The sequence below is a fragment of the Arthrobacter sp. FW306-05-C genome, from assembly GCF_021801725.1.
Lineage (GTDB): Bacteria > Actinomycetota > Actinomycetes > Actinomycetales > Micrococcaceae > Arthrobacter.
In genome coordinates, this window is sequence record NZ_CP084557.1 from 57,672 (window position 1) to 113,827 (window position 56,156).

Genomic DNA, 56,156 nt, shown 5'->3' on the forward strand with positions numbered 1-56,156 from the left:
GTTGATGGTTTCTAGTGGCAGGGATACCTCGATGAGCTTCTTCTTCGGTTCGGTGGTCACGAGGTTTCCTTGCTACTGAGGTGCGGCGTCTGTTGGGTGTGTTGGTTCATCGGGGCGAGTCTCCTCGAGTCCAGTAGTCAATCCACTTCTCATTGAAGGAACGAGTCGTGCTCGATGGTTCGAGATGAGCAAAGGCGTTCAAAACGTAGGTCAGTTCGTCACGCTCTGGCCCTTCGGCGCTTACGGAGACGAGAGCAAGCCGGTGCCGTTCGGCCTGTGTCTGGGCGTATGCGATCTCGTTGCTTGTGATGGTGAAGGTGTCAGCGCCTGCAATCCGGCCCTTGACCTCAATGAAGAAGACACGGCCGTCGATGTCGGTGGATCTGATGTCATAGCCTGGATTGTTACGAGCCTGCTCCACTGGAGTGCGTCCGAGGGCACGCTCAGCGACCAAAACCGCGTCTATGGCACGACGTTCCACGCCTTTGGTGTCCTTAGCAAAAGTATGCGGCGACTCCAGGGGCTCATTCGCAAGGACCGCATCCGGGACCACAAGTGCGGCACCACGCACGATAGCCGGAAGAGCTACAAGCTGGTTTGCTTGGTCCAGCTCACGAAGACGACGCTCGAGTCGTTCATCTAGGCGGCGGGCACGCGCATACGCCGCCTCAGCGCGGAGCCGTCCGACTGTCCCTTGACGTTCGAGCGACTCAAGCCGAGTGTGCTCACGGTCCCAGTGATTAATCTCCGCTAGCAGCCGCTCCTTAACCTGCCTTCGAGTACGCGCAGCCTCTAGGTCGATGCGAGTCCTGATTTCCTGCATGCGTGGCTGCAGTCCATTGCGATAAGCCCAGGCGCGGATAACCTTCTCGTTATTCTGACGGGTCCAATCGGAACCGAGTAAATCGGAAATAGCTGCTGCTTCCTTTGGCTCGGGGCGATCAAAGTCAAGATAGGGTGGCGCAACGGGTGTCTCGACATGGCCGGCCTCGTTCAGCAGGACATAGTCGAAGTGGTGTGAAACCGTATTCGGGTCGGCCGAAGTGTCCTGGATCTTCTGTTCGACGGTAAACAGCAACAGAGGCTCTTCTGCCTGCTTGTCGCGACGGTCTATGAGAACGGTGCCCTGCTTGAGGACCGGCCCCAGGTCTTCGATGGTCAATTCGATCACTGCCTGCAGCAGCGGGTGGCCCGGTGCAATTAGGGCAGCAGGAACACCTGACGGCTGGCGAATGTGGCTTGTCTCAAAGGTTACGCGCTCGTACTCGCTAGCAACGGGCGCCCAGCGGTTGAGGCGCCGGGCAGCTTCTTGAATTCGAGAAGAGACGCGAGTTATCTGATATCGACCTGCCTCTCGCCGACGAATTCGCCCGCCGAGGCGCTCAAAAGCAGGAATGAAGAACGCGCGGATATAGCCAGGCTGGAGTTTGCGTTCGCGGGCCTGCTCCATTTGAGCCCGGATGTCCTCTAGGTTTAGTGCAGGAAACATTTCCGGGTGCAAGGCGCGCTCTTGGAGCAACTCTTCGAGTCCGTGTGCGACTCCCACATCGATTGTCCGTTCAAGCCGTGCCTTAACCTCAGGCTGATCGCCATAGCGAATTGCCTCAATAAGCAAGTCGCGCAGAGATCGGTCACGGAAAGCACCTTGCTCCCCGAGTACGTTGAACAGGTTGCCGTTGTATGCCTTGCCCTGCTGATCAATCTTTTCCAGGAGCCGCTGAAACACTTCACCTTCTCGCGTCTCAGTGGCAACCATGTTCCATAGGTGGCAGACCTCGCGCTGGCCAATACGATGGATCCTGCCAAAGCGCTGCTCGATGCGGTTGGGGTTCCATGGGAGATCGTAGTTGACCATGAGGTGCGCACGTTGCAGGTTCAGGCCCTCCCCCGCTGCGTCTGTTGCGAGCAGGACCAAGGTCCCCGGCTGCTCCGTAAAGGCTTCCCGAGCAGTTTTCCTGTCCTCCCGCTTTGTTCCGCCATGAATCGTGACAACTGCCTCACGACGGCCGAACAGGGTCGTGATCTTCTGGGTCAGATAGTCCAGGGTGTCGCGGTGCTCCGTGAAGATAATGATCTTCCGAGGCGACCCTGACCCGTCGTCGGCGAGCACGCGGTCTTCAAGGATGGACCGGAGCTCCACCCACTTCTTGTCCTCGTTCTGCTGTCGTACTCCACGGGCGACGCGGATAAGGTCTTCAAGTATGGTGATCTCGCCCAGGAGCTCATCCACGGTCTGTGCCGCAGTCGCTAAGTCAACCACTTGGTCGATCTGTTCCTCGAGCCGTGCCCGCTCGTCCTCAGTGGTCTCGTCGTCTAAGTCCTCGAAGTTCTCGATCGACAGTTCAGGAAGCCCTAGATCGGAGAAGTTACTGCCCCTTGCGGGAGGATTGAATCGGGCTTCATCAGCAGTTCGCTGCATCTCCCGCAGCCGCCCCTCAAGGCGCATCTGGCGGCGCTCGAGCGACCGGAGGATGGCCTCCGGGCTGGAGGCCAGGCGTCGCTGCAGGATCGTTAGCGCGAATCCCACGTTGTTTCCACGCTTACGATCGCCTTCTTGGGCGATGCGTTCGGCCCTCCCCATCTCAGTACGAACATAGTCAGTAACTTGCTCATACAGTTCCCGCTCAGACTGGCTCAGCTGATATTCAACCGTGTATGCCCGCCGCTCAGGAAACAGTGGCTTGCCTTCGAAAGTCAGCAAGTCTTCCTTCACCATCCGCCTCATAAGGCCCTGCGTATCCGTCCGGTGGACACCTGCCCGGAACTGGCCCTCAAAACGGTCTCGATCAAGTAGCGACATGAAGAGTTGGAAGTCTTCTTCCTTGCCGGCATGCGGAGTTGCCGTCATCAACATGAAGTTCTGAGCCGTCTCAGACAGCAGACGGCCGAGCTTAAACCGCTTCGTCTCGTCGATTTCGTTCGCCCAAGACGAGAAATGTGCGCTCATACGATGTGCCTCATCGACGATTGCGACGTCCCAAGTAACTTCCGAGAGCTGTTCCATTAGGTCGTCGCTGCGCGAGACTTGGTCCATTCGGACAATTAGATATGGGTGGTCGGCGAAAACATTCCGCCCTTGAGCGTCATCCACCATTTGACGACTGAAAATCTCGAAGCGCAGGTCGAACTTTACGGAGAGCTCTTCGCGCCACTGCTCCACTAAGCCCCCGGGGGCCACGATGACGGCTCGCTCGCAATCAGAGCGCAACAACAGTTCCTTCAGGTATAGGCCCGCCATGATTGTTTTTCCCGCGCCAGGGTCATCCGCGAGCAGGAACCGCAACGGTATGCGTGGCAGTAATTCCTCGTAGACGGCACGAATCTGATGGGGAAGCGGCTCAACGTCCGAGCTGTTCACAGCGACCATCGGATCATAGAGGGCCGCATACTTTATGCGGAGTGCTTCGGCGGCAAGTCGGAAGTCATCCGGATCACCGTCGAAGGCAGGAGCCGCATCAAAATCACTCGCCAGCTCGAGCTTGTCCGTGTCAAGCTCCGTCACCATGCGAGCACCGCTTCGGCCCGAGTCATCACGATAAAAAATCTCGTAAAGCCCCTCGTCGATCGGGTCAACGGCTATGAGAGTTACAGTCTGCCCGGGCACAATGCCCCGAAGCCGCAGGCCTGCACGCAGGCTCGTCAGGCTCACAGTCACTTCTGCCACGGGAAGCTCCTTCCGGTCCGGACAGTCATTGAAGGTACAGCGACAGGCGAAGGTCTCAGGGTGAGCAGATTAGCTGTCAATTGGATGCGCCTTGGTCGTTTGATGTCGCAGCGCCGCCAGCACGAACCCATTCGTCAATCTCGCTGGTTTGAAACTTCCAGAGCCTCCCAACCTTGTGGGCCGGCATATGCTTTTCAGCGATCCAGGCGTAGACCGTGTCTTTGGTAACACCGAGATGTGTAGCGATGTCGTCGGCGGAAAGCCATGGTTCAACCAAGGGATGAACTTCCAATCTGTGGGAACGAAATGCTTCGGTAACCCTACCTGCTTCAAGTCAATTAGGCCGGGTTTGACCGGATTTAGCCCACTATGGACTGGAGGACGCTCGCATCGTACCGGTTCTCGCACAGTTCGATGCCGAGAGTAGAAGACAGAGAAGGTCTTCCCAATTCTTCGTCGCAAGGGTGTCCCACTTCCTTGGAATCGGGACACTCTCGCCTTCTTCACGGCTACCAGCTATGTGGGCCGTAGAGGCCAAACCAGCTTGCGTTCTGGCAGGTCGCCTAACATCGTGACTATGACCGAAATTGAGGCGCGCACCACCCCTTTCATAGAGGCGCCAGAGCCGGATAGTGACCCGACTCGTCCACGACCCAAGGACTGGGTGCAATACTCCGATCAGGTAAGAGCCGAATGGTTCAACCTCCTGAGCACTGACCCCGAGGAGTCCGCGGTTCAAGCATTCATGGAACTCCATCCGGCGATCATCCCAGGTGGAAGCGGCGATATCGGCCCCGGCGGGCACCATGGTTCCCAGATGTCCGCGGTGTTCCGTCAGCCTCCTCTAACCGGTGCCGGAGGGACATACATTCCTGATTTCATGTGGGTAACGAAGTCTTCTGGGCTAATTACGCCGATCCTTATCGAGATAGAGAAACCTTCCAAACGCTGGTTTAAGAAGGATGGACGACCAACGTCCAAGTTCACCGACGCGCTCGATCAACTAGACGAATGGCGCGCATGGTTCAACAAGGACTCAAACCCCGCCCTTTTTCGTCAGAAATACATGTTCGAGGACTACCATCTCAACCGTCCGTTGAAGCCTCAGTTCGTTCTGATCTATGGTCGGGACGCCGAGTTCACTTGGGCCGGAGGACACCTCGATCCGGATGGGCTGAGACACAAGCGTGACTCCAAGCGGCAGCCTGATCAGACATTCAGGTCATTCGACTCCCTGGCTCCCCGGTACGACCACGCAAACTCAGTAACCGTCACGATGACAGCTAGCGGCCCGGTGCCGTTTGCATTCTCACCGATGTACCAAACCAACTCCATGACTGGCATCGACGCCAGAATACTTGGTGACCCGACGGAGGCCTTTGCCCGATCGGCGATGATGAGCCCAGAGCGCAGGGCTTACCTGGCGGATCGTTGGAACTATTGGAAGGACGTGGAGGCTAAGCAGGATCCAAACAAGACATATCTACGTTCATCTGGACTTGAATAGTCGAAGCGTGCAGGAAGCAAAAGTGTCTGTGCACACTTTCGTCCCACATCCTTGTTGTTGGGACGCTGTTAGTGGCACGCTCCTCCACCGGATCTGCATTTCAAATGGCAAGTAACTTGGCTGTCCCGTAAGTTGTCCCATAACTCTCGAGTCGAGCCCCCGTAGCAAGGGTGACTTTTGGGACGGTGCGCGCTAGATGGAGGCAGGTCAACGCTGACTGAGTCCTGCTCGTCAGCCCACGCGGACGCCATTGTCAGCGATGAACTCGCGGGCACGGCCTATCTGGCGGTCGGTGGAGAACGCGTACCACTCCTCATTGAGGTTCTCGCCATGGACGAAGTCGCGGAACCGGGAGAATGCGCCCTTGCCCTCGATGACCCGCTCCAGCCGCCCTCGGAGGGCCTCATCATGCTGCCGCTCGGCAAAGGCCGCCATGTCCCGCCAGGCATGCCGCGAGCCGGTGCGGTTGACTCTAAGCCAACGGTCCGGCTCCTCCTCCACATTGATGGTGGCGCCCTCCCCGACCATCATCGGTTCAGTGGCGCTGTCGTCGTACACCTGACCAGTACGCAGGTCAACGTAGCCACCCGTCGACAGGTCCAAGTCCCCTTCCAGCAGGGTGCTGAGCATTTCCAGGTCAACCGGCACGACCTGCCCAGTCACCAGCTCTCCGCGCAGAATGGCCAACAGGTCCTCCGCCAGCAGCAGGTCACCAGCGGCCCCACGCCAAGTCAGCCGGTTGATTACCGAGAGCGCCACCGGCTCAGCTTCCTGGCGTCTGTGCTCCAGCGCCATCGGTAAGCCGGCCCCCACTTGTTGGAGGGCATCATCGATGTCGTGCCCTGTCACAGCGGCGAGGAACCGAGCGGCATCTCCTGCCCCGATTGCTGCACGCAACTCGGACAGGTCAATCCTCGGTGCCTGCGCATGTCGCGGCCAGGCGTGGTGCAGCATGGGGTACGGCAGACTCGGGGGTCCTGGGGTCTGGCTCTCCCCGTCGTCGGTCTCCCATCGGCGCCCATACTGATCCGGGATGCTGCCCCAACCCCAGTACGGCACGGGAACTTCAGGACGGACGCCTAATACCTCTAGCGGGTCAACCTTCACCTCCCCGACCACGCATCGGTGGATCCAGGCGTCACCGAGGTCGAACGTGTACTGAAACTCGGCCCCCGGCTCCACGGTCCGCACAACCTTGGCCATGTCGATGTCAATTGGTGGGGCCATGACTGGGCCACCGACCGATACGGCCATCTCGGCCCCCGTCTCTTCATCAGTGACCACCCGGCCGTCGGCAAGGGTGAACAATGACAGGTGCGAGCGGTCCCACCGAGCGAAGGCACCGTTGATGGCATTGGCGAGATCCATGAAGGTGTGAGACGGTCCCACAGCAAAGATTCGCCCAGGCCATGGCCACAGTTCCTCACCACGACCGCCGAGCAGCTCCACCGTCACTGATAACCAGGTTCGTGCCATATCCCAAGGATGGCACGGGCCGTCCGACGCGTGCCGCCGGCGCAGCCCGCGCGATGTGAATGCCCCCGTCCAGGCTGACTTCAGTGCGGCCGGAACCAGGCGCCCTGGACGGTTTCGCTGCCCTGACCCTTTGGATTGTCTGTGCTTGTGGCTAGGGTGATCAAAATGCCCGTGGGCAGTCAAAAAAAAGGGGGGGCAATGCCGCTGGTGGCGTTTCTCGACGGGGAACGAATCGAATCCTATTTAGCCAATGACGAGTGCTGGGATTTGGTGAGGAGCACGTACCGGAGCCGGTCCCTGCTGATGCGCTGCGGGGTCCCGGGAATTCCGCGCACGTCCAGACGCGGCCTCAAGCACTTTGCTCACAAGGCCGGCGTGCAGTGTGGCCTCATTGATTGCTGGAACGAATCGCCTCAACATCGCATGCTCAAGGCCCTGATCGCCCAGGCAGCCAGAGATGCAGGCTGGCAGGCGAGTGTCGAATGGAGCACAGAGGGACGGGCGTGGACGGCGGATGTGCTGGCAGAGCGTGATGGCAGACGCTTCGCGCTGGAGGTTCAGTGGTCACGCCAGGACGCCGCGGAGTTCAGAGGCAGGCAGGAGCGCTATGCCGCTGGCGGCGTTGAATGCTTCTGGTACGTCCACCGGCGAAACAAGGACGAGGCCAGAAGGGCCAATGTGCCCCACGTCGTGTTCGAGGGCGATGACGCCCCATTTGATGTCCTCGCAGAAAAGGCCTTCCAGCAGGCCACGGCGACCAGTCTTCACGCACACGTCACCGCTCTCCTGTCGGGGCTGTATCTCGACCGAGTCGAAGCAAGGGTCACCTCGGTGACGATTCACTTTTTGAGCGACGCGTGCTGGGCGTGCAAACGGCCCTCCACAATCTGGAGGATAAGTGCAGCGTCACTCCGGTCCCGCTGCCAGGAGACGACCGATGCCGCCCGGACGGACTTTCCGTTGTGGCCAGCCAAACGCATCGAGACCTTAATCGCCGCTGATGTGGCCACGGTTCTCGGAAAGGGCAGCCTTCCGCCGTTGGCCCCGCTGCGGATGCACCACTCGAAGAAGGCAGGGAAAACTTACCTGGCATACGGGTGCGCTCATTGCAGAATCGGCTTCTTCGGGGATGGCTTCCTGGAGCTGGAGACCCGTTGGAAGTCCGTGACCATCCCGGTGACAGCTCGTATTCCCCTCGCCGAAGACCTTTTTGCACAGGTCCATCTGTGTGCGGACAAGGCCTTCGGACCGTGCAGCCAGGACCCTTCAGAGGGTAAGGAGCCGACGTTTGACGGGTACATTCCTAGCCAGCATCAGCGCCGCCGGCCGCCGCGCACAGACGCAGTAGACGTTGCGCTGGTGGGGGCGGAGATCTCCGCAAGAGATGCTGTGGCCATCATGACCGGGCACCGGTATCCGGACCACGGGGAACCGACGTCCAGTTCCGGGTCCTCGGCCCGAAAGAAGGAAAAACGGCAACCCGCCGAGATCACCTCCTGCGATTGGTGCGGCAGGCAACCCCACCCTCAATACGAGTGCCTTTGGCGCCAGCTCAGGGCGAAAGCAAACGTAAGCCCTGGCTACCGGCATTACTCGGATAAATTTTATGAGGGCATCTCCAGGGGAAGGACCCGTGAAGATGAGGGCACAGCGATGATGAAGAGACTGCTTGAACGGTGCGTCCCGATTCCGCGCGGGAAATGAAGCCAGGACGGGGAGCTCAAGCTCCCACTGCGCTCAGTCCCGCCTAAAGATGAGCTGTTCGACCTGCTCGGGTTCAATGCCCAACTCTTCCGCCCATTCAGCCATGCATTCGGTGTACCGGCGGTAGCTGCTGGCGCTGTACCAGGTAAGCCACAAGGGACCAATCTCCTCGCAGTGGTCCCCGAACCAATCCACAACGATGCTGTCCATGATCGGAGTGGTGGGCACTTGGCTGGAGGCCTTAGTAGCGAAGCTGATGAACTTCGTCGCGAAGGCCGGCCCCCACTGATCGAAGAACTTTCTGTTGCTTTGTCGCTTGCCAACGACATACGCGAATGCCGCGTTCCCGCCCTCGGTCCTCGCGATCCCGGCGAGCTCGAACAGGTCGGCGGCGAAATTCTTCCCGTTCTCCATTGTGTTCAAGCGGATGACGCGCTCCGCCCTGTATGGCCCAATGTTGGCCTGGGCATAGCCCCATACATAACTGGCGATGTATGCGTCGAGCGCGGAGTCCGGGTCATTGACCATCGTGAACCGCTCCAGCACGCCAGTGCGATCAATGGGATTCGGAAGAGCTTCGAGAATGCTATGGCTGCGGAAGTACCTTCCCCAGTTTTCCTTTATCCACACGAAGGCCTCCTGCGGTGGACGCCCCTCCGCGTCCCATCTCTGGAATCTTCTTCGCAGGTCATCGGGCACAGCTGGCATGTCGGTATCTCCCCCAAGTAGATGGTCCACTTACTTTCGCATATGCGGTTTCCTGTTGAATAAAAGGTGCTCCTATGGGGCAGCGCGGAAGGGGAATCGGGAAAAGCGGCCTCTCGGATTTCCGTGCCATAACCCTGTCAAGAGTCGGCTTTCAGTACGGTTAGGAAGGGAAATACTGAGGCCCAACGGCGGGGGTCGCTGGTTGCATTGCCGGCCTGAAGAAGGGCCGGCTGATTGGGGGGACGTTGGTGGAAGATACCAATCGATACGACGCTGTCTTTGCCGAAGCTGTTTTTACGTTCATCGAGGTGTGCAGGCAGCGTGGCTATGCGCCAGAACTGATCCTCCGTGCTGACTTGGGCAGGGTTCCTGGCGCTTATACCGGGGAGGCAGGCTTGGGGTGGGCGTTCCGGCTACAGCAGACCGACGAGCTGCATGCCCTCGCTGAAGACGGGAAGTTGTACAGGGCGACCCGGACATGGAGATTGATGCGTCAGCCCTTGTGGTTGCAGAAGATGGCAGAAACTTCTTTCCTGGTCGCCACGGCCGAGGTCCATATCGAAGAGGCTCCTCAACTGCGCAGGGAGATCATGAACAGCCTCCTGCTGTGGTTGACAATGCGAGAGCAAAAGGACAGGACCGCCGCCGGCTCCTGACTCATGATCGGGCTGCTACCTCATATTCGGTGCGATTGAGTTAAAGACGACTACCCGTGCGCGCGAGATGTCAGCCCGCGTACTGTGCGGCACGTTGACGAAGGCACCAAGGCTAACCGTTCTGGCGGGTCAGAGCGCGTGTGAGCGATGAAACGCTCACGCTAAGCCGCTCGGCTGTTTCCTTTAACGTCTTTCCTTCGTGGCGCAGCTGCCGGGCCGTTTCCAGTTTCCCTGGCGTCATCGACCGCGGGCGGCCGCCGAGCCGGCCGCGGGCTTTGGCTGCGGCCAGTCCAGCCTTTGTTCTTTCCGACAGCCGTGATCGTTCGTATTCCGCGAGGGAAGCGAACATGTCAAAGATGAGCTTGCCGTGGGCACTAGTGGTATCCAGCCAAGGTTCAGCCAGGGAACGGAAGCCTATCCCCCGCTGACCCAGCACCGTGACGATGTCGGCAAGGTCTGAGGTACTACGGCCGAGCCTGGTCAGGTCTGCGACCAACAGCACGTTGCCCGGCTGCAGATAATCCAAGCAGTCTTTCCACCGTGCCCTCGCCTGGGTGGCACCGGACGCGTACTCCTGAAAGACGCGCACCGCTCCGGCCGCCACCAACGCGTCCACCTGCGAATCGAGCGACTGACCACGAGTGCTGACCCTCGCATAGCCAACTATGTTCCTGGACACGTCAAAAACCCTCCTCTTACCCTTTTGACCGGCTTTCTTTTCGGCAACCAGTTTTGACCAAGAGTAGAAGTACTTTTGCGATCTTTCACGAAGGCTTGCGGGTGGCAGGTCAGAAACGGTCGTTTGTGACCCGCTGGGTAGGAGCCCAGCACAGGCCATTGGCGGACCCGGTTTAGGACAAGGCGAAGATCGAGGGTTTCAGTGCACGCGTTACAGCCCGGTGGCTGCCGAGTTTGCTTGTCAGTGTGACCACCATAGGGGCAGTAACCAATTCGCTGTCCCCTTTATTGCGCTTGCCACACCACTGACGACCACCACTCCCCCAATGCCCGGCATAGCGTGGGCTGGTCCTGTTCAAGACTTGGGGTCAATTCTTGCTATCCACGGCTGGTGGCCGGGAGCCATGGGGAAAGCTCCCATTCGGCGTCCGGAGCGGGGGGACTCGGGGCGAATTTCCCTCGATTGTTTCCAATCGCCGGTAAACGTGCGCCTCGTCCCCGCTTCGAACGGAAAGCACCGCAGTGAAAGGCGTGACCGGAACTGGGTGCGACTTTCGTCCACGAACAGGATCTAGTTGAGCCAGTAGGCGTCATACTGAACGAAGTTATCCCGGGGTGCCACACTAGAAGGGCGCACCCAGACCCGAAGGGCAGGCCGGGCCATTGGGCGGGTTAGCCCTCCTCCCCCTGGCAGCCCGCCGAAACCCCCGGTCATCGACTAATCACCGAAGTGACACACTTGTGTTAATCGCTACCACGAGACTAGGGGCCGGTCAGTGGCCGCAAGCGGCATGGCTAGCGTGGTTCCAGGTTGGGGCCAGGCGGCGCAATCACTACTCCTTGTCGGCCCCACAGGGCTACGCAGTCTACATTTTGCTCAACAATTACTCATGCCATAAGTAATGCCATACGTGCTGTTGGACGTGCTAACGGATGCGTTACTAAGCGATAAACAAGATATCCAGCGGCTAGACGTATTTGCTGTTAGGCCCAATTGGCAACCGAGTGAGTCATGAGACGATCAATGGATCATCACACCGGATCCTTCATGGTGGCCCGAGCCATACCAAAGACGGGAAAATCTATAGCGGGCACAACGGGATACGCCATAAGAGGGCTTACGGGCAGGGCATCGGGAGGTCCAACTCGTGATGCCATTGATGTGACCATGGCCGGGAACACCTGGCGACACATAGGCCGACAAGCATAAAAGACAACGTGACCAACAACCTGCCACAACGTAAGTCGTCCTGCTCTAAGTTCTGTTATTCCGCTCATGCGTGTCACTGCCAGCATTGCCAGTAGAGAACTAATACCGTTGAGATCAGGACAACATGCAACCCACCAAGTAGGAGAATCGCTGGCCGATGGCACGATCACTGCAGACCCCCATAAACCCAAGATCTCAAGCGACGCGCGCCATTGATCGTGTTATCTCACTAGCGAACGGCAAAGGCGGAGTCGGTAAGACAACCACCGCAGCCAACGTTGGCGGATACGTGGCATTGGCGGGCTCTCGCGTGCTGCTGATCGACCTTGACCCGCAAGGCGATCTGGCCCGCGACCTTGGTTACGAGCGGCAGACAGGGAGGGAATTCTTCCAAGCCCTCATCGCAGGCACGACACCGATGATCCTGCGCAATGTACGCGAAAACCTTGACGTCATCCCTGGGGGCCAGGACCTCGAAGACATTCAGGGCCTCATGCTGTCCCGCTCCAGCCGCTCCGACGCAGGGGACTTCGGCGACATGCTTTACGCAGTCCTGGCGCCGCTGGCAGACGACTACGACTTGATTCTGATCGACACCCCTCCGGGGGAGCGGATCCTTGTAGAAGGCGCCTTCGCAATCTCCAGTGCCGTCGTCATTCCTACCCGCTCCGATGATGCGAGCATCGACGGTGTCGAACGCATCGCACGCCGATTCATGGCTGTACGTGATCGGAACCCCTCGCTGCAGTTGGCCGGCATAGTCCTGTTCGGCGTCGGACCGCGCTCCTTGCGCTTGGAACGAAGCGTCCGGGATACCTTGGAGGAGATGCTCGGCACCGTCGCCCCAGTCTTTGAAACCCGCATCAGGAACCTCGAGAGTGCAAGCGCCGACGCCCGCCGCAAGGGCCTGCTCTTCCACGAACTTGAAGGCGCCGTTACCGACGCTCAAAAGAACCGCCTGAAAGCGCTCCGGGCAGGGGAGAAGCCGGAGGACGGCTTCTTCTCGCGCAATGCCGGGGGACTAGCCGAGGAATACGAACAGCTGACAGGCGAGATCCTGGCCCGACTAAACGAAATCGAAAGCGAGAACCAAGCATGAGCGGCCGGCAAAGCCTTGCCGGGGCATTCGCACCTGTAGCGCCTGCCCGCGGTGCAGCACTGCAAGGGTTGCTGGCTCCAAAGCGGGGGAGGGGAGCCCCTGCATCGGCACCCAAACCCGAAGAGTCCATGGAAGCACCGGCCCGAGAACTTATTCAAGTGCCGCTAGCAGTAGCACCCGAGCCGGCTGCTGATACGCGCGTATCCCACGAAGAGCCTTTGGCGGATAACCAGCCCGTTCAGCAGGAACCCCTCAATGAGGCACCCCTTGAGGTTGCAGGGGAACAGGAAGAGTCCAAAACATCCGTCAACACCCCCAAGGGCACTCAACAGCTGCCTGATGCCAAAAAGGTGGCTAACGCACCTACAGTCTCCAAACTGGTTTCCGGAGCGCTCCGCAACGTCGGCGTCTACCTGCCTCCGGCGCTCCTGGCTCAGGTCAAGGATGCCGTCTACCAGGAGCGGACCACCTACGCCGACTTATTGATCGATGCCTTCGAAACGGTCGAGGACAAGCAGATCGCCAAGGAGTTTGCCACCGAGACCAAACTAACCAAGTCCGGTATGCCCCGCCGCGCCCCACGGAAACGAGGGGAGGCTGGCATTCAGATCCAGCTCCGTCTCGACGGGCTGCAGGTGGCGTGGCTGGATGAAAAGGTCGCCGAATTCGACGCACCGTCACGCAGTGCCCTGGTCTCGGCCGTGTTCAAGCTTTATATCCAGTCGATACAAACGTCACACGAGTAACCTTGAATCGCCCAGCGCCGTGCGGCCTGGATTCCCATAGCCCTTATGGTTTGACCTATGGCAAGGCTTATGGCACGAAAGCGGGGGTGCAAGGTTCTGCTAGGAGTTGAGCGGCCCACCTCCACAACAATCCCCGTCGATGTGTACAGGCCAGGGGAGTACTCACAATTGCTAGGACTCGCGCTGACCCTTTATCCGGTTTTACTGAAAGCCATGTCAGACAGTGACCATTCATCGGGTGGCCCCTCGAACATCTCCCACGGATAGTCGTCGTCGGGGGAGAGCAGCTCTGCGACGGTATGAACATTCTTCGCAAGCCATTCCCGCCAGACGATCCGATCGCTTCGATAGCGCATTATCTGCGCAGCGACAGCTTCCAGAACCCCGAATTGCTCCGCGAGCTGCCTCAATGACGTAGCGGCAACGGTGGACCAGGCGCGGCTGGCGCCGCGGGCAATGAGGTTCCAGGCAGCCAGGACTTCCAAGGCTTCGTTCACGGCGGACCGAGAGAGCCTGGTGACGCGTACGATTTCTGACGTCGGCATCGCGGGGGAGTGCTCCAGGGCCTCGTAGACGAACGCGGCTGGCAGCCCAAGCTCACGAAAGACCGGGCGAAGGGCGTGAATCTTCCCCTTCTGCCAGCTGGAATCCTCGGCCGCTGTCTTCAGCTCTTCCGGAATCGTCAACATGTAGAGGTCTCCCTTGGTTCCCCGACCTTCCTCCACTAGGGTGACCAAGGGATCCTTCTCCGCCCGCAATTCGCGGAGATGCATCGCCACTGTGGTGTGGTCCAGGCCGGTAGCCACAGCAATGGAACGAACACCAAACTCCACGAACCTAGACGCCGTCATATGCGCAGCCTCCCCCAGGGACCTCAGCACTATCCTCCTCGCCATACCTGTCCTGGATTCCTGGTAGTTCACCTCCCTGATCCGCAGGGCGTTACGCCACGTCCGAATAAACCGATGCTCTGCATCGGGATTTGAAACTAAGGGAGAGCCCTTTATCCCTGCCGCCTGTGTACTTGGCTGGCTAGTGGGGGATCTACGGACATTGTCATTTGTTTCGCCTTTGGCCTCGTTTTTGGTTTTGCTGAGGTAGCTGACGGCGCTCATCCAGTCACGACGTAGGGACGGCAGCCGGTGGCGTGCCGCATATCGGGCGTAGAAGGAGGCCAGACCGGGCCAGGTCCCCTGAAGCATCCGGCGTTCAACATCGACGAGTTCGAGGCCGGCGGCTGCTGCGGCCACGATGACAGCCTGGCGTGCGTCGGAGTCGGTGGCGTACCGGCTGGTGTCATACAGGCCGGTCTGTGCGAGGACCAGCATGGCCCGGGACATGCGGCCGGCGGGCTGGTCGAAGACTGGTGCGTTCGAGATGGCAGGGGTGAAGATTTCTTGCTGCCGGAGCGCCCTGACGGCCTTGATCTCTGCGGTCAGATCCTCGGTCATGGCGGTCCAGACGGAGGCGCTGTTGGGTCGGCGGGCGACGTCGTAGGCCATGGAAAGGCTCATCGCCAGCTCCTGGTGGCCGCCTCGCTTGTGCGGTGAGCCCGGGGTGCGCATGCAGCCGTGGAGCAGGTTCTGGTGCGGGGTCTTGTCCAGGGTCCGGTACCGGGTGCCCAGCGCCTCGACAAGATCACGCGCTTCGGAGAAAGTGACCCGCTGTGCCAGCGGGACGTAGACGTGGCGGCCGCCATTGGGGGAGTAGTCCTCGATCCAGCGGGCCCCGACCGAGTGCAGCCATGTCTGAACGGCGCGGACGTCGGCCTGGACCCCTTCTACTCCCGCTATTGAGGAGTCAAAGTCGAGAAATATCGCGGCACAAGTACCGTCTTTCCCGAAGATTCGTACGGCCGCCGGCAGCGAAGGGAGTGCTTCGCATAGGTTCCGTTCGTGCTTTTGCGGGTAGGTCCTGCCCCCATCACGCGACAACCGTACGCGCGGCTGGCCTGCCAGAAGTGGCGAAAGCGCTGCCCACACGAAAGCTGGGTCATCTCGCTGCTCTGACACGCCAGTATCCGGGCATGCTGGCAGCACGGAGACGTGCTGATGTACGATGTCAGTAATCCTTTCGGGGATTGAGGTACGAAAAAGGGCCGATCCTGCCAGATCGGTTTCATAGCAACACAAAGGATGGCCTTCACAGGCTCTCCACGACTTACAATCTGATCCGCCGGCAAGCAATCCAGAGGGTAAGTCTCAAGCTTCGAAGGCCCGCCTAATGCGGGCCTTCTTTTGTTATGAGGCCATACGGATGGGCAGCTCCTGCTGGTAGTCATCATGATCGAGGGCGGCCAGATCTTCCTTCAGCTGTGGCTCGACAACAGACAGAAGGTACTCCGTGACGGTCAGGCCCTTATGAGCTGCCACTTTGGCGATACCGTCAGCGGTGGGTTCGGGTGAGCGAAAACCAATGAACTTACGCAGGCCTTTGCTGGGGCGCCCGCCGCCTCGATTAACTGCTACTGCCGTCATTTGCTGTGTCCTTTGATTTTGTAGCCGTTTGAACGGCTACAGCTTCATCGTTGTCTTGCCTGCCACCAGGACACCTCATCCCTGTGACTGCTCCGAAACTATCACCGGCCAACTAAACCCTTAGGGATTTGTTTTCAGAAAACGGGACCGTGTCGCCATTGTGACGTGTTGCTCTGGCATTTCTTAGGGCGGGGACCATCGGCGTCGCTTAGAAACCCTTGGCCACAGCGGCAGCCGCGGCGAGCCACGCGCGCTGGGTGACCGGTTGGAGGGCGTCGTAGCGGATGGGGCCGTTAACCAGCGCGGGGTCGTAGGGGATGCGGACCACGGCCCGTACGTGCGGGGCGAAGCCCTCGGCAATCCTCTGAGCTTCGTCCTTGGCGCGCTTGAGCGCGTCACCGCTCATACTTCGTTTGGCATCGGTGGACTCGGAGACGATGACGACGGCGTTCCGGGCCAGTTCGGCGTCGTGGCCACCACGGGATTGGAGGGTTTGAAGGGTCAGACGGGCAGCTTCGGCTCGGTCTTCGATCGCTGTTACGGGAACGACGAGCTGGTTCGTGTGGTGGATCATGCGGCGCCAGTTGGCGGCGCGGGCGGTGTTTCCGGAGTCCATGACGATGAGCCGGTAATAGCGAGTGAGTACCTGGTGGGCGATGTCGACTTCTTCGGCGGTTACTTCGTGGTCGCCTTCGTCGTTTTCGTCTGAGCGCAGGACGTCGAACTTGTCTGCAGTCTGGTGGTGGACGAACCGGGCGATCTCGGCTGCTTGGGCGCTAGGGGAGAGCAGCGCCTTTGATGAGTCGATGAGATCCAGGACGCTGTTGTTGTGGCCGCCCTGTTCAGTGCGCCAGCCCAGCGTGCCTTGTGATTCGTTGTTGTCCCAGGCGATGGTCGCTGCGCCGCTGTAGCGGGCCAGGATCGCGCTGAGCATGACGACGGTGGGTGTCTTGTTCGCTCCGCCCTTGCGGTTGGCGACGGCAACGGTGCGGGGGCCGGGCCAGTGCTGGCTTACTGTGCGGATGTCTTCGCGTTCGGCCAGTTCTTCTGGGGAGGGGGCCATGCGGAAGCCGAGGCGGCTGAGAGCGCCACGCCACCCGCGCGTGGCCGGCTGGAGGACGGGCGCGCTGACGAGGAATGAGGTGTCTTTGAGGCTGCGCGGGGGGGCAGGCTCCTCGGCGAGTGGCGTGGAGGCCGCTGTCGGCTCCTGGACGGGTGCGGCCGTGACTGCTGCACCGAAGATCACCGGCGGAGCGTCGGCTGGTTGTGAGGGCGTTTCCACGAGTGAGGGGGCGGCGGGGGCCGGAGCGGGCACGGTCGCGGCCTTTGCCGGCTCAGGTGAGGGGGCGGCCTTGACGGGCAGACGGTCCTGCTCCCGCTTCGGGGTGGGCTTGATCGGAGTTGCTTCGCTGACGACGCCGTCGGGGGAGACGATGATGAGGCCTTGCCCGTCGGAGTCGGTGGTGCTGACGCGGACGGGTCGGCCGAGCTGGGCAGCGGTTTCGGTGATGAGGCGGAGCGCATCGTTGAGGACGGCGGCTTCGTTGGCGGCTTCGATCGCGTGGGAGGTTCCGTTGATGGTGACTTCGCCGGTTCCGTTGGTGCGTAGGACGGCGTTGATCTTGGGGAAGTCGAGCGCTTGGGTTTCCATCATCTGTCCTTACTTTGTGCCGCTGGGGGGTGTGAAGCGGTTGACCTGCCAGGGTTTGTCGGCTGCGCTGCGGAGCAGCTGTACGTTGTAGTCGCCGGCATCGGTGGGAAAGACGACCTGGCAGCCGAAACCGTTGTTCTCATCGATCCTGAGCTGGCCCGTTCCGGTGATCCTGGTGACCGGGATGTTGGCCGGGTCAACGTATTGGTAGTCGGCGGTTGCTTGGGCGGTCAGGAGCTGGCCGATTTCCTGGATCCATTGCTTGTCGGTGACGGTGGGGCGGGCGTAGAGCGTCATGGCCTTGGTCGCGGTTTCCAGCGCGGTTGTTTTGCTTGCCTCGTCCCAGGTGATGCCGAGGGTGGCCGGTGCTGTGGCGCCGGGTGCCTGGGGTTTGCCGCCTGCGCTGAGGGTGGCCGGCGCGGTGGTGGACGTGCTGGGCGCCGGTTCCGTCGGCGTGGTAGCGGCTGTCGGCGCGCATGCCGTACACAGGAGCAGTGCCGTGAGTGCTGTCAGGGTGCGTTTCATGGTTCCTCCGGTGAGTCGCTGCCGGGCAGGTAGAGAAACGCGCTGGGAGTGCCGTTCTCTACGGTTCGGGTGTAGTAGGTGTGATCGTTCGGGGCAGGGTTGCCGTTGTAGCCCTCTTCCAGGAAGCTGCCGTCACCGTTGACGGCTTTGACGATGGCGACGTGTCCGTAGGTACCGTCGGCGCCTCCGGTGCCGGGGGAGTACCAGACGACCGCGCCGACGCGCGGCGCTTTGCCGGTGGGCCAGCCTTTGGCGTCCCAACCGTCCTTCCAGGCCCGGTACTCCTGAGAGTGTCGGCAGGGGCAATCTGGATGATCGAGTCCTATTGGTTCAGTGGTTGTAGGCGATGACTGAGCCCTGAACGGCCCTACCTTACGGACATGCCGTCGTTCTGTTGTGGCAGCGACCGTCGTTCATGATTTGGCGAGGTGGCGGTAGATGGTGGGCCGGGTAACGCCAAATTCCTTGGCAATGTGCTCGACCGTGTGGGCACGTCTGCCGTCTGGGCCTTTTTCTTCATACATTTCCTGGGCCAGCCGTACTTGGCGGGGGCCGAGTTTGGGTTTCTGGCCGCCGGTGCGCCCCCTCGCCCTGGCCGCGGCCAGACCGTCACGGGTACGTTCGGACATCAGCGCGTGTTCGAACTCGGCGATCGAGCCAAGGATTTGGAAGAACATCCGCCCCATCGGTGTGGATGTGTCGATGCTCTGGTCCAGGACCACCAGATCAACCCCGCGCTCCTGGAGTGTCTTGGAGACCTCGATGAGGTTTTCCAACGACCGGCCGAGTCGGTCAAGTTTGGTCACGACGAGTTGGTCCCCAGCGCGGTTGGCCGAGAGCAGGGCCTTGTCCAGTTCTGGCCGGCGGGCTAGCTTTCCCGAGGCCACATCAACGAATACCTGGTCACAGCCGGCCGCGGTCAGGGCATCGTGCTGGGCTTCGGGGTGCTGATCACGGGTAGAGACCCGTCCGTATCCAACGCGCATCCCCATAACGTATCACCAACCCTGCACGGCATTACACAGACGCGTACGCGGAAAGCATTACAAAATCGACCCCTGAAGTGCGCGATCCGCTGAACAGGTCGAGAGATGTCTCGCGAACGATCGTATTTGAGATGCCAAGGAGACGACCGCAATCAACTGCTGGCCGGGCGCATCCCTCCGTACATCGGTGTTGGGGACCGGTGCGCGGCAGACTCTTGTGAGCAGCCAAGGGCTGTATTGTGCGGATGAACGCGTACACATGTGCGCAAGTGGCTTAGTATTGCGTTTCAAGGGGCGGAAGCGCAAAGTGTCGCGCAAGGGCTGAACGTGGAGGGAGAACCGCTGGTGCGGGTAATTGATCTGAGAAACGATGTCGGCTCCCAGCACCTGGCCAAGAGGCGCCTGGCCCGCTTTGTTGCCTCCCGCCAGGAGGGCACCCGCGTGTTCTACCGGATCGAGGATGATCACGCCCGCCACCTCGTGACCGCAGCGGTTCTTCAGGCGGAACGTCGCCTGGCGGCCACGCCGCTCCACCACCACTCCGGAAGCAGGACAACACCCTGAGCAACCCGCACGAGCACCCGCACCCACATCCGCACGGCCACGACCAGGACCAGCCGGTGCGCGAGGACCCCCGCGCCGGCGGCCCCCACGACCACCACGGCCACCACCCCACCGAGGATGCCCACGCGCACCCTCACGAGGGGCATGACCACGCGGACGGCGACCACGGCCACGCGCATCCCCGCGAGGGGCACGACCACGGCCATGCTCACCCGACCGGTATCAAGGGATTCCTCCACGGACTCTTCGTCCCGCACAGCCATGACGCCTCGGATTCAATCGACGACGCGTTGGAGGCAAGCGCGGAAGGCATCCGGGCCCTGAAATCAGTCTCTTCATTCTGCTCGGCACAACGATTCTGCAACTGGTGGTTGTTCTCATCAGCGGATCTGTCGCGTTGCTCGCCGACACCGTCCACAATTTCTCCGACGCCCTGACGGCGGTTCCGCTGTGGATCGCGTTCATCCTCGGCCGGCGGGCCGCGAACCGCCGCCATACCTACGGCTACGGCAAGGCCGAAGACCTGGCCGGGCTCTTTATTGTCGCCGTCGTGGCCTTGTCGGCGGTTGTTGCCGCCTGGCAATCGATCGACCGGCTCTTCAACCCGCAGCCGTTGCATAACCTGGGGTGGGTCCTGGCCGCGGGCGTCGTCGGATTCATCGGCAACGAGGCCGTGGCGATCCACCGCATCCGGGTCGGCCAGAAGATCGGCTCCGCCGCGCTCGTCGCCGACGGGGTGCATGCGCGCACCGACGGGTTCACCTCCCTCGCCGTTGTGGTCGGCGCCGGCGGCGTCATGCTGGGATTCCCGCTGGCCGACCCGATCGTCGGACTGCTGATCTCCATCGCGATCATTTTCCTGCTCTGGGGCACGGTCCGCAGCATCGGTCGGCGGCTGATGGACGGGATCGAACCCGAGCTGCTGGACCGCGCCCAGGCCGCCCTGGAAAAAACACCGGGCGTGCTCTCCGTCCCGAAGCTGCAGCTTCGGTGGGTCGGGCACCGCCTTCAGGGTGCGGCGACCATCATGGTGGCCAGCACCTCGCTGGCGGAGGCGGAAAAGGTCACTGCACAGGCCGAAGCCAGCCTGACCGGCGCGTTACCAAACATTGATGACATGCCCATCCGCACCGTGAGCGGCACCCCGGGCACGACAGGTGCGCTGCCCCACACGCCGGCGCCGCACGCACATCCCGGTCAGAACGGCGACGGGTGGGAACGCCGGATCTGAAACGGGGAACGTCGCCACGGCGAAAGTCGGCTATGGTTAGTGCATAGACGCGCACCTATGCACTTAAGGGAGTTGGCTTGATGTTAGCGGTTCTGCGGAATATGATATGCCGCCGGCGTTCACAACCTAACTTGGACACCGTGCTTTCGGAGGCGCTTGACGAAAAGGGTGCCTGCGTCCAGCGGCTGACAGTGGGGCTTCACTGCTGTGGCGCATGAAGGTCAGCGGTGTCCACCCGAACGCATGGAACCCGAGCCGAAAGGGGTGCGCAGAACCATGAAACTCGCCATCGCATACTCGTTCCGGCTCCGGTACCAGGTCAATATCCACGAAGCCATCGTTCCCGCCGAGCGGTTTCTGGACGTCCCTCTGGACATTGAGGCGGTCCGCCGTGTGGTGGAGGACGACGACGCCCTTCTGGCTGAGCTCTTCCGGGACTTCCTGTATGAATACCGGCTGATGACGAAGGATGCGGGCTACTGGTCCAAAGAGCTGGAGCGAAACGACGAGATGATCAGGCTGGTGGAAGTGGTCTGAGAATAAGCCACATCTGCCTTGCCACCATTTAGCCGGGGCTCGTCTGCATGACACGGCAGAGATGAGAAAGGGACAGACCCTAAATGACCATGGTGGACAACGCTGTCTATGTTGATGGCCGGCGGACCGACAACCCGTTGAACTTGGATGAAACGTATGAGGTGATGCGGGCCCGCGGCGGGATGGCGTGGATCGGGCTGTACCGCCCGGACCGGGAGGAGATCCGGTCGGTGGCGGATGCGTTCAGCCTGCATGAGCTCGCCGTTGAGAATGCCCTCACCGGTCACCAGCGCTCCAAACTCGAGCGTTCCGGGGACACGCTGTTCACGGTGCTGCGCCCGGCCCGATATCTGGACGATGTGAAGAAGGTCGAGTTCGGTGAAATGCACGTCTTTGTGGGTCCGGACCACGTGGTGACGGTCGGACATGCGCACCCCCCGAACCTGGCGAAGGTCCGCCAGCAGCTTGAGGCCGCCCCGGAGCTGCTGGCCCGGGGCCCGCAGTCCGTGCTGTACGCGCTCATGGATGAAGTCGCGAACCAGTACGAGGCCGTCGCCGGTGATCTGGAGACCGAAATCGACGAGATTGAGGACGATCTTTTCCGCGCCGGCCCGGACATGGCACGGCGCATCTACAAGCTCTCCAGGGAAGTCATCGAGTTCCAGGGGGCAACGCACACGCTCAAGGCCATGCTGGAGGCCCTGAAACGCGACGCGGAGAAATCTCATCTGGACCTGGAGCTGCAGCACAGACTGCGGGACGTCCAGGACCATGTCATCTGGGTCGTGGAACGGGTGGACACATTCCGTGTCCTGCTCCGGAGCGCGTTGACGGTCAATGCAACCTTCATGGCCCAGCAGCGGAACAAAGACGTCAAGAAGATTTTCTCCTGGGCGGCCATCCTGTTCGCCTCCGCGCTCGTAGGAACTTTGTACGGAATGAACTCTGCCTTCATGCGCGGGCTGGCCTGGACGCTGGGCTACCCGATCGCGATCGGCCTCATGCTCGCCATGGGCGTCGTCCTCTACCTGTCGTTCAGACACCGCAAATGGCTCTGAACGACAGGCAGCAACGCAGAGAATTCAGCCCTTGGGAATCGGCCGGCGGCCGAAGCGATCCCTGCCAAAGCTCCCAGGCCTTTCGACAGCCGTCGACGACTACGGTCTGTCCGGTATAGTCTGTCGGTTCCTACGACGAACATCTCCGCATCGTGGAGAGTCGTCGTGACGGCCAGAGAAGCATCCAGTGCCGCTGTCAGTTGTGCTCTGTCTGTGAGAGTTCTCCGGCTTGTTTCAGGAACTGCCGGTGTCGGCTTGAGTGCCGGAAGGACCAGCTTCCCGGAACGACGCGCACCTCATTGAGTCGGACATGAAAGTGGTCGGCCCGTTTGGCCGCCCACTCCAGGGCGGCATTTCCCGCAGGCGAGCTATCAACACCGATCACGACTAGCTCTTCGCCATTCAGGTGACTTCCCACGACTTGTCACCGGTGAGGGTCCACTATCTCCCGCCCACCCATCGCGGACGAGAGCCCCGAAAGTCTTGTTAGAACTATCACAGTGACGGTGTATCCGGCGTTTTTATATAGGGCTGCCGGGCCGGCCCGTCCGTCAGGCAGTAACGGTGAACGCTTCCACGATGCCTTGGGTGATCCTGCCGGAGCTGAGCCGGTATTCGGCCCGGACCTCGACCTCAACCTCTGCCGGGGAGATAGCGCCGAAATCACCGGCAGCGCTGCGTTCCCGTGCATATGCCACTGCGTGGTCTTTGCTACTGAATTCCGGGGACGGGGCATATAGGCCCACGTTGAGGATATAAAACACCCGCTGCACCACGGCGTCGGCCAGTTCGTGTGAGGGATCATGGGCTTGGTCCAACATCTGGTCTGCCGTCACGCTTGTTCCTCGATTCATCTGAATCCCCACTTTACCGCCCCGCCGTCCGGCCTCCCGCACGTTTTGACATCTGACAGGGTTCGGAAGGAGCCGGGCAACAGCACTCGTTGAGACCTATTTTCGTGGCTGGTTTCACCAGCACGCACCGGTTGGTGTCTTTGCCGCTCCTGCTCTGCCGGGCTCGGGTCCCGGCGCTCACGGATCGGAATTAGTGCGGACCGGCCCGGAGACGAGAGTGTATGTGTACGCCGCCGAGGGAGCGTGTGCGGGGAAAGACCGGTTCCAGCACCGAAGATGTCCGTCGGAGCTGCGGAGGGCTCCTGCCCCCGGGCGGTCGAGGAGCGGCGGCCGTTAGGCTGGAAGCCGTAGTTTTTTCAGCCGCGGGGTGGTTACCGCAGACGGATGGCGGGTGCCAGAGAATGGTTTTTACGGGTGATAAATGGATAGGCGTCCTTCTCCAGGTCGTGATTACCATCGGCCTTGGAGCCGGAACCTGGGCGGTTGCCCGGTCCGTGATTTCCCGCATCGTGGGACGGGTCAGTAACGGCTACGCCATGCTGAAGAAGCCTCATTTCCGGTGGGCGCAGCCCGTGCTGCGGACCCTGGATCACGAACGCCGGGTCCAGCGGGCGGAAACCATCGGATCCCTGCTGACGAGTATCGTCGCCGCACTGATCGTAGTGACCGTCATCATTTACACTCTTGGCGCCCTTGAGGTCAATGTCGCGCCGCTGCTCACCAGCGTAGGGATCCTGGGCATCGCTATCGGTTTTGGCGCCCAGCAGCTGATCCGGGACTTCCTGGCCGGGATCTTCATCACCTTGGAGGACCAGTACGGCATCGGCGACGTGATCGAGACCAGCGAAGTCGTCGGAACCGTTGAGTCCGTGGGCCTGCGCATCACCAGGGTCGGTGCAGAGGACGGCACCGTCTGGTACCTGCGTAACGGAGAAATCCTGCGTGTCGGAAACCGCTCACAGGGAAGCTGCACGCCCACCACCGACGGAGCCTCACCGGAGGAGTCGCTGACACGCGCAGGAGAGTAGGACCGATCGTGCAGCAGGGAAGGGTCAGGTCCTGCGCCTAAGATGCGCCGGTGCCTGTCCGGCCAGGGCAGAAGGGCTTCCTCACCGGCACGGGAAAGAAATCCCCCGGTTCCGTCCCGGGCACGGCCTGACGGGGGAACAGTCCGTGCTGTTCGGCCGCCAGTGTGCGGTGTTTGCGGGTGCGCGTTTCGTGGATATGCGGGGTCTGACGTTGGTATATATTAGTGGTTGCAAGGTGCCGTTCGTTAGCTGAGGCTCCTTCGCGGATACATGCCAGCGACCCCCAACGTCGAGAGACGCCCCGGGTCAGGACAGGTTCCCCCGGTCTAAGGGGTTGCCCCGATTGGCTCCCGGAACGCCGGGTTCACGCCGTGAAGTGCCAAAGGTCTTACGAGGAGGGGCACTGCCGGGTCCCAGCTCCGGCCTCCTCCGCGGCGCCGCCGGATCCGGAATGGAGGTGGTCACCCGTGAACGATGGTCATAGTCCGTCTACCGGTACCGCCTTCGCGCGGTCCTGAACACAAATTCTTCCCCGCCGGCCGCGGCTCTGCTCGGGCCGGCATCCTGACCGCTTAGCCAATTTCCGGGACCTCTTCCTGCTGCGCCGATTTCTGTGATGTCCGCGTTCTGCATCCAAAAGGTCTCATGTTCCGGGAGGACATGCCCATGCCCGCCAACACCCATACCGGCCCCGAACCGACCACCAATTCCGGGCCCGCACCCCACGCTGCTCCGTCACCGTCACCATCACCAGCAACGGCTTCCGGGTCCGGGCCGGAAGCGTCCTCCGGGCCTGCCCCGGCGGCGGTCCTGGACAGCGCACACATCGGCGACATTAAGGGTGCTTTCGGCACGATCCGGCTCGGTGAGGAGTCGCCGGGAAGCGGCTGGAAGACCAGGTTCAAGACCCTGCTGGCCATCATCGGGCCGGGTCTGATCGTGATGGTCGGGGATAACGATGCCGGCGCGTTCGGGACATATACCGAGGCCGGGCAGAACTACGGCACGTCGCTGCTGTGGACGCTGCTGCTGCTGGTTCCGGTGCTGTATGTGAACCAGGAGATGGTCCTGCGCCTCGGGGTGGTTTCCGGTGTCGGGCATGCCCGGCTAATTCTGGAACGGTTCGGAAAGTTCTGGGGCGCGTTCAGCGTGATCGATCTGTTCATCCTCAACGCCCTGACCATCGTTACAGAGTTTATTGGAATCAGCCTGGGCCTGGATTATCTGGGCATCCCCAAGGTCGCGGGCGTGCTCGTGGCCGCAGTGGTGATCATCGGCGCAGCCTCAACCGGGTCGTTCAAACGGTTCGAACGGGTCTGCATGACCCTGGTCGCGGGGTCGCTGCTGCTGGTGCCCATCATCGTCATGGTGCATCCGGACCTGGGGCAGGTGACCCATGATTTCTTCATCCCCGGGCTCCCAGCGGGTTCGGACCTGTCCACGGTCACGCTGCTGATCATCGGCATCGTCGGTACGACCATTGCCCCGTGGCAGTTGTTCTTCCAGCAGTCCTACCTCATCGATAAGCGCATCACTCCCCGGTATATGAAGTACGAGAAGGTCGACCTGTGGCTCGGGATCGTGATCGTGATCATCGGCGCGGGTGCCATCATGGGGTTCACCGCGGCCACGTTCGCCGGGCACCCTGAATTCGGGAACTTCACGGACGCCGGAGGTGTCGCCGTCGGGCTGGAAAAGTACGTCGGGAAGGCCGCCGGGGTGCTGTTCGCGGTGGCCCTGATTGACGCCTCAATCATCGGCGCGGCGGCCGTCGGGCTGTCCACCTCCTACGCACTGGGGGACGTGCTGGGCCTGAAGCATTCCCTGCACCGGAAATTCTCCGACGCGAAGGGCTTCTATGCCGTGTTCGCCGGAGTTCTGATCATCTCAGCGGTCATTGTCCTGATCCCGGGGGCCCCGCTGGGGCTGCTGACCGTCGGTGTCCAGGTCCTCGCCGGTGTCCTGCTGCCCTCGGCCACCGTGTTCCTACTGTTGCTGTGCAACGACAAACAGGTCCTGGGCCCCTGGGTGAACGGCAGGGCCACGAACGTCTTCACCGCGCTCATCATCGCCGTCCTGGTAATTCTCTCCATCGTCCTGACCGCAGGGGTGCTCTTCCCCGACATGAGCAGCGCGGTGATTATCGGCATCCTCGCCGGCGGGGCAGCCCTGAGCATTCTGGGCGGTGCCGGATACCTCCTCTATGCCAGATTCCGACCCGGCCCGGGTGCCGCGCCGATCGACCGGACCGGGAAGCAGGACTGGCGCATGCCGCCCCTGGCGCTGTTGACGGCCCCGAAACTCTCCACCGCCGGCCGTACCGGGCTGACCGTGCTGCGGACCTACCTGTTGATCGCCATGATCCTGGTGATCGTCCGGGTAGTCCAGCTTGCCATGGGCGGCTGAACCCCCTTGGCGGCTGAACCGGGCACAGCGTAGATTCCACGTAGGACAGCTATCCCCTCCCGTATCCTCGAAAGGCACTCACAAAGATGAGCACCACCGGCACCACCGGCACCACCGCAACACCGGCCATCCGGCTTTCGACCCTGCTGCACCGCCCCGTACTGGACACCAAAGGCCACCAGGTCGGGACCCTCGCCGACGCCATCGTCCGCCTCGACGAAGGAAACTACCCGCGTCTGACCGGCCTGGTCGTCGCAGTCGGGTCCAACCGCGTCTTTGCGCCGCTGGAGAAAATCTCCGACATGGACGCAGATAGCGTCCGGCTGCGCACAGCCACACTGGACCTGCGCCCTTTCACCCGCCGCGAGGGCGAGGTACTGCTCAAAGAAGACGTTCTGGGCCACCGGCTGATCGACACCGACCACACCGTCATGGTCAAGGCGTTCGACATCGAACTGAACGGCACGGCAACGGGATGGACCGCGACGGGCCTGGACGTACACAAACCCCGCTGGTTCACCATCAGCCGGCGGCACGACACCCACCCCTTCCGGGACTGGAACCGGTTCCTGCCCCTGATCGGCCACGAGGCATCCAGCAAGACCCGCTCCCTCTCGGCCCGGTTCGCCCAGCTGAAACCGGCCCAGATCGCGGACCTGATCGAAGACTCCTCAGACAAAGAACAAGACGAACTCCTGGCCCGGGTCCACTCCGACCCCGAACTGGAGGCAGACGTCTTCGAAGAACTCGATGAGGACCGCCAGTCCAGGATCCTCAGAGACCGCACCGACGCCGAAGTCGCGGACGTGCTCTCGCACATGCGCGCCGACGATGCCGCCGACGCCGTCATGGATCTCCCGCAGGAGCGCCGTACCGGGATCCTCACTCTCCTCCCCGCCGCCCAGCACACCAAGGTCATGGCCCTCCTTGGCTACCATGACGCCACCGCCGGGGGCCTCATGGGCACCGACTACACGGCGTTGCCGGCTACCTCTACGATCGCGGATGCTCTCGAGAGCATCCGCACCGCCACCACGGAGCAACCCGAAGCACTCACCACCATCTACAGCCTGCACCCGGACGGAACCCTCGCCGGTGTGATCGGTCTGGTCCAGGCACTGCAATCCGACCCGGCGGCCCTGCTCGGGGACACCGCCGATCCCGAACCGGTCAGTGCGACCGCGGGCGATGACATCATCGACGTCACCACCACCATGGCCGACTACAACCTGCTGACCCTTCCCGTCCTGGATGAAGACGGCCGCATCCTGGGTGTCATTACCGTCGATGACGCCCTTGAAGCGGCCATCCCGCCGGATTGGGCCCATCGGGAACCCAACCGAAACACGACCAGGAACAGCCGCCCCGGAAGCGACGACTGACCGGACCATCAGGCGAAGCGCCACGAATGACATCCCCGTGGCACCGACGGACCCTGCCCCGGGCCAGGCTGCCCAGCCGGACCCTGACCAGCGCCCCGGTCTGCGCACCTTCAGGTTCCCCGGCGGCGGCAACCGTCATGGTTGTCAGCACCTCGCTGGCCGAGGCGGAACAGGTCGTTGCCCAGGCCAAAGCCAGGTTGGCCGGCGCGCTGCCGAACATTGACGATATGCCTATCCGCGCCGTCAGCAGCACCTCGGCCCCGTCGGATGCGACGCCCCGAACACCGGCGCGCCGCATCCACATCCCGGCCGCGAGGATGACGGGTGGGAACTCCGGCTCTGAATGCGGATAATCGCGAGCGGCGAAAATCCGCTATGGTTAGTGCATAGACGCGCACGTATGCACTTAAGGGGTTCGGCCTGATGTTAGCGGTTCTGCGGAATATGACCTACCGGCGGCTGTTTGCTGCCCAGATCGTGGCCCTGATCGGCACCGGACTGCTCACGGTGGCCCTCGGGCTGCTGGCATACGACCTGGCCGGCCGGAACGCCGGCGCGGTGCTGGGCACGGCCCTGACGATCAAGATGCTCGCCTACGTGGGTCTAGCCCCGGTGATCAACGCCCTCGGGGCGCGGCTGCCGAAAAAGCCGGTGCTGATCGGGGCGGACCTGATCCGGGCGGCGATGGCACTGTCTCTGCCGTTCATTACAGAGACCTGGCAGATCTACGTGGTGATCTTCCTGCTGCAGTCCGCCTCTGCGACCTTCACCCCGGCCTTCCAGTCCCTGATCCCCACCATTTTGAAGGACGAGCGGGACTATACGCGCGCGTTGTCCCTCTCCAGGCTGGCCTATGATATGGAGGCCCTGGTCAGCCCGGCCCTTGCGGCCTTGCTGCTGACGCTAATCAGCTACAATAACCTGTTCATCGGCACAGTTGCCGGTTTCCTGTTCTCGGCCTTCATGGTTACGCTCACGGTCCTGCCGCGGCTTTCCGTCCCGGCCGGGCCGCAGGCGTCCCTGTGGCACCGGACCACTCTGGGAGCACGGATTTTCTGGCGCAACCGGCGCCTGCGTTCCCTACTGGCACTGAACCTCGTGGTCGCAGCCCCGACGGCGCTGGTGCTCGTTAACACCGTGGTCTACGTCCGCGACGTTCTGCGGCGTCCCGACACGGACCTGGCCCTGGCTCTGGCCTGCTTCGGCGTCGGGTCTATGATCGTCGCCTTGTCAGCGCCCCGGGTCCTGGACCGGTTCGGGGACCGTGCCGTGATGCTCACCGGCGCCGCCTTGATCCCTGCCGTGCTGGCCGGCGCCGCACTCCTGACCTTCCTGGGGTCCGGTGGTCCGGGGTGGTGGCTGCTGTTGGGGCTGTGGTTCCTGCTCGGTGCGGCGAACTCCACGATCCTCACCCCCTCCTCCCGGCTGCTGCGCGATGCCTCCACCGAGGAAAACCGGCCCTACGTCTTCACCGCGCAGTTCTCCCTTTCCCACGCCTGCTACATCCTGACCTACCCGCTGGCCGGCTGGATCGGAGCCGTGGCCGGGTTGGGCTGGGCTGCTCTTGCCCTGATGATTATTGCGATGGTAGGCAGTGCAGGTGCCTTCCTGTCCTGGCCACGGCACACCGCCGCGGAACCGGCTAATGAGGAGCAAACCGTTGAGCAGCCGGCCTAGCAGCGCGTTGAGCCCTAGCGGTGCCCTGAGCACCATCCCTGGAGAGCCGTCCCTGGCCCACCCGGTCACCCCGGGCCCGGAGCTGCTCGAAACAGCTGCCGGGACGCTGCGGATGCTCGCCGAACCCACCCGGCTGCACCTGCTCTGGCAACTCACTGGCGGCCCGAAAACCGTCACCGAACTCACCGACGCGTCCGGGGCACCACGAACCGTGGTCAGCCAGCACCTGGCCAAACTCCGGCTCACCGGCCTCGTGGACACCCGCAAGGACGGCCGGCACGTCATCTATTCCCTCCACGACGGGCACCTGGTCCGGCTCATCCGCGAAACCATCAACCACGCCGACCACCTAATGACTGGAGAACCGGCCCACGACTGAGGCCTCCTCCTGCCCGCCTACCAAACGTTAACAGCAGGCCTATAGCCCATCCCAGTCCATGCCGAACCTGACCACCCATCATGATCCGTACGTCCTTTCATGGGCAGTCGTGCATCCCTGCCATACCGGGCTCTTACTCCGTGGCTACACCTGGCCGGGCCCCAAGCCCATCCACGCCGGCAAATACAGGCCGCTACCACGCTCGACAAAACCTTAGGGCCCAGTACTCCTGAGCGTGTCACCGGGGGCTAGGGGTCTGTCAATTATTCGGTGTAACTGGGGTTGTCTTCTCTAGCTCCTGCCGGCGGACAGGCGGCCGTCAAAGGTGATCTCGGAGGCGTTGAGAGTGGCCTTCCAGCGGTTGCTCCAGCGTTTCCGGCCCTTGCCGGTGGGGTCCAGGCTCATGATAGCCAGGTAGACGCACTTCAACGCGGACTGCTCGGTCGGGAAGTGGCCGCTGCACGATGACTGTCCTAAGTGCCAATGGTGTTGCCCGTTTTTCAGGACAGGCTCAGGATCCCGGCGGCGAGCTCAGGGGCCTTGCCTCGTGATTCTCCTCGCAGGGCTGAAACCACTGTCCGTAGCAATACCGCGACAGGCTATGCGCCGAGGCACCCGGTGCGGCACCGGCAAGTGGGGCTGACTCCCGAATTTCTTGAGGCCGCGAGTCAGCCCCCGGACGGAACCCCGATGAAGGCTGAATGGACCCTCTCCAGCAAGGTGAAACACCGCCACTTCAAATACTCCGCTACCAGTCCAGCCCAGACAAGATGACAAGGGAATCGTGGGCAGGTTCTTTCTGCCCGGACTGTCCTGCCGCCGCCGACGGTGGCTGGACACGCCAGGAGCCACGGCGTAGGTTTTTGGTGGCAGGCATCACGTATCTATCCTCCTTTCGGCTTGGTGCATAGCTGGCGGGAGATCCCGCTATAGCAGGATGGCGGGCTGGAATGCACGCAGCTAAAAGGGAGCCGAGCATGGCCGCCTCGCATGTCAACCAGGGCGGTGGCCGGGCCATCACCGCCTGGACCGGCCTGCCAGATACCGCATTCAGCGCGGCAATGCGCCTGGGTTGTGTCGACGGGGCGGATTGCAGCCTGTCCAGCTACGCGGCGGGAGCGTAAAAATGTCCTTCGATCCCGGCGCCGCCAGTATCCGCCCGCACACTGATCGCCCCGGCAGTACTTTGCTCCTGTGCGGCCATTGCGGTTCTGACACGGAGCTGAGGCTGCAGTCGATTAAAGCCCTCGATCCGCCCTCGGACGATTTCGTGGAAGCAGGGTATGTCTGCACCGCGTGCGATCTCCACTACCTGCGACGAGCCGACGTTGCCGCCGTAGGGGCAGTCCTCAGCCGGGCCCCGGGCGAGGATGACGTCCTGATATTCGACGGAGAGTACGTCCACTGCGGCCGGCCGATGCATACGCTCGATTCAGAGGCCGGCTGCCTCAACGCCGTCTACACGGACCGCGACCCGCAGAACGCCAACGACGTCTGCCTTACCACCCGCATATTGCGCTGCAGCTGCGGCTTCCAGATACAACTGCCTGAATAGTGGCACCGCCTCTGGCAACGCCGAAAGCAACAGCCCTGGGTCGGTACCCCGGGCGGTCATGTGGCCCCGCGGCGCCGGCGGAACGTTCTTCCTCGACGTCCCCCGCGCGGGACGTCGTCGAGGCCGGCCTGCGGGTCGCCTGGTGAATATGGCAGGTTGGTTCCGGTTCGAAGAACTCGGCCTGCACTCGCGCACCGCTCCGATGGCAGCCACACCAAGCGGCCGCGCCCGAACGGTGCGGACCGATTAAATGCGGTCGATGACGTTGGGTTTCTTACCGGTGGGCACCGACGCGCCCGGGGGCCTCTGCCGCGTCGTTGCGCTCCTCGACCGCAGCTCTGGGGCGGCTGGGGCGTTCGGAACGGTGTGTAGGGGTTTCACGCCGCGTTCGAGCGCGCCCGAATCCTCGTTCAGGGCAGGCCGGAATGCACCAATCGGATGATCCAGGTCTGAGCAGGGCGGCGGCCAGACGTTGATGAGAACTTGGGGGTAGGCCGTTGAGTCCGTCGCTGCTAGTGTGATGTCCTGGCACCGGCCCGCGCTCCGGCCGCAGGGCGAGTGGTGCATCCGTGCTGCGCTCTCCTTGGAATGACGTTGAAAGTGAGAAATCCCATGCCTGTTCATGCCTTTCCGGAACCGCATGCCTCCGGGATGTCCGGGCGCTTGAACGCCCTGCGGGCTGCCGTGCTGGGGGCCAACGACGGGATTTTGTCGATGGCCGGTCTGGTGATCGGTGTTGCCGGTGCGACGACCCTTGTGCAGCCGGTCTTCATCGCGGCGATGGCGGGGTTGACCGCGGGTGCCGTTTCCATGGCGCTGGGTGAGTACGTGTCGGTGAGCAGCCAGCGGGACAGCGAACGGGACCTTATTGTCAAAGAGCGGCGTGAGCTGGCCGAGGACCCTGAAGGGGAGCTGCAGGAACTGGCCGGGCTCTACGAGGAGCAGGGCCTCAGCAGCGCCACCGCGGCCATGGTCGCCCGGGAGCTGACAGCAGCGGATCCGCTGAAGGCACACCTGCGGATGGAGCTCGGCGTCGACGAGGAAGAGCTGACCAACCCCTGGCACGCGGCAGGTTCATCGGCGGCGGCGTTCCTGCTGGGCGGTGCGCTTCCGGTAGCCGCGATCCTGCTCTCCCCGGTGTCGGTGCGGGTCTGGATCACCTACGTGATCGTGCTCGCGGCCCTGGCCCTCACCGGTGCCTTGGGGGCAAGGATAGGCGGAGGGTCCATCCGCAGAGCCGCGACCCGGGTACTGATCGGCGGAGCGGTGGGTCTGATGATCACTTACGGCATCGGGTTGCTCTTCGGTGCGACCGTGCTTTAACCGGCCGCCCTCAGCACAGCCATCCATCTGCTCCACCCGGCCGCCGCCGGCGGAAAATTCTACTTTCCTTTCCCACAGGCGCACGGGAACTCTCTGCCCCGTCCGGGCCGGCGCCTCACAGGCAGGGTTCCTGAACACTGGCAGAGCCAGGGCCTTTTAGTGGATGAGGCCGGAGACGAGGTTGATGGTGGTGGCCAGGACGATGGCCCCGAGGAGGTAGGACAGCAGTGCCTGGCGCAGGACCGTGGAGCGGATCGCATCGGTTTTCAGGTTGGTGTCGGAGACCTGGAAGGTCATCCCGACGGTGAATGCCAGGTAGGCGAAGTCCCGGTAGTGGGGCGCGCTTTCTTCGTTGAAATCGATCCCGTTCTTGTCCCGGTAGTAGATGGAGGCGTAGCGGAGCGTGAAGAGGGTGTGCACGAGGAACCAGGACAGGGCCACACTTCCGAGTGCCAGGGCGATTACCGAGGCTTTGCTGCCGCCTTGCAAGGTGGCGGCATCGAGCAGGATCAGCGCGACTCCGGTGAAGCTTCCCATGGTCGCGGCCAGGACCAGTACGTCTGAAATGCCGCGCCCTGGGTCTTCCCGTTTGGCATGGGCGGCCGTACCTGCCGGGTCCAGACGCCCGATAACAACCCACACCCAGACCAGGTACGTCGCGGACGCCGCAGCCCAACCGGCCGCGGGCGCGTAGTCCGGCGGCCCGCTAACCGCGACGAGGAACGCGGCCGCGGCACCGGTGACCGTCATGGCCGTGACCCGGAGCCAGGAACGGTGGAAAACGGAGGCGAACCCTTCACGGGCCCCGACGACTGTGTTACCGGCAGTGTTCATAGGACCATCGTCGCAGGTCGGCACCCGGCACTGCCTCTGGCAGATCCCGATAGCGGCCGGGTGCGGGCCGCATTTTGCGCTGCGCCGGGCCTGCGCGCACCCCGGGCCCTGAAGGCAGAGACGCGGGGTACGCGGGCCACCGGGTCGACTATTTGATGTAGGAGAAGACCCCCATCATGCCGCGCTCGGCGTGGTAGGCGTTGTGGCAGTGGGTAAGCCATTGACCGGGGTTATCGGCATCGAATTCGACGCTCACTGTTTGTTTCGGGCGCACGATGACGGTGTCTTTGCGCGCCCCGCCACCGGCGAGCTGGAACGTGTGGCCGTGCAAGTGCATGGGGTGCCACATGGTGGTGTCATTGATGAAGTCCACCCGGACCCGTTCATTGACCTTGAGATCGAACGCCCCCTCGTAGGGATTGTTCATGTCGAAGCGGCGGTTGTTGATGCCCCAGTCGTACTTTGCCATGCCGCCGGTCAGGTGCACTTCATGGACCCGGTCCGCCGGTTTCGCCGGGAGGAGGACGGAGGCGTCTGCCTTGAGCATGCCGCCGTCAACGACCGTGCCACCCAAAGTTGAAGGGAAGGCGGTTGCCGGCGGCGGTGTACCCGTGCCCGTGCTGATCAGGCCGTAGGCCATCCCGGGTTTACCTTCGGGCAGCGCCAGAACAGGGGTGAAACCCTCCTGCACGTTCAGGATCGCGTCGATCCGTTCCCCCATGCCCAGGACAACGGCGTCAACGTCCCGGTGCGCGGCCGGGAACCCGTCCGTGTGCGTCAACGTAATTTTCTGCCCGGGCACACCGACACGGTAAGCGGTGTCAGCGGCCGCGTTGATGATCCGCAACCGGACCCGGCTGCCCGGTTTGCTGGGAAACGTTTCAGGCCCGGCCGCGGCCTTGCCGTTGAAAAGATGGTACGGGTAGGAAACGTCGCCCGCGTCACCGCCGAGGAAGTCGCTGCGCGCCCCCATCAACATGTATTTCATGCCCGGCATCGGCGGCATCGTGGACCCTGACCCGCCCATGTCCATGCCGGGCATCGAGGACGCTGACCCGCCGCCCATGTCCATGCCGGGCATTGAATGGGCCGGTGCCGGGGTGTTCATGGACCCCATGCCCATGGAGAGTTCCTTCAGGACATCGTCGGGGGTGCCGGTGACCCCGTCCATCCAGTCATCAAGGATGATCACCCATTCCTGGTCATAGGCCAGGGTTTCCTTGGGATCGGCGATAATGAGGGCCCCGTAGAGCCCGCGTTCGCGCTGCATTTCCACGTGCGAGTGGTACCAGTACGTTCCCGGGTGGGGAAGAACGAAGTTGTAGTCGTACGCGGCGCCGGGGGCGATGGCCTGTTGTGTCAGCCCCGGGACCCCGTCCTGGTCGTTGCGCAGGGCCAGCCCGTGCCAGTGCACGGAGGTCCCCTGGCTGAGCTGGTTCATCAGCGGCACCGTGAGTTTATCCCCTGCGGTGGCCCGGATCACCGGCCCGTTCAGGGTGCCCCCATAGCCCCAGGTCCGGACAGGTTGTCCGGCGATAACGACGTCGGCTTCACCGGCGCTGAGCCGGGTTGTGATGGTCTTGCCCGTGAAGGCGCGGCGCGCTTCGAAGTCCGCGATCATCGGGTCCCCCGGCATGATCCTGGTCACCGCGGAAGGCCCGGCGGTCGGGTTGGACGTGCAGGCAGCGAGGGCCGCCATGGCAGCGGCCGCGATCCCGGTACCGAGCACAGTACGGCGGGAGGGAAGAGGGTAGGCGTTTTTCATTTTTGCGTGTCCTTGGTCTGTATCCGCGCAACGCGGAGAAATCTCAAAAAAAGGGGGTAACTCTAAGTACTCCAGGGGCGGGAGGAGCCGCTGCGGCCAACCGGCAAACAGGCACCGCCGGCCCGGGCCCGGGGCACGCCCGCAGCAGCGCCCGGCGGAGGCCAGGAGAAGGCCGGGCGGAGCCGCACGCACCCGGGATGGACCGGGCAGCTTTTGGTCGTCTCTGTCCCAGGGGTGCGGAGGCAGCCGGGACGAACACGGCCAGGGCCCTGCAACGATGAAGGCAGTCGCTAGCGGCGTACGCGGGGGCTGTGGGGGCGGACCGGGACCGGTTTACGTGCGGCTGATAGAGAGTTCTGTCAGGGACGGTGCGGCCCGTCCGCGGGCTGCCGGCTTCAGACAGGGAAGAGCAGGAGCGCCCACAAGGGCCGCCCTGCCGGCATCCGGAGCGAGGGCGGGCAGTACAGGCTGAGGGACTGCAGCGCTGGCTTGCGGGCCACATGACCATTCATGTACTGTCATCGTGCACGGCGCCGGGCAACCGGAAGATTGGTTCCCGCCGGGTAACGGAACTGCGGCCACGGCCGGCCCGGCGGTTGCCGCCCGGCCCGCCGGACGCGCCCCCGCGGCAGTGAAATGGCCGCCGGACACCTGTGAGATGCCGCTGTGCGGTGCTGTGCTGTGCGGGGGTGGGCTGTGCGGGGGTGGGCTGCCGTGGCCGGTTCCAGGGGCGTGCATGCCCAGAATCCCGAGTACCAGGCCTGCGAGAACCAGGAAAGCAACGACGGGCGGGGAAACCGGGTTAAGGGCCGGGAATGAGGGGTGCTTTCGCGCTGTCCTCACCGGTCCCCTTTCACCGCCCCTCACGGGGTCGTTCCCTGCACGGTATTCTACCCAACACCCGGGGACGGTCAGTCGCCGCTGGCTTCCCCTGCGTCATGCTGCTGGCCGTCCGCGCCTGCCGGCACCTGGTGCACGGCCGGCGCGGGGGCGGACGCGGTGGACGATGCCGGCCCCGGCGCAGGGGCTGCGACCGCGGGCCCAATCCCGGCGACCGCGGTCCCGGCAACCAAAGCGATTCCGGCCAGAGTGCTGAACAGGACAGCTGAGCGGGGGGTTCGGGTCGCAGACATTGCCGGTATCCGTCCTACTAAGTCGGTGCCCCGTCCGGATGGGGGGCCCGTCCGGGGCGGGCGTCTCAACGACGCCTGCCATCTATTATCCGGAGCTGCGCTGAATGGTTGCTGAGAGTCCGCAGTGAACCGGCAGGGAACCTGGCGGGGGCAGCGCCGGACCCGGAAACGGTCCTGCGTCCCTCGGGTGCTCACCCGGGTCCTGCGGAGGTCAGCCAGCCGGGCCCCGCCGGCGCGTGAATGAGACGGCATGCTGAGGCCTGCAGTGGTACTTGTCGTTAGGGAGTAGGAGTGGGCGCCGGGGTTGGGGAAGTGGCCGGCGGCGTGGTGCCGGGGGTGTGGGGCGGCTCCGGCCGGATCGGGAAGTAGGGTGCGTATTCGGTGAAGGTCGCGTCGAGGACGGGTACCGGGATGGTCTGTGTCGTCGTGTCTGCGCTGATTTTGAGCTGGAGCGTCGCGCCGGGGGCCGCGCCGGTGCGGGCGAACGTGACCGGGGCCGTGTCGAGGGTGAGCTGTCTGCGGTCTTGGGCCGGGACCGGTATGGTCGTTGTCTCTCCTGATGCCAGGGCCAGGGTGAGGACGATGTCGTGGTCGGTGGTGTTCCTCACCGTGCCGATGACCCTGCCCGGTCCGTTGGCGTCCAGGGCGAGAATCAACAGGTTGCCCAGCTTCACCGGGCCGATCACGGTGTTGATGCCGTTGGTGGCCGGCGTGATCCGGGTGGTCTCCTGGGGGTTGGTAAAGGAGCACCCTGCCGTCCCGGGAAGGGCCAGACCGAGGAGCACCGCCAGGGCGAGGGTGTTCGCGCGTTTGCTGACGTGCTGCATCTGGTCACTCCCGTGCCTGGGCCGGATCCTCTACCGCACACTGTACCCACGCGGCCGTGCACCGGTCCAGACCGCCTCGGTGGGCATGGACAGCGCAGGTGCGTAGGCCGCTGCAGAGCCTGCCGGCTCCCCTGGGACACCTCGGATCGGGGCCTCGGGCCGGGATACCCCTGAGGTCGGCGCGGAAAGATCGCCGGAACCGCAGGTGCGTGGGGGGTGGGCGCCAGGAGGAAAGGCAGTGTTGTGGGCCAGATTGTGGACAGTATCCTGAATATCAGCCCGGTGCTGGCCGCGCTGCTGGTCTTTGCCCTGGTATTCGCTGAAGACGCGTTTTTCCTCGGATTTGTGATCCCGGGTGAGACGGCGGCCATTCTGGGCGGCGTCCTGGCCAGCCACGGACGGCTTCCCTTGTGGGTGGTGATCGTTCTGGTCGTGACGGCGGCGATCACCGGCGACACGGTGGGGTACGAGGTAGGACGGTTCTTCGGGCCGCGGATCATGCGCCTGCGCCTTGTTGCGAGGAAAGGGCAGCAGGTGGCTAAAGCCCAGGACCTGTTGCGCCGCCGGGGCGGCGCGGCTGTCTTCGTGGGACGCTTCACAGCATTCTTCCGCGCTGTCATGCCTGCCCTGGCCGGCATGGCGCATATGCCCTACCTGCGGTTTTTGGCCTTCAACGCCGCGGGCGCTCTGGTGTGGGGTACCGGCTGTGCCCTGCTGGGGTTCCTGGCAGGGAACTCATATCAGAGCATCGCCCGGACAGCCGGACACGGAGCCGCCCTCCTCACCGTCGCTGTTGTCCTTGCAGCGTTACTGTTCTGGCACCTGCGCAGGCGCCGCGCCGCGAAAGCGGCCCCGGAAGCGGGCAGTTGACGCCCGTCTGAGCGCACCGTCGGTCAGAGAATGCGGAAGCGTGCCCGGGACAAACACCGTCGGGTCGGGGGGCAGATGCGGTGTCCTGGGTCCTACCCCTCCAGCACCTGCCAGAGGACCACCGGGCGGGCAGTGGAAGTCCTCGTGCGGGCAAGGGTCAGCGGGCTCCGACTCAGTCGTTTTGGTTTCGCCAGTAGAGTGCCCGGGCCGGGCAGTACCGGACGGTCAGCTCAGCGTCGGTCGTTTTGGGGATGGGTCCGTCCAGGATGGGGTAGCCCCATTCGTCGAGGGTGATGTGTTCAGGCAGCAAGGTGGCGCAGACTCCGTGCCCGGTGCAGGCGGTCCGGTCGACGGCCAGGACCGGGACGGCCGAATCGGTCCGGGGCGGGCGGGCAGAAAAGCTCACGACTGATCTCTTTCTTCCTGTCCGGGGCAATAGCCTGCCGCGTGCGCTTGGAGGTGGGTGCTGAAGACCTCCAGTGCGGAGGCGGTGAACGCTGCAACACCGTCGGGGAAGTGGCAGGCCCCGCGGCCGGTAAGCAGTCCCAGTCGTTGCCGCAGCGCGGCGTGCGCTCCGGGACCTCCGGTACCGGCGGCGAGTTCAGCGAACCCGGCCGCTGCCGCGGGGAGCCCGAACATGCAGGGCCCGCATTGGCCGGCTGATTCCCCGGCGGCGTAGTTGAGCATGTCCGCGACCGTGGCGACCGGGCAATGTGAGGGGCCCAGCAGGTGCATCACCCCGGGCCCGGGAGCGGCGCCCGCGGTGGCCATCGACGCGGTGGTGTAGTGCAGGGCCGGTATCCGGGACGCTGCAATCCAGGTGCCGCCGAGTCCGCCGATGTTCAGGGCCCGGGCGCCGGGCAGCGGTCCACCGGCCAGGGAGAGTATTTGGCTTAGGGATGGTCCGGTTTCGGTTTCGTAGACACCTGGCGCCTGGACGGCGCCGTTGAGAGCGACCAGCCGCGGGCCGGGGTCCTCCGGTGTGCCGAAAGACCGGAACCAGGCCGGCCCGAAGGCCTCGATCTGGGCGACCCGCAGAAGTGTTTCGGCGTTCAGGACCAGTACCGGCCGGGTTTTCTTCCCCTCCGGGGTGCGGCCGCCCTGGACCAGGCGGGCGCGTTTGGTCATCGGGCGGGCAAGGCCGCCGTGATGCAGGGAAACGAGGGCGCTGGCCTCGGAGGCGACATACCGGGCAGGTACCGGCAACACCGCCACGCCCGCTGCCCGCAGGCGTCCTTCGGTTTCTGATCCGGCGTGGGCGGCATACGTTACCCGCTTCAGGCCCGTCAATGCTGCCCCGTCCCGGACCTCGGCGAGGTGGTGCCGGATGACGTAGGCGTCCTTCGCGGCACCGATTTCCCCGTCGCAGGCGTTAACTATCAGCTCGGCCCGATTCTGAAGCGCCGCACCGAGTTTCACGGCAGTGCTGAACGCCGAACCGCTCCGGCCCGTCAGGCCGGCCTCGTGCAGGGCCGGCAGCAGGTTCAGCGCCATGGCTGTTGTCCGATTTCGTTGCGGCGGGTCTCATCGGGTTGCCGGCCGGTGAGCCGGTAGGCGATCGCGGCGGCGCCTGCGGCCAGGCAGGCCACCCCCACGGCCCGGAGGATCCAGGCGCTCCCGGTGCCCATCGTGATGCCATGGACTATCGCTGCCGGCCACAGCACGTAGCTCAGCGCGTGGACCCGGCCCCACCACCGCTCGGGAATACGGTGACGCAGCATCGAGGTCAACGTCACGGCCACCAGCAGATCGAACGCGACAGCGCCCAGCCCGATCCAGGCCCGTTCGTAGCCGGAAGTGAACGGCACCACTACCGACACCCAGCCGATGTCGACGTAGCCTTCCAGCACGGCAGTAACAATATGGACTACCACAAAAACCATCATCCCCAGGGCCAGGTTGCGGTGGAGCCCTGTCACGACAGTGGTCCCGATCCCTGCCGGCCGGCGCCGCCCGGAAGTCACAACACCGAGAATGAACGTCACCGTCAGCAGCACCGAAGCCGTGACCCCGCTCGCCCGGGAAACGAACCAGAAAACCTCGCTGACCGCCGGACTCACAGTGCCCCGGCAGGTTCGTGGGGGGCAGGCCAGTTCCCGGTCCTCACGGTCGAACCGTCCGTGGCGTGCAGGCTGGCATCGATGCCACGGGCCCCCAGCCAGGACGGTGCCTGAGCACCCAGGACGATGGCGGCGGTCGAGGCGGCATTGGCTTCCAGAGCGGTCGCACCCAGGCAGGTCACTTCGGCCCAGATGCGCTGTGCCGGGGCGCCGGTGCGCGGGTCGATGATGTGGTGGGCGGTCCCGGACCCGCTGGACCACGCCCGGTGCCTCGTTGAAGACGTTGCTATGGCCTGGTCCCTGATGGTGATGACCTGATCGGTGCGGCCGCGGTCGTGCTCGATCCCTACCTGCCAGCCTGTCTCTGGAGGGGTGCCGGCAACGGCGATGTCTCCGCCCAGGTCGACCAGGAAACCGCCCGGCAGGGTCTCACCCAGCAGGGCCGCGATCCGGTCAGCGGCGTAGGCTTTGGCGCTGGAGCCAAAGTCCAGCACCGTGCCGGCCGGCATGACCAGCAACCGGACGTCGGGTGTGTAGCTGATCTGCAGCCACCCCGGCGCCGGTTCCGGATCACCGGGCACCGTCCAGCCCGCCCTGTCTCTGACCAGTACCATATCGTCATCGTAACCGGCCCGCAGCAGGGCCGCGCCGACTGTCGGGTCCACCAGGCCGCCGGTCAGGGCCGCCGTGCGGAAGGAAGCCTCCAAAACATCCCCGAGCAAGGCACTGACTGCCACCGCCACCGGACCCCGGGCCGACCGGGCGTTAATGGTCGTAAGTTCTGAATCTGCCCGGAACCGCGAGGCAGCAAGGTCCAGAGACGCCAGCCATTCCCTGGCCGTGCGCACAGCCTGATCCAGGGCGCCCGGGTCGGTCGCGTGCACGCTAACGGTGGTGCCGATCGCATCGAACCGGGCGGCCGGGACAGCTGCCAAGGTCAGGAGGCCCGGGTCGCGGTCTGCGGCACTGCAGCGGCCGGGGCGTTTTGTGCGGGCGTAACTTTCCCGAACGTCCCTGCCGCGGCGGGCGCGGCCGGCGCCTGCTGCACCGCCGCCGCTGCTGCCTGGCCGGTGGCGGCGGTGTGCTGCACCGTGGCCAGCCCGGCGCCGGCGCCGGCGGTCGCGATCCCCGCCAGTACCATCGCGGTCACCGTCCAGCGCCGTACCGCGCCGAGAGCCCGAGCCCGTGAATTCACAACCGCCGTCATCGCATGTCCTTCCGTTACCACCAAGTTTCCCACGAGCCCGATAAGAGGTACCTGAGATGAACCTGTGTACGGTCTGTGAGACCTTCCGGGAGGACCATGGCTGCGCGGGCCCTAAGAAGTTCTCCGGTTTTCAGCGGGATTCGGAGGTGGACGTGGTAGACAAATAACCGGGACGGATGCCGCCCGGAGATGCAGGAGGAAAAGACGTGAAGGCTTTGACTGTCGTCCCGGGGACGAAGGAGCCGTTGGTGCTCAGGGATGTCCCCGAGCCCGACGCGGCGGACGGTCAGGTCCTGGTGGAGACCCTGGCCGTCGGGCTCTGCGGCACCGATGCCGAGATCACCTCCGGCGAATACGGAGAAGCACCCGCCGGGTCACCGTTTCTGATTCTGGGACACGAGAACATCGGCCGTGTCCTCGACGCTCCGGCAGGTTCCGGGCTCAGCCCCCGGGATCTGGTGGTCTGCATCGTTCGCCGTCCGGACCCTGTGCCGTGTCCTGCGTGCGCGGCGGGGCAGTGGGATATGTGCCGCAACGGCCGCTACACCGAACACGGAATAAAAGGCCTGCACGGGTTCGCCCGAGAACGCTTCCGGGCTGATCCTGATGCTCTCGTCCGGCTTCCGAACACGCTGGCCGACGTCGGCGTTCTGCTGGAACCAACAACCATCGTCGCCAAAGCCTGGCAGCACATCGACGCGATCGGCTCCCGGGCCTTTTTTGCCCCGAAGACCGCCGTTGTCACCGGGGCCGGGCCGGTCGGCCTGCTCGCGGCACTGCTGGGCGTGCAGCGCGGACTCGACGTCCACGTCTTTGACCAAGTGCGGGCAGGGCCGAAACCGGGACTCGTCCGGGAGCTCGGAGCGACCTACCACCCGGAGAGCCTCACTGATTCCGGGATTCAGGCCGATATCCTGGTCGAATGCACCGGCGTCGCCTCCGTAGTGCTCGAGACGATGACCTGCAGAGCCCTCGACTCGGTCACCTGCCTGACCGGAGTCTCCTCCACCGGCAGGACCGAGCCAGTGGACATCGGCGCGGTCAACCGTGCCCTGGTGCTGGGCAACGAATCGGTATTCGGCAGCGTCAACGCCAACCGCAGCCACTATGAAGCCGCTGTCAGGGCATTGGAGCAGGCCGACAGCGCCTGGCTTCAGCGGCTGATCACCCGCCGGGTACCACTGGCCGACTTCCAGGACGCCTTCCGGCGCCAGGATACCGACGTGAAAGTCGTCCTCGAAGTCAAGGCCGGCTGAGGTGACGCGCATAGAGGATTACGCCATCGTCGGGGACCTGCACACGGCAGCCCTGATCGGAACAGACGGATCCATCGACTGGCTCTGCCTGCCGCACTTCGACTCGCCGGCCTGTTTCGCCGCGCTGCTGGACACCCCCGACGCGGGACGCTGGCTGCTGGCCCCTGCCGCCGGAGGCACCTGCACCCGCCGCCGGTACCGGCCCGACACCCTGGTCCTGGAGACCGAATGGGACACCGGCACGGGAAGGGTCAGAGTAACCGATTTCATGCCTCCCCGGGACGGGGTCGCCGACCTCATCCGCATCGTAGAGGGACTCAGCGGCACCGTCGCGATGCGCGGCGAACTGGCCTTACGTTTCGACTACGGGCACGTGGTCCCCTGGGTCCGGCGCACCACAACCGGGATTCATGCGGTCGCCGGGCCCGACTCGGTTCACCTGTCCTCGTCCGCCCCCATGGAGGGAGAACACCTCCGCACGGTCAGCGAATTCACGGTCAAGGCAGGTGAGCGTGTCCCGTTCGTCCTTACCTGGTCACCCAGCCACTTGCGGCGGCCGCGGACCGTCGACGCCGAGAATGCCCTGACCGGGACCCTGGCGTACTGGGAGGACTGGTCTTCGCGCAGCGCGGCCGCCGGCCCCTACCGGGACGCTGTCCAGCGGTCCCTGATCACCCTCAAAGCACTCACCTTCGCCCCGACCGGGGGCATCGTCGCGGCTGCGACGACATCACTTCCCGAACAGCCCGGGGGGCCCCGCAACTGGGACTACCGGTACTGCTGGCTCCGGGACGCGACGCTGACGCTGCAGTCCCTCATCACAGCCGGCTACACGGACGAGGCCAAAGCCTGGCGGGAATGGCTGCTGCGCGCCGTGGCAGGCGACCCGGCAGACCTGCAGATCATGTATTCCCTCGACGGGCGGCGCAGGCTCCCCGAAGCCGAGATACCCTGGCTGGCAGGGTACGAGGACTCCACGCCGGTCCGCACCGGCAACGCGGCCGCCGACCAACTCCAACTCGACGTCTGGGGTGAAGTCCTCGACGGGCTTTCCCTCACCCGCAACGCCCTCCTCCACGACGCGGACGACTCCTGGGACATCCAAATCGCCCTAATGGACCACCTTGAGGACGCCTGGCAACAGCCCGACAACGGACTCTGGGAAATGCGCGGACCCAGGCGGCACTTCACCCACTCCAAAGTCATGGCCTGGGTCGCAGTAGACCGGATGATCAAGGCAGTCCGCCAGTTCCACCTCCCCGGACCAGCAGACCGGTGGGAGGACCTTCGCGAGGCCATCCACAACGACGTCATGGAGCACGGCTTCAACCCTGAAATGAACTCCTTCGTCCAGTCCTACGGCGGCACCGAACTCGACGCCAGTCTCCTGCTGATCCCCAGGGTCGGATTCCTTCCTCCGGACCACCCCCGCGTCACCGGCACCATCGACGCCATCCAGCGCGGCCTGACCCAGGACGGGTACGTGCTCCGGTACCGCCCCCAACACAGCGACGACGGGCTGCCCGGCGGAGAAGGTGTCTTCGTTGCCTGCTCCTTCTGGCTCGTCGACGCACTCCTTGGCGCCGGAAAACGCACCGAGGCAACGACACTGTTCGAACGACTCCTGACCCTGCGCAACGACGTGGGCCTGCTCAGCGAGGAATGGGACGTCCAAGACGCCCGGCAACTCGGTAACACCCCACAGGCCTTCAGCCACTTCGCCCTGATCACCAGCGCCTTCCAGCTCCACCACGGCCCCAGCCACCGAAGCGATCAAACAATCACCGCCCGCACAACCCCGCCACCGGACTAACCCCAAACACGGCCGGCCGCACCAGGTGCAGACAGCGAAGAGGCCACAAGGAACCCTCGCCGGCCCGGCCTCGGAGGGCCCCGTTTCGCTCTCGCCCCCAGGGCCCCGCCGCTCATGTCAAAGGCAAACAACCGCAGAGAAATCAGCCGACCGGACAATCACGGTATTTCTCAGCTCGTGAGCCCAGATTCTGTAAGCCCGGTACTTAGCCCGTCCGGGCCTGTTACGGCTCCTCCGAAGGTTCGGCATGCTCCGGCGCCTCCGGTGCCTCTGCCGGTTCGGCATGCTCCGGCGCCTCCGGTGCCTCTGCCGGTTCGGCAATCACTGGTACGTCCGGTGCGTGTGCCAACTCCGGTGCGGTTGAAGATGACGCCGGCGCCGGCGGGACCTCAGCCGAAGATACGGGCGCGCTGGACGGAGTGGGCGTCGATGCGGGAACAACCGACGATGTGGCCGTGGAGGAAGCCGACGGATCAGCGGCGGGGGCGGCCGGCGACACAGTGGACGTCGCATCGGTCGGCGCAACGGTGGCGGTGGCGGCCACTGCTGCACCGGTGCCACCAGCGGCAACGACGGATGCTACAACAACGGCTTTTCCTGTGGTGCCCAGCGCACCCAGCCAGGGGATGATTCCTGCCATGACAGGGGAGTCCTTTCAATACAGAACATGAGACCGGCTGACCTCATGGACAGCCGAGCGCAACGGTACTTGACAGATGGGGGATCCTGCTCGCCAGTTCCTGGAAACTACGTCAATCCTTGGCGTTTCCTGCGCCGTCCACGCGGAGACAAAAACTCGCTAAGGCATGCCGGCACAATGCCATTGGTGCCAGGCCTGGCTGTGCCGTGGCCGGCACTTGGTCAGTTTCCTTCGGGTGTGAAGAGTCTGCCGAGTTCTTCGTTGACTTTGACCGGGTCGAAGTGTGCGGGATCGAAAGTTTCCTCTCCGCCGGATCGTTGCGCGGTTCCTTGGGCCCATTCGTGCAGGCCCTGGAGGTGCTCGCGGTCTGATTCATCGACGGCATCAGGGTTGGCCAGAGTGGCGATGAGGTCTTCATAGCCGCCGATTCCACCGGAGTCCTCCAGGGGGCAGCGTCGTTTACCGCGGATCACCCGGGCATGGGCGTCGTCACCGGTTTTCCTGACGGTTTCGATCCAGTCGATGCGGTGGAGCCAGCTATCGCCGAAGTCGTATGCGTAGAACAGCGGGGTTGAGCCTTCGTTGAGGACTTTCCCGAGCTGGACGGTCTCTTCAGGCAGGTACCAGCCCTCCTCGTCTTCTGCCCTGACGTAGGCAGGCGCCCAAGACCTGGCCTGTGTCCGTCCGCGGCCCGGGGTGTTCGGGTTGCGGTCGGTAAAGGAATGCAGGTGGGAGTTTTCCCAGCCAATGATCACCTGCAGAACGTCGTGGAATTCGTCCAGGTAAAGGCTGGAATCGACTTCGAATAGCCGCCAGATCTTTGGTTTACTCCCGACGAGGTGGACTCTGGCGCGCAGAAGCTTGCCTTTGGTTCTTGGCGTGGATCTCTCATTCGTGGCCATAGGGGGTCCTTTCCATCACAGAGCAGCGGCCTGGGCCAAGCGGTTGTCACCGGGGGTACGGTGTTCGGGTTCGGCAGAGATCTGGCCCAGGTTCAGGTGGGTGTTCATGTCCAGGGTGAAGCGTCCGTAGGGGTTGATATGGGTCCAGAACAACGGTGTGAGGCCCCTGCGGTCTTCCGGTTCGAGCAGTCCGGTGAACTCCTTGACCTCGAGCACGGTTTGCAGCAGCAGGGTGTTGACCAGGACCAGGGAGGATTGGAGCAGGTGCAGGGCGAGCATGGACACTTCGGTCGTTTCACGGTCAGGGCCCGTGAGGTCACGGTTTTTACCGTAGAAGACGACGTCGTTTCCGCTGTTCCAGTTCTCCACTACCTGCAAACCGGAATTGATTTCGCGTCGCAGGTCTTCGCTGGCGAGGTAGTCGGCGGCGAAGATCGTCCGCACGGCCCGGCCCAGTTCCTCCAGGGCCTGGTACGTGGGGTGTTTGGGCCCGCCCCGGGTGAAACGGCGCAGGATCGTCTCCGACTCTGCCGTGCCGAGTTTGAGGGCCGTGGCGTATTTGACCATCTGATCGTATTGCTGGGCGATGATCTCCCAATTGATCGGCCTGGACAACACGTCATTGATCTCGGCGTAGGCTTCTTCATTGCTGGCCCGGTAGAGGCGGATCGAGCCGATGTTCTTCAACCTCGGCAACAGCTTGAACCCCAGGAGTTCGGTGAACGCGAACCCCACGATCGAGGCCCCGTGGGTATCGACGTAGTTTGCTTCGATCTCGGCGTCGGTGTCGTGGCGCAGAACGCCTTCGATCATCGCCGCGACCTCGGAGGAGGAACAGTTCTTCAGCTGGGAATAGATGCAGGTCGATTTCTTTTCCACGTGCCAGTAGATCATCACGCCGGGACCACCGTAGCGGTTGTGCCATTCGGTCATCAGGTTTGATTCCCAGGAGCCGAACTTTTTCGAATCCGACGCACAGGCGTTCCCTTCACCCCACCAGTGAGGGTTCCTGGCCTCGAACGTGGCGTTGACGACCTTCACGATCGCCTGGCGCAGATTGTCCTTCGTGATGAATGTCCGGCGTACGTGGCGTAGCTCCCGCTCGCTCTCTCCGTGACCGCCGGCATCAGTGACCGCTTTGATGCCCATGTTCGTCCCAAGCCCGAACAGGCACAACAGCAAACGCCTGCGCAGGGTCTCACGGTCAAGGACCTCACGGGAGGCCACGGAAACAAACTCCCCGGTAAACCCGGTCAGGAAGTCCGCTTCCTTGAGGACTTCTAGCAAGTCCAGGGTGCCCCACCGGGCCAGGACCTCGGCCTTGAGTTTGCCCAGATTCACCGGCTCGTCGAGTTTTTCCAGCTTGGGGACCTTTATCCACGGCGCCCCACGGCGTCTGGTGATCTTCACTCCACCGGTGGTATCGGCCGGCAGCCCCTTATCCAGGTGCTCCAGTGACCTCCTCATTCTGGACTGAAGATCAAGAATGAACCTGGCCGGGTCCAACGGTTTCTGCAGGGCCTCGTAGTGGAGCTCACGGGAAGCGTCGAAGTCCTGGGGAAGGTCCTCTTCCGGGTCCCGCCATTTCCCCGCCCCGTCAACGAAAACCTCGCGGCGGCGCAAAGCGTCCCGTAAGGACACGAGCAGGCACAGCTCGTACGGGATCCGCTCGATCCTGCCCTTCTCGTCCCGGACAGCGCCCTCCCAGGACCTGGGCACCACACCCGCAACCGGGACTACCTCTCCGGGCGCGAAGAACTGGCTCTTACTTCCAGCATCCGCGTACCGTTCCAGCAACGCGATGGCATCCATGATGGGCCGGAACGCCGTGTTATGGCACCGGAACCGCAGCACGGACAGCAGCGCCGGTAACATCCGCCGGTAATGATTCGAGTACGAACCCCGCAACACGGTCCTCACCTTGCCCTGGAACACGCTCTCGTTGGCTTTTGCCTCCTGGACCAGTTGCCGCAGGGTTTTCTCACTCACCACCGGGAACACGGCCTCCCGGACCGTCTCATCCGGGCAGGCGACTGCCCTCTCGGCCAGTTTGAACAGCAAAGCCGTCTTGCCGCGCACCCTTTGCAGATCCTCGGTCAGTTCCTTCTCGACCTTCCTCACCGCGCCGGTATTGATCTTCAACACCAGCACGAGCAGCAAATCGACCAGGCTGTCAGCTATCTCTGCCGTCCGTTGATGACACAACGCCGCCAACAGCGTCAACCGCACCGGCGCCGGCGCGTCCTGGAAATCCGATGGATACATCCGTGCCGCCCGCGCCCGCCAGGCACTCACGACCTTCTCCGACACCCCGGCAAACAAGCCAGCCGGTAAATCAAGAGCCTGGGCTGCTGAAAGCTTCTCCACCTCCGCCAGCAACGACTCCAAACCAGCCGGGCCCGGATCAGCCTTCAACACCGACAACAGGGAACCGGCTGCACCATCAGCGACCAAGGCCTTCAGCCCAGCCGCACCGTCCGGGCCTAGAACCTTGCCCACATGAGCACACAGGCGCTGCTCAAACAACGCCCGGCCAGCACCAACAATCCTGCCCGCACGTCCCGGCGGCTCAATCCGCTCCTGACGACACCGGGACAGCGAAGCCTCCACAAGCGCAGACTCTCGAACCTCAGACGGGCACACCCTCTCCGCCAACCACCCAGCCAGCCGGGCCTCATCAGCGGTCGTGAACTCACGGAAACCAAAATGGGACCGGATCTCGGCCCGGTGGTACTTGATTGAGCGCCCGCCCCAGTAGGGAGCCAGCGCATCGGGAGGAACAGAAATCTGCGCCGCAATATAGTCCACCGCTCCCAGTGGAAGGTCAGAAGGCCCACCCGGGAACCTGGCATGTTGCTGAAAAAACTTCAGCAACACAGCAAACCCTGCCCGAGTCGCTCCTGACTTCCGCGCCATCAACGCCACATCTTCATCAACCAGCGTCCACGAATCAAGAAGCTCGCTCGTCAGCTCAAGGCCCATACCAGAACTCAACCACACCTAGATTGCCCCTGAAGACACCTTCAGGACTACCGGGCCTTCCAGGTCAGGGCGGAGCCGAGGAGGGCGCCGTCGGGTCGGAAGGTGCCGTTCAAGGCCCTGTAGGGGGCGGTGGTGCTGCCGAGCTGCTGGTTGACCCGCCAGAGGGCGAAGTCAACGCATTCGCGGTTGAACATCCCCAACGGGGATGCCGCGTAGATCTGCGAGGTGCGCCACGGCAGGTCATCGCCTTTACCGGACTCACCAGGGATGCCGCAGGAGCTTGTGCCCCCGGCGTCGGTGATGGTGACGTCGCCCAGGGCGGCGACGACTTCCACGGCGGCCGGCCAGTAGGTCTGGTAGTGGAACGGGTCGGCGTTGCGCTGGACCCTGTGGGCGGCCGTGGTGGGTTCGAGCTGTTCCCAGCCGCTGATGTTCTGCAGGGCCTTGAAGAAGTTGGTGGCGGAGGCGCTGGGGTTCATGCGGTCCTGGTAGGTTCCCCAGGCGCCGTTGTCGCGCTGCTGGAACAGGCCGCGGGAGTCGGGTCCGGGACCGTCGCCGTGGTCCAGGACGCGAAGCCCTGACTCTCCCATGGCCGTCATGACACCGATCGTTTGCCCCCGGGCCGACAGGCCGAGGGCTTTGCCGGCGTTAATGACCAGTGCCGCGTTCTTCAACTGCTCGCCCTCGTAACCGGCCACGGCCACCTTGGGCAGCTGGTTTGCGTCGACGCTGACGCCGGGCCGGTCGGGTGAGCAGACGTCGGCAGCGGCCTGGGAGCCGCCGCCGAACAGGATGATGGACAGCACCAGCCCGATGGGTGCAAGGACGGCACCTGCGGCCAGTACGGGCGCGCTCGTTCGTGATTGCATGCGTCCCCCTCGCATTCGCTCGGCCGCTTCGCGCTACGGCTGCTGGTCCTCGTTCACTTCCGGTGTCTGGCCCTTCCGCAGAGTGTTCCGGTTTTCCCAGACCCAGTCTTTGACTTGATCTCTGGCGATCAACCATGTCTTCTCGACTTGGTACGCAGGAATCACTCCGGTTTGGAGCCAGCGGTAGACGGTGTTTCGGGAGAGCCCGAAGATCTCTTCGAGGTCCTGGGGCGTCAGACGCTCCGGGTACTTGGCGAAGAGAGCTTCCAGGTACTTCGGGTCCACGCTCAGTCCGTCCCACCGCATGAAGCCATCGTAAACCATAAATTGGTACTGTGATGTACTGGGAGTGACTGAAAGGTACTAAAGCTGTCGTTCGGGGTCACCGTTGGCCTTTCATGTCGGATGGTACCGATACGATCTTTGCGGACATTACTAGGGGATGTGAAATGCCGGTCTCAAAGAATCGCTGGGTGACGCTCGGCGCAGACACTATCGACGAACCTGATTTAGCCATCCCGGAAGTGCCATCCTTCGTCCCTGCGGGGGCGACGAGGCCGCAGCTGAGTGTCCCGCAGCCGGACCACGCGGACCGGCTTCCTCGACGGGACGTCTCCGGGAGGGCGCCGGGGTTTTGGTGGCTTGGGGTCCACGGCGGCGCGGGCGAGACCTCGCTCGCACGGCTGGATAAGAGCACCAAGGCAGCCGGGCATCACTGGCCTTTGACGCCAGCCGGCTCCGTCGTTGTCCTGGTTGCCCGTTCCAATGTCCCTGGCCTCCGCGCGGCACGCCTGGCCGCAACGGAATGGGCATCACGGTCGCTTCCCGGGATACAGGTCGCTGGTCTCGTCGTCGTGGCGGACGCCCCCGGACGGCTCCCCAAAGAGATCCGCGACTTCTCCCGCGTCGTTGGCGGGGGAGTGCCCCACGTCTGGCATTTCCCCTGGGTGGACCCATGGCGGTATGGCCACGACGTTGCCCCTGAAGAACTTCCCAAAGAAGCCCGCACCGTCCTTGAGCAGGTGCGCCTCGCCGTAACTGCCGCTGCCGGACACCCTGCCAAGTAGAAAGAAGAACCCATAAATGTTGCTCTCCAAAGCCCTCGAATGGTCCAGCTTTGCCATCACCGAAATACCCAACCCCGGCACGGGCGAGGCCCCTCCCGGCTCTGCAGGCCTGCTGACGATCCTCAAATGGATCGCCTGGGTCGTCTTCGGCCTGGCCGTCGCCGGCATCCTGATCACGGCCGGAGCGATGATGATCAACAACAAACGCGGTCAGGGTGGTGAGCACGCCGCCGCCCTCGGGTGGGTCCTGGCCGGCTGCGCCCTGGCAAGCTCCGCGAGTGCCGTCGTAGGCCTCCTGGTCTAAGGAGCGGAAGCCATGACTGAACCGACAGTGAACGAAGACCAGAACCCGCTGACCAAACCTAAGTTCATCATCTCGGCCGTTGTCGTGGCGATCATAGTCGCGCTCGGGATCGTCCTGGCCCTACTCCCAAAAGGCGGAGGAACCCCGACAGCCGAACCAAGCAATTCCGGACCCACCACAGCCAGCACCCAGCCCAGCGCCGCAGCGGCCGCCAGCGTCTGCGGGCTGCCCTCCAGCGACCAAGCCAAACCAGCCACCACGCCCACTGACACCAAATGGGAACTGGTCGGCAAAATCGCCGCACCCACATCTCCCACGCAGTTCGGCCCCGGCAAGACCGAAGCCAATGGCCTCCGCTCCTGCTTCGCACACTCACCCACCGGAGCGTTGTTTGCCGGGGCAAACATGATTGTTCTCGGAAGTTCGGGACGTCCGGACCTATTGGCTCAGCATCTCGTGGTCGAGGGACCGGAACGAGACAAGATGCTGGCGGAGCCACCGACCAATGCCCCGACGACGGCACCTTTTCAGATCGCGGGTTACAAGATCGTGGACTACGCCGGCAATCGAGCCGTCGTTGAATACGGCCTCAAAGCAGCAAACGGCAGCGTGGGGTCAGTGCCCGTTGCAATGCAGTGGCAAGGGGGAGATTGGAAATGGGTTCTGCCAGCCACCGGCATGACAGAAGCACGACAGCTCTCTGATTTGAACGGCTTCATTAGTTGGGCGGGTGTCTAACTTTGTTCTCCGCCAATGAGAACGGGCAGCCCTGCAAACCGTGGGAAGTTGGATGCGTCGTTTCAGACTGGGCAAATGATCGTGCCAATGACGCGGTCAAGAACATGGCCCAGGCAATCGCAGACGCAGTTGGGAATGTGGTCAAGACGCTGGGGACATTTTGGCTGAACGTGGGAACTCCCGCTCTAACCGCAGCCCCGGGAGGGTCCACCGCGAGTGACCCGGTGTTGTTCCTGCAGAACAGTCTCTACTTCTGGACGGCTTCCCTGGCTGTGATGTCTGTCCTCGTGGGTGCAGCCAAGATGACGATTGAGCGCAGGGGTGCACCCTTGCGGGATCTGGTGCGTTCGCTGGCGACCCTAATCGTCGTCTCCGGCGCTGGTGTAGCAGCAGTGGGACTGCTGACAGTCGCGGCGGATCAGTTCTCAGCCTGGATCATCACCAACTCCACAAACGGGACCTCGTTCAACGAAAACATCACCGCCCTATTGGCGCTCTCGGCCACCAGCCCGATCGGGTCGATCATGATCATCCTCCTGGGGCTCATCGCGATTCTGGCATCCGTAATGCAGATCGTGCTCATGATTATCCGCGGTGGCCTTCTCGTCATCCTGACAGGGATCTTCCCTACGGCTGCAGCTTTCAGCAACACCGAGGCCGGCAGGGGTTGGTTCCAGAAGTGCACAGCTTGGCTGATCGCTTTCATTCTCTACAAGCCCGCGGCCGCCATTATCTACGCGACGGCCTTCCAGCTCAGCGGCAGCAAGATCTTCGGAAACGTTGGTGACGGCAAAGACTTCGGCTCCGCGCTCCTGGCAACGGTCACCGGACTGGCTCTGATGATCATTGCCCTGTTTGCCATGCCGGCCCTCATGCGGTTCGTCACCCCCATGGTGGGTGCTGTCACTGGTGGCGGTGGAGCGTTGGCTGCGGGAACGGTCGGTGCGCTGGCTTCAGGTGCTATCAGCATGGGCAGTGCCGGGCGAGGCGGCGGCTCATCCACCAGCTCGATGACGACTCACAGCACGTCAAGCCAGAGCCCTGGATCGCAGGGCCCCTCGGGGACTGGAGACCAGGGAACAGCAGGAAGCTCTGGCATGGCAGGAAAGAACGGCGCCCGGGGTTCGGGAGCCACGGGTGCGCAACCCGGAACCGCGCCGGCAACGTCTTCCGGTGCCGCCAGCGGAACTGCGTCCAGCGGAGCGGCGGCCGGCGGTGCAGCAGTGGCGGGTGCGGGTGCCGGCGGTGTCGCGGTATTGGCCGCGCAGAAAGGCGTCGAAGCCGGCCAGGCCGCTTCCGGGGCGATCAAAGATATGAGCGAAGAATCCACGGGGGGTGCCTGAGATGGCAGCTATTGAGAACACCTATAGGGAACCGACCTACGGTAGCTGGCGGCGGCCGCGTAAGGCCGGCATCGGCACCCTCGGTGGGCTGGCAACAGCCGGTTTGTTTGTTGGCCTCATTATCACGGTGATCTGTCTCTTCGTCGGTGGCTGGTTCCCAGGCTTGGTCTCGCTGCTCATCCTTGGGGTGGCGCTGGCCGTCGTCTCGGTGACCGACAAGCACAACAAGTCCGTGGGGGAAAGGGCGTTCGCCCGGCTGGCGTTCCGCTCGGCGCGGCGCAGGAAGGCCAACATCTACCGCTCCGGCCCGTTGGGACTGACGCCCTGGGGCGAGTTCCAGCTGCCTGGAATCTCTGCCGGATCCAGGCTGTACGAGTTCAGCGACTCCTACGGCCGCCCGTTCGCCCTGATCCACCTTCCCGCCACCTCCCACTACACGGTGGTCTTCGGCACCCAGCCCGACGGGGCCTCCCTGGTCGATCCTGAACAGATTGATGCCTGGGTGGCTAACTGGGGCGGCTGGCTGGCCTCGTTGTCGAATGAACCTGCCGTGGTGGCTGCATCCGTCACGGTCGAAACCGCACCCGATTCCGGGGCGCGGCTGCGCCGGGAAGTTGAAGCGAACATCCATGACGATGCCCCTGCCATTGCCAAGGCCATGCTCCGGGAGGCGCTGGAGACCTACCCGCAGGGATCCGCCACGATCCGTGCCTGGGTTGCACTGACGTTCAGCGCCGCCGCCCGGGCCGGCGGCAAAAGGCGCACCGCAGAGGAGATCGCAAAGGATCTCGCATCGCGTCTTCCCAGCCTGACCGAGCGTTTGGAATCCACCGGCGCCGGCGCGTGCGCGCCGTTGAACGCCCAGGAACTATGTGAGGTCGTTCGGGTCGCATACGACCCTGCAGCGGCCCGGCTCATCGATGAAGCCCACTATCAGGGCACACCCGTTGATTTGGACTGGAGCGATGTCGGACCGTCCGCCCACCAATCCGACTGGGACGGCTACCGCCACGATTCCGGGCACTCTGTGTCCTGGACGATGACGGGCGCCCCGCGCGGACACATTCTGGCATCGGCGCTGGCCCGCCTGGTGGCCCCGCACGGGGAGATCGCCCGCAAGCGAGTCACCTTGCTGTACCGGCCGATCGAAGCCGGCCGCGCGGCCGCCATCGTGGAGTCGGACCAGACCAGCGCCCTGACCCGGGCCTCCTCGACCAACCGGCCCACCGCCCGCGCCCTGGTCGACGCCCGTGCGGCGCAGGCCACCGCAGCGGAGGAAGCCAAGGGTGCCGGGCTGGTCAATTTCGGCATGGTGGTCACGGCCACGGTGCTGTCCGCCCGTGACCTTGAGGACGCCGTGGCCGTCGTGGAGGGCAACCTCGGCCCGTCGGCACGTCTGCTGTTGCGCCGCGCCTATGGCTCACAGGATTCTGCCTTTGCCGCGTCCCTGCCACTGGGGCTGGTCCTGCCCAAGCACTTGAAGGTTCCCGAAGAGATCCGCGAGGCCATGTGATGTTCCCCAACTTGACCAAGCACCAGCGCACACCGGCCCCTGCCACGAAGCTCGCCGCCGCAGTGGCCCGCCGCCCGGGCCTGCGGGGCTGGCGCGGCCGCGGCCAGGGCGAAGCTGTGTACGTCACGGCAGCCGATGAATGGCGCGGAACCTCGGTCCAGGTCTGCGGTCTCTGGCCGTTCGTTGGCGGCTCCGGCACCCCGATCCTGGGAGTGCCGATCGGCGTTCACACCGACACCGGAGCGCCTTTCGGGGCAGATCCGATCAGCTGGTTCATGCACGGCATGATCAACAACCCCTCCATGTTTGTCCTCGGCCTGCCGCACTACGGCAAGTCCACGTTGGTCCGGCACATCGTCCTGGGCTTGGCAGGCCGGAGCATCAACCCGTTGATCCTTGGTGACCTGAAGCCGGACTATGTTGACCTGATCGAAGCCCTCGGCGGGCAGGTCATCAGTCTGGGCCCCGGGCGCGGGCACTTGAACGTCCTGGACCCCGGTGAAGCCACCGGTGCAGCTGTCAGGCTGCTCGCCTCGGCCGAGGAACACCGCGCCGCAGCTAACCGGACCCTGAACGATCCAGATGGTGACCAGGCTGCGGCCGCGCCGCTGTTCGCTGCCGCGGTGAAGGCGGAGAAGCTGGCCGAACAGCTGATGGCCGACTCGCACAACCGGCGCCTGAACATGATCACGGCGCTGATCACCATCGTGCGGAACGCCAAGCCCAGCGCCCACGAGGAATCCCTGATTGACCGGGCCCTGCACATCCTGGACGAGCGCCTGGACCGCGTGCCCCTGATCGGGGATCTGATCGAGGTCATCAAAGACGCCCCCGACGGCGGTAGACACCCCACGCCAAACAGTCTTTGCACGCGCCGGGGTGTTGTGGGCTGCCGGGATGGCAGCTGGCGCACAGGCCCTGGCTGAAGTAGCCGGTGCTGGTCCCGCATTTG

53 protein-coding genes, 2 pseudogenes and 1 riboswitch (1 of these 56 only partly in view) are annotated in these 56,156 nt (G+C 63.6%); of the genes and pseudogenes, 26 read left to right on the forward strand and 29 right to left on the reverse strand.

The genetic code is table 11. From position 1 onward, the window contains the following. The 3 genes from LFT44_RS20990 to LFT44_RS21000 all read right to left on the reverse strand — a co-directional run. Nucleotides 1-60 carry the 5' end (the start) of a DUF1156 domain-containing protein gene (locus LFT44_RS20990; RefSeq protein ID WP_236803032.1) on the reverse strand. It extends 2,718 nt beyond the left edge of the window, so 60 of the gene's 2,778 nt are visible here — the first part of the coding sequence; it begins with the start codon at nucleotides 58-60; its stop codon lies off the left edge, out of view. A 46-nt stretch (nucleotides 61-106) separates the two neighbouring features. Further along, on the reverse strand, nucleotides 107-3,664 hold the full coding sequence (locus tag LFT44_RS20995; protein WP_236803033.1) for a helicase-related protein: 3,558 nt from the start codon (nucleotides 3,662-3,664) through the stop codon (nucleotides 107-109). Between the two features lie 76 nt (nucleotides 3,665-3,740). Further along, on the reverse strand, nucleotides 3,741-3,941 hold the full coding sequence (locus LFT44_RS21000; protein ID WP_236803168.1) for a helix-turn-helix domain-containing protein: 201 nt from the start codon (nucleotides 3,939-3,941) through the stop codon (nucleotides 3,741-3,743). A gap of 300 nt (nucleotides 3,942-4,241) precedes the next feature. Between LFT44_RS21000 and LFT44_RS21005 the strand changes: the two genes are divergently transcribed. Beyond that, a complete protein-coding gene (locus tag LFT44_RS21005) occupies nucleotides 4,242-5,171 on the forward strand; it encodes a Shedu anti-phage system protein SduA domain-containing protein (RefSeq protein ID WP_236803034.1) in 930 nt (309 codons plus the stop codon). 231 nt (nucleotides 5,172-5,402) lie between these two features. Here the strand turns inward: LFT44_RS21005 and LFT44_RS21010 are convergent, their stop codons facing one another. Then, nucleotides 5,403-6,539 carry a UPF0158 family protein gene (locus LFT44_RS21010; RefSeq protein WP_272910891.1) on the reverse strand — a complete coding sequence of 379 codons (1,137 nt, stop codon included), beginning with the start codon at nucleotides 6,537-6,539 and terminating at the stop codon, nucleotides 5,403-5,405. A gap of 411 nt (nucleotides 6,540-6,950) precedes the next feature. Between LFT44_RS21010 and LFT44_RS21015 the strand changes: the two genes are divergently transcribed. Then, complete coding sequence (locus LFT44_RS21015; protein WP_442863792.1) at nucleotides 6,951-8,351, forward strand: competence protein CoiA; 1,401 nt, start codon at nucleotides 6,951-6,953, stop codon at nucleotides 8,349-8,351. A gap of 33 nt (nucleotides 8,352-8,384) precedes the next feature. Here the strand turns inward: LFT44_RS21015 and LFT44_RS21020 are convergent, their stop codons facing one another. Then, nucleotides 8,385-9,059 (reverse strand): 8-oxoguanine DNA glycosylase OGG fold protein, encoded by a 675-nt coding sequence (locus LFT44_RS21020; protein WP_336885648.1) that lies wholly within the window; start codon nucleotides 9,057-9,059, stop codon nucleotides 8,385-8,387. A 248-nt stretch (nucleotides 9,060-9,307) separates the two neighbouring features. Here LFT44_RS21020 and LFT44_RS21025 point away from each other — a divergent pair, with 248 nt between their 5' ends. Next, nucleotides 9,308-9,715 (forward strand): hypothetical protein, encoded by a 408-nt coding sequence (locus tag LFT44_RS21025; protein WP_236803038.1) that lies wholly within the window; start codon nucleotides 9,308-9,310, stop codon nucleotides 9,713-9,715. A gap of 112 nt (nucleotides 9,716-9,827) precedes the next feature. Here the strand turns inward: LFT44_RS21025 and LFT44_RS21030 are convergent, their stop codons facing one another. After that, nucleotides 9,828-10,394, reverse strand: coding sequence for a recombinase family protein (locus tag LFT44_RS21030; RefSeq protein WP_236803039.1), 567 nt, complete (start codon nucleotides 10,392-10,394; stop codon nucleotides 9,828-9,830). Nucleotides 10,395-11,760: 1,366 nt separating this feature from the next. Between LFT44_RS21030 and LFT44_RS21035 the strand changes: the two genes are divergently transcribed. Beyond that, nucleotides 11,761-12,702: a ParA family protein gene (locus LFT44_RS21035; RefSeq protein WP_236803040.1), complete on the forward strand. Its 942-nt coding sequence runs from the start codon at nucleotides 11,761-11,763 to the stop codon at nucleotides 12,700-12,702. A 128-nt stretch (nucleotides 12,703-12,830) separates the two neighbouring features. Next, a complete protein-coding gene (locus tag LFT44_RS21040) occupies nucleotides 12,831-13,448 on the forward strand; it encodes a hypothetical protein (protein ID WP_236803041.1) in 618 nt (205 codons plus the stop codon). A 191-nt stretch (nucleotides 13,449-13,639) separates the two neighbouring features. On the opposite strand, the gene LFT44_RS21045 is transcribed toward LFT44_RS21040, so the two are convergent. The 6 genes from LFT44_RS21045 to LFT44_RS21070 form a co-directional block, all read right to left on the reverse strand. Beyond that, nucleotides 13,640-15,460, reverse strand: a complete 1,821-nt coding sequence (locus LFT44_RS21045; protein ID WP_236803042.1) for a helix-turn-helix domain-containing protein — start codon at nucleotides 15,458-15,460, stop codon at nucleotides 13,640-13,642. Nucleotides 15,461-15,688: 228 nt separating this feature from the next. Then, on the reverse strand, nucleotides 15,689-15,925 hold the full coding sequence (locus LFT44_RS21050; RefSeq protein ID WP_236803043.1) for a hypothetical protein: 237 nt from the start codon (nucleotides 15,923-15,925) through the stop codon (nucleotides 15,689-15,691). A gap of 208 nt (nucleotides 15,926-16,133) precedes the next feature. Further along, nucleotides 16,134-17,579 (reverse strand): chromosome partitioning protein ParA, encoded by a 1,446-nt coding sequence (locus tag LFT44_RS21055; RefSeq protein ID WP_236803044.1) that lies wholly within the window; start codon nucleotides 17,577-17,579, stop codon nucleotides 16,134-16,136. A 6-nt stretch (nucleotides 17,580-17,585) separates the two neighbouring features. Beyond that, nucleotides 17,586-18,101: a hypothetical protein gene (locus LFT44_RS21060; RefSeq protein ID WP_236803045.1), complete on the reverse strand. Its 516-nt coding sequence runs from the start codon at nucleotides 18,099-18,101 to the stop codon at nucleotides 17,586-17,588. After that, complete coding sequence (locus LFT44_RS21065; protein WP_442863793.1) at nucleotides 18,098-18,427, reverse strand: CHAP domain-containing protein; 330 nt, start codon at nucleotides 18,425-18,427, stop codon at nucleotides 18,098-18,100. Before LFT44_RS21065 ends, LFT44_RS21060 begins: the two co-directional genes overlap by 4 nt. Before the next feature lie 87 nt (nucleotides 18,428-18,514). Continuing rightward, nucleotides 18,515-19,087: a recombinase family protein gene (locus tag LFT44_RS21070; protein ID WP_236803046.1), complete on the reverse strand. Its 573-nt coding sequence runs from the start codon at nucleotides 19,085-19,087 to the stop codon at nucleotides 18,515-18,517. A gap of 345 nt (nucleotides 19,088-19,432) precedes the next feature. On the opposite strand from LFT44_RS21070, the gene LFT44_RS21075 reads away from it, so the two are divergent. Continuing rightward, complete coding sequence (locus tag LFT44_RS21075; RefSeq protein WP_442863742.1) at nucleotides 19,433-19,651, forward strand: hypothetical protein; 219 nt, start codon at nucleotides 19,433-19,435, stop codon at nucleotides 19,649-19,651. On the opposite strand, the gene LFT44_RS21080 is transcribed toward LFT44_RS21075, so the two are convergent. Continuing rightward, the gene (locus LFT44_RS21080) at nucleotides 19,585-19,914 is read right to left on the reverse strand and encodes a hypothetical protein (RefSeq protein ID WP_236803171.1); all 330 of its coding nucleotides are present in this window, start codon (nucleotides 19,912-19,914) and stop codon (nucleotides 19,585-19,587) included. The two genes, LFT44_RS21075 and LFT44_RS21080, sit on opposite strands and share 67 nt — an antisense overlap. Here LFT44_RS21080 and LFT44_RS21085 point away from each other — a divergent pair. The 3 genes and pseudogenes from LFT44_RS21085 (at nucleotide 19,873) to LFT44_RS21095 (ending at nucleotide 22,477) form a co-directional block, all read left to right on the forward strand. Further along, nucleotides 19,873-20,882 (forward strand): annotated as a pseudogene (locus LFT44_RS21085) (cation diffusion facilitator family transporter). The gene LFT44_RS21080 and the pseudogene LFT44_RS21085 sit on opposite strands and share 42 nt — an antisense overlap. Nucleotides 20,883-21,158: 276 nt before the next feature. Further along, nucleotides 21,159-21,419 carry a hypothetical protein gene (locus tag LFT44_RS21090; RefSeq protein ID WP_236803047.1) on the forward strand — a complete coding sequence of 87 codons (261 nt, stop codon included), beginning with the start codon at nucleotides 21,159-21,161 and terminating at the stop codon, nucleotides 21,417-21,419. An 83-nt stretch (nucleotides 21,420-21,502) separates the two neighbouring features. Beyond that, complete coding sequence (locus LFT44_RS21095) at nucleotides 21,503-22,477, forward strand: magnesium and cobalt transport protein CorA (RefSeq protein ID WP_236803048.1); 975 nt, start codon at nucleotides 21,503-21,505, stop codon at nucleotides 22,475-22,477. Nucleotides 22,478-23,028: 551 nt separating this feature from the next. On the opposite strand, the gene LFT44_RS21100 is transcribed toward LFT44_RS21095, so the two are convergent. Beyond that, nucleotides 23,029-23,313, reverse strand: coding sequence for a hypothetical protein (locus LFT44_RS21100; protein ID WP_236803049.1), 285 nt, complete (start codon nucleotides 23,311-23,313; stop codon nucleotides 23,029-23,031). Nucleotides 23,314-23,732: 419 nt separating this feature from the next. On the opposite strand from LFT44_RS21100, the gene LFT44_RS21105 reads away from it, so the two are divergent. From LFT44_RS21105 to LFT44_RS21130, 6 genes are all read left to right on the forward strand, one after another. Then, nucleotides 23,733-24,359: a mechanosensitive ion channel family protein gene (locus tag LFT44_RS21105; protein WP_236803050.1), complete on the forward strand. Its 627-nt coding sequence runs from the start codon at nucleotides 23,733-23,735 to the stop codon at nucleotides 24,357-24,359. A 234-nt stretch (nucleotides 24,360-24,593) separates the two neighbouring features. Then, nucleotides 24,594-24,764: riboswitch (M-box (ykoK) riboswitch) on the forward strand. A 261-nt stretch (nucleotides 24,765-25,025) separates the two neighbouring features. After that, nucleotides 25,026-26,765, forward strand: a complete 1,740-nt coding sequence (locus tag LFT44_RS21110) for an Nramp family divalent metal transporter (RefSeq protein WP_236803051.1) — start codon at nucleotides 25,026-25,028, stop codon at nucleotides 26,763-26,765. An 86-nt stretch (nucleotides 26,766-26,851) separates the two neighbouring features. Then, nucleotides 26,852-28,147 (forward strand): magnesium transporter MgtE N-terminal domain-containing protein, encoded by a 1,296-nt coding sequence (locus LFT44_RS21115; RefSeq protein WP_236803052.1) that lies wholly within the window; start codon nucleotides 26,852-26,854, stop codon nucleotides 28,145-28,147. 26 nt (nucleotides 28,148-28,173) lie between these two features. Beyond that, nucleotides 28,174-28,500 (forward strand): hypothetical protein, encoded by a 327-nt coding sequence (locus LFT44_RS21120; protein ID WP_236803053.1) that lies wholly within the window; start codon nucleotides 28,174-28,176, stop codon nucleotides 28,498-28,500. A 70-nt stretch (nucleotides 28,501-28,570) separates the two neighbouring features. Next, nucleotides 28,571-29,824, forward strand: a complete 1,254-nt coding sequence (locus LFT44_RS21125) for an MFS transporter (RefSeq protein ID WP_236803054.1) — start codon at nucleotides 28,571-28,573, stop codon at nucleotides 29,822-29,824. Then, nucleotides 29,808-30,203, forward strand: a complete 396-nt coding sequence (locus LFT44_RS21130) for an ArsR/SmtB family transcription factor (RefSeq protein WP_236803055.1) — start codon at nucleotides 29,808-29,810, stop codon at nucleotides 30,201-30,203. Before LFT44_RS21125 ends, LFT44_RS21130 begins: the two co-directional genes overlap by 17 nt. Nucleotides 30,204-30,494: 291 nt before the next feature. Here the strand turns inward: LFT44_RS21130 and LFT44_RS21135 are convergent. After that, nucleotides 30,495-30,659: pseudogene (locus tag LFT44_RS21135) on the reverse strand (IS256 family transposase); the annotation flags it as partial. 670 nt (nucleotides 30,660-31,329) lie between these two features. On the opposite strand from LFT44_RS21135, the gene LFT44_RS21140 reads away from it, so the two are divergent. Together LFT44_RS21140 and LFT44_RS21145 are read left to right on the forward strand one after the other, a co-directional pair. After that, a complete protein-coding gene (locus LFT44_RS21140) occupies nucleotides 31,330-31,758 on the forward strand; it encodes a hypothetical protein (RefSeq protein ID WP_236803056.1) in 429 nt (142 codons plus the stop codon). Nucleotides 31,759-32,409: 651 nt separating this feature from the next. Then, nucleotides 32,410-33,081, forward strand: a complete 672-nt coding sequence (locus tag LFT44_RS21145) for a VIT1/CCC1 transporter family protein (protein ID WP_336885649.1) — start codon at nucleotides 32,410-32,412, stop codon at nucleotides 33,079-33,081. A 156-nt stretch (nucleotides 33,082-33,237) separates the two neighbouring features. On the opposite strand, the gene LFT44_RS21150 is transcribed toward LFT44_RS21145, so the two are convergent. The 4 genes from LFT44_RS21150 to LFT44_RS21165 form a co-directional block, all read right to left on the reverse strand. Further along, the gene (locus LFT44_RS21150) at nucleotides 33,238-33,915 is read right to left on the reverse strand and encodes a DUF1345 domain-containing protein (RefSeq protein ID WP_236803058.1); all 678 of its coding nucleotides are present in this window, start codon (nucleotides 33,913-33,915) and stop codon (nucleotides 33,238-33,240) included. Between the two features lie 148 nt (nucleotides 33,916-34,063). Continuing rightward, nucleotides 34,064-35,680 (reverse strand): multicopper oxidase family protein, encoded by a 1,617-nt coding sequence (locus tag LFT44_RS21155; RefSeq protein ID WP_236803059.1) that lies wholly within the window; start codon nucleotides 35,678-35,680, stop codon nucleotides 34,064-34,066. Nucleotides 35,681-36,591: 911 nt separating this feature from the next. Then, complete coding sequence (locus LFT44_RS21160) at nucleotides 36,592-36,813, reverse strand: hypothetical protein (RefSeq protein WP_236803060.1); 222 nt, start codon at nucleotides 36,811-36,813, stop codon at nucleotides 36,592-36,594. 278 nt (nucleotides 36,814-37,091) lie between these two features. Continuing rightward, the gene (locus LFT44_RS21165; RefSeq protein WP_236803061.1) at nucleotides 37,092-37,640 is read right to left on the reverse strand and encodes a hypothetical protein; all 549 of its coding nucleotides are present in this window, start codon (nucleotides 37,638-37,640) and stop codon (nucleotides 37,092-37,094) included. Between the two features lie 243 nt (nucleotides 37,641-37,883). Here LFT44_RS21165 and LFT44_RS21170 point away from each other — a divergent pair, with 243 nt between their 5' ends. Then, nucleotides 37,884-38,510, forward strand: coding sequence for a DedA family protein (locus tag LFT44_RS21170; RefSeq protein WP_236803062.1), 627 nt, complete (start codon nucleotides 37,884-37,886; stop codon nucleotides 38,508-38,510). A 172-nt stretch (nucleotides 38,511-38,682) separates the two neighbouring features. On the opposite strand, the gene LFT44_RS21175 is transcribed toward LFT44_RS21170, so the two are convergent. Genes LFT44_RS21175 through LFT44_RS21195 form a run of 5 tightly spaced genes read right to left on the reverse strand, consistent with a single transcriptional unit; the run spans nucleotide 38,683 to nucleotide 41,777 of the window. Further along, nucleotides 38,683-38,916 (reverse strand): ferredoxin, encoded by a 234-nt coding sequence (locus tag LFT44_RS21175; protein ID WP_236803063.1) that lies wholly within the window; start codon nucleotides 38,914-38,916, stop codon nucleotides 38,683-38,685. After that, the gene (locus LFT44_RS21180) at nucleotides 38,913-40,004 is read right to left on the reverse strand and encodes an NADH-ubiquinone oxidoreductase-F iron-sulfur binding region domain-containing protein (protein ID WP_236803064.1); all 1,092 of its coding nucleotides are present in this window, start codon (nucleotides 40,002-40,004) and stop codon (nucleotides 38,913-38,915) included. Before LFT44_RS21180 ends, LFT44_RS21175 begins: the two co-directional genes overlap by 4 nt. Further along, entirely contained in the window at nucleotides 39,995-40,570 is a 576-nt protein-coding gene (locus LFT44_RS21185; protein WP_236803065.1) for a ferric reductase-like transmembrane domain-containing protein, read from the reverse strand. The genes LFT44_RS21180 and LFT44_RS21185 overlap by 10 nt, the downstream gene beginning before the upstream one ends. Continuing rightward, nucleotides 40,567-41,505, reverse strand: coding sequence for an FAD:protein FMN transferase (locus tag LFT44_RS21190; protein ID WP_236803066.1), 939 nt, complete (start codon nucleotides 41,503-41,505; stop codon nucleotides 40,567-40,569). The genes LFT44_RS21185 and LFT44_RS21190 overlap by 4 nt, the downstream gene beginning before the upstream one ends. A gap of 2 nt (nucleotides 41,506-41,507) precedes the next feature. Further along, a complete protein-coding gene (locus tag LFT44_RS21195; RefSeq protein ID WP_236803067.1) occupies nucleotides 41,508-41,777 on the reverse strand; it encodes a hypothetical protein in 270 nt (89 codons plus the stop codon). 206 nt (nucleotides 41,778-41,983) lie between these two features. Here LFT44_RS21195 and LFT44_RS21200 point away from each other — a divergent pair, with 206 nt between their 5' ends. Both LFT44_RS21200 and LFT44_RS21205 read left to right on the forward strand, forming a co-directional pair. Next, nucleotides 41,984-43,033, forward strand: coding sequence for a glucose 1-dehydrogenase (locus LFT44_RS21200; RefSeq protein WP_236803068.1), 1,050 nt, complete (start codon nucleotides 41,984-41,986; stop codon nucleotides 43,031-43,033). A 1-nt stretch (nucleotide 43,034) separates the two neighbouring features. Beyond that, entirely contained in the window at nucleotides 43,035-44,846 is a 1,812-nt protein-coding gene (locus LFT44_RS21205; RefSeq protein WP_236803069.1) for a glycoside hydrolase family 15 protein, read from the forward strand. A 223-nt stretch (nucleotides 44,847-45,069) separates the two neighbouring features. Here the strand turns inward: LFT44_RS21205 and LFT44_RS21210 are convergent, their stop codons facing one another. From LFT44_RS21210 to LFT44_RS21230, 5 genes are all read right to left on the reverse strand, one after another. Then, on the reverse strand, nucleotides 45,070-45,486 hold the full coding sequence (locus LFT44_RS21210; protein WP_236803070.1) for a hypothetical protein: 417 nt from the start codon (nucleotides 45,484-45,486) through the stop codon (nucleotides 45,070-45,072). Between the two features lie 221 nt (nucleotides 45,487-45,707). After that, nucleotides 45,708-46,388 (reverse strand): plasmid pRiA4b ORF-3 family protein, encoded by a 681-nt coding sequence (locus LFT44_RS21215; protein ID WP_236803071.1) that lies wholly within the window; start codon nucleotides 46,386-46,388, stop codon nucleotides 45,708-45,710. A 15-nt stretch (nucleotides 46,389-46,403) separates the two neighbouring features. After that, entirely contained in the window at nucleotides 46,404-49,370 is a 2,967-nt protein-coding gene (locus LFT44_RS21220; RefSeq protein WP_236803072.1) for a Tn3 family transposase, read from the reverse strand. 47 nt (nucleotides 49,371-49,417) lie between these two features. After that, nucleotides 49,418-50,239: a CHAP domain-containing protein gene (locus LFT44_RS21225; protein ID WP_442863789.1), complete on the reverse strand. Its 822-nt coding sequence runs from the start codon at nucleotides 50,237-50,239 to the stop codon at nucleotides 49,418-49,420. 33 nt (nucleotides 50,240-50,272) lie between these two features. Further along, complete coding sequence (locus tag LFT44_RS21230; protein WP_236803073.1) at nucleotides 50,273-50,545, reverse strand: helix-turn-helix domain-containing protein; 273 nt, start codon at nucleotides 50,543-50,545, stop codon at nucleotides 50,273-50,275. A 167-nt stretch (nucleotides 50,546-50,712) separates the two neighbouring features. Here LFT44_RS21230 and LFT44_RS21235 point away from each other — a divergent pair, with 167 nt between their 5' ends. The 6 genes from LFT44_RS21235 (at nucleotide 50,713) to LFT44_RS21260 (ending at nucleotide 56,130) form a co-directional block, all read left to right on the forward strand. Further along, on the forward strand, nucleotides 50,713-51,306 hold the full coding sequence (locus LFT44_RS21235) for a DUF6668 family protein (protein ID WP_236803074.1): 594 nt from the start codon (nucleotides 50,713-50,715) through the stop codon (nucleotides 51,304-51,306). 16 nt (nucleotides 51,307-51,322) lie between these two features. Continuing rightward, nucleotides 51,323-51,610: a hypothetical protein gene (locus LFT44_RS21240; protein WP_236803075.1), complete on the forward strand. Its 288-nt coding sequence runs from the start codon at nucleotides 51,323-51,325 to the stop codon at nucleotides 51,608-51,610. A 12-nt stretch (nucleotides 51,611-51,622) separates the two neighbouring features. After that, entirely contained in the window at nucleotides 51,623-52,348 is a 726-nt protein-coding gene (locus LFT44_RS21245) for a hypothetical protein (protein ID WP_236803076.1), read from the forward strand. A gap of 104 nt (nucleotides 52,349-52,452) precedes the next feature. Then, entirely contained in the window at nucleotides 52,453-53,691 is a 1,239-nt protein-coding gene (locus LFT44_RS21250) for a hypothetical protein (RefSeq protein WP_236803077.1), read from the forward strand. A 1-nt stretch (nucleotide 53,692) separates the two neighbouring features. Then, complete coding sequence (locus LFT44_RS21255) at nucleotides 53,693-55,204, forward strand: SCO6880 family protein (RefSeq protein WP_236803078.1); 1,512 nt, start codon at nucleotides 53,693-53,695, stop codon at nucleotides 55,202-55,204. Further along, nucleotides 55,204-56,130 carry a hypothetical protein gene (locus LFT44_RS21260; protein ID WP_236803079.1) on the forward strand — a complete coding sequence of 309 codons (927 nt, stop codon included), beginning with the start codon at nucleotides 55,204-55,206 and terminating at the stop codon, nucleotides 56,128-56,130. The genes LFT44_RS21255 and LFT44_RS21260 overlap by 1 nt, the downstream gene beginning before the upstream one ends. Nucleotides 56,131-56,156 lie beyond the last annotated feature (26 nt).

What these genes read in the sequence shown, in the direction of transcription:
- LFT44_RS21005 (WP_236803034.1), top strand. Translation starts at nt 4,242, where the DNA reads ATGACCGAAATTGAGGCGCGCACCACCCCTTTCATAGAGGCGCCAGAG.
- LFT44_RS21010 (WP_272910891.1), bottom strand. Translation starts at nt 6,539, where the DNA reads ATGGATCTCGCCAATGCCATCAACGGTGCCTTCGCTCGGTGGGACCGC.
- LFT44_RS21015 (WP_442863792.1), top strand. Translation starts at nt 6,951, where the DNA reads ATGCGCTGCGGGGTCCCGGGAATTCCGCGCACGTCCAGACGCGGCCTC.
- LFT44_RS21020 (WP_336885648.1), bottom strand. Translation starts at nt 9,059, where the DNA reads ATGCCAGCTGTGCCCGATGACCTGCGAAGAAGATTCCAGAGATGGGAC.
- LFT44_RS21035 (WP_236803040.1), top strand. Translation starts at nt 11,761, where the DNA reads ATGGCACGATCACTGCAGACCCCCATAAACCCAAGATCTCAAGCGACG.
- LFT44_RS21040 (WP_236803041.1), top strand. Translation starts at nt 12,831, where the DNA reads ATGGAAGCACCGGCCCGAGAACTTATTCAAGTGCCGCTAGCAGTAGCA.
- LFT44_RS21050 (WP_236803043.1), bottom strand. Translation starts at nt 15,925, where the DNA reads ATGACGGCAGTAGCAGTTAATCGAGGCGGCGGGCGCCCCAGCAAAGGC.
- LFT44_RS21055 (WP_236803044.1), bottom strand. Translation starts at nt 17,579, where the DNA reads ATGATGGAAACCCAAGCGCTCGACTTCCCCAAGATCAACGCCGTCCTA.
- LFT44_RS21060 (WP_236803045.1), bottom strand. Translation starts at nt 18,101, where the DNA reads ATGAAACGCACCCTGACAGCACTCACGGCACTGCTCCTGTGTACGGCA.
- LFT44_RS21070 (WP_236803046.1), bottom strand. Translation starts at nt 19,087, where the DNA reads ATGCGCGTTGGATACGGACGGGTCTCTACCCGTGATCAGCACCCCGAA.
- LFT44_RS21080 (WP_236803171.1), bottom strand. Translation starts at nt 19,914, where the DNA reads ATGGCTGTGCGGGACGAAGAGTCCGTGGAGGAATCCCTTGATACCGGT.
- LFT44_RS21090 (WP_236803047.1), top strand. Translation starts at nt 21,159, where the DNA reads ATGAAACTCGCCATCGCATACTCGTTCCGGCTCCGGTACCAGGTCAAT.
- LFT44_RS21095 (WP_236803048.1), top strand. Translation starts at nt 21,503, where the DNA reads ATGACCATGGTGGACAACGCTGTCTATGTTGATGGCCGGCGGACCGAC.
- LFT44_RS21105 (WP_236803050.1), top strand. Translation starts at nt 23,733, where the DNA reads ATGGTTTTTACGGGTGATAAATGGATAGGCGTCCTTCTCCAGGTCGTG.
- LFT44_RS21110 (WP_236803051.1), top strand. Translation starts at nt 25,026, where the DNA reads ATGCCCGCCAACACCCATACCGGCCCCGAACCGACCACCAATTCCGGG.
- LFT44_RS21115 (WP_236803052.1), top strand. Translation starts at nt 26,852, where the DNA reads ATGAGCACCACCGGCACCACCGGCACCACCGCAACACCGGCCATCCGG.
- LFT44_RS21120 (WP_236803053.1), top strand. Translation starts at nt 28,174, where the DNA reads ATGACATCCCCGTGGCACCGACGGACCCTGCCCCGGGCCAGGCTGCCC.
- LFT44_RS21125 (WP_236803054.1), top strand. Translation starts at nt 28,571, where the DNA reads ATGTTAGCGGTTCTGCGGAATATGACCTACCGGCGGCTGTTTGCTGCC.
- LFT44_RS21140 (WP_236803056.1), top strand. Translation starts at nt 31,330, where the DNA reads ATGTCCTTCGATCCCGGCGCCGCCAGTATCCGCCCGCACACTGATCGC.
- LFT44_RS21145 (WP_336885649.1), top strand. Translation starts at nt 32,410, where the DNA reads ATGTCCGGGCGCTTGAACGCCCTGCGGGCTGCCGTGCTGGGGGCCAAC.
- LFT44_RS21150 (WP_236803058.1), bottom strand. Translation starts at nt 33,915, where the DNA reads ATGAACACTGCCGGTAACACAGTCGTCGGGGCCCGTGAAGGGTTCGCC.
- LFT44_RS21155 (WP_236803059.1), bottom strand. Translation starts at nt 35,680, where the DNA reads ATGAAAAACGCCTACCCTCTTCCCTCCCGCCGTACTGTGCTCGGTACC.
- LFT44_RS21160 (WP_236803060.1), bottom strand. Translation starts at nt 36,813, where the DNA reads ATGTCTGCGACCCGAACCCCCCGCTCAGCTGTCCTGTTCAGCACTCTG.
- LFT44_RS21165 (WP_236803061.1), bottom strand. Translation starts at nt 37,640, where the DNA reads ATGCAGCACGTCAGCAAACGCGCGAACACCCTCGCCCTGGCGGTGCTC.
- LFT44_RS21180 (WP_236803064.1), bottom strand. Translation starts at nt 40,004, where the DNA reads ATGGCGCTGAACCTGCTGCCGGCCCTGCACGAGGCCGGCCTGACGGGC.
- LFT44_RS21195 (WP_236803067.1), bottom strand. Translation starts at nt 41,777, where the DNA reads ATGACGGCGGTTGTGAATTCACGGGCTCGGGCTCTCGGCGCGGTACGG.
- LFT44_RS21210 (WP_236803070.1), bottom strand. Translation starts at nt 45,486, where the DNA reads ATGGCAGGAATCATCCCCTGGCTGGGTGCGCTGGGCACCACAGGAAAA.
- LFT44_RS21215 (WP_236803071.1), bottom strand. Translation starts at nt 46,388, where the DNA reads ATGGCCACGAATGAGAGATCCACGCCAAGAACCAAAGGCAAGCTTCTG.
- LFT44_RS21220 (WP_236803072.1), bottom strand. Translation starts at nt 49,370, where the DNA reads ATGGGCCTTGAGCTGACGAGCGAGCTTCTTGATTCGTGGACGCTGGTT.
- LFT44_RS21225 (WP_442863789.1), bottom strand. Translation starts at nt 50,239, where the DNA reads ATGCAATCACGAACGAGCGCGCCCGTACTGGCCGCAGGTGCCGTCCTT.
- LFT44_RS21230 (WP_236803073.1), bottom strand. Translation starts at nt 50,545, where the DNA reads ATGCGGTGGGACGGACTGAGCGTGGACCCGAAGTACCTGGAAGCTCTC.
- LFT44_RS21240 (WP_236803075.1), top strand. Translation starts at nt 51,323, where the DNA reads ATGTTGCTCTCCAAAGCCCTCGAATGGTCCAGCTTTGCCATCACCGAA.
- LFT44_RS21245 (WP_236803076.1), top strand. Translation starts at nt 51,623, where the DNA reads ATGACTGAACCGACAGTGAACGAAGACCAGAACCCGCTGACCAAACCT.
- LFT44_RS21250 (WP_236803077.1), top strand. Translation starts at nt 52,453, where the DNA reads ATGGCCCAGGCAATCGCAGACGCAGTTGGGAATGTGGTCAAGACGCTG.
- LFT44_RS21255 (WP_236803078.1), top strand. Translation starts at nt 53,693, where the DNA reads ATGGCAGCTATTGAGAACACCTATAGGGAACCGACCTACGGTAGCTGG.
- LFT44_RS21260 (WP_236803079.1), top strand. Translation starts at nt 55,204, where the DNA reads ATGTTCCCCAACTTGACCAAGCACCAGCGCACACCGGCCCCTGCCACG.